The organism is Amycolatopsis sp. NPDC051061 (assembly GCF_040682935.1).
GTDB lineage: Bacteria > Actinomycetota > Actinomycetes > Mycobacteriales > Pseudonocardiaceae > Amycolatopsis.
This window is the reverse complement of sequence record NZ_JBFBBZ010000032.1, coordinates 1-57,545: the sequence shown is the minus strand read 5'-3', so window position 1 is coordinate 57,545 and position 57,545 is coordinate 1. Positions and strand designations below refer to the sequence as shown.

46 protein-coding genes and 2 pseudogenes (1 of these 48 running past the window's edge) are annotated in these 57,545 nt (G+C 70.7%); 30 read left to right on the top strand and 18 right to left on the bottom strand.

Annotated features, from left to right (window positions below; translation table 11 throughout):
• Both fdh and AB0N03_RS34945 read right to left on the bottom strand, forming a co-directional pair.
• Positions 1-1,610: the start of a formate dehydrogenase gene (fdh, locus tag AB0N03_RS34950; protein ID WP_364380916.1), read on the bottom strand. Its footprint begins 1,672 nt before the window's first position; only the first 1,610 of its 3,282 coding nucleotides appear in the window; its start codon is at positions 1,608-1,610; its stop codon lies beyond the left edge, outside the window.
• Between the two features lie 144 nt (positions 1,611-1,754).
• Complete coding sequence (locus tag AB0N03_RS34945) at positions 1,755-2,132, bottom strand: hypothetical protein (RefSeq protein ID WP_364380913.1); 378 nt, start codon at positions 2,130-2,132, stop codon at positions 1,755-1,757.
• A 455-nt stretch (positions 2,133-2,587) separates the two neighbouring features.
• Here AB0N03_RS34945 and AB0N03_RS34940 point away from each other — a divergent pair, with 455 nt between their 5' ends.
• Positions 2,588-3,541 (top strand): glycosyltransferase, encoded by a 954-nt coding sequence (locus AB0N03_RS34940; RefSeq protein WP_364380910.1) that lies wholly within the window; start codon positions 2,588-2,590, stop codon positions 3,539-3,541.
• Positions 3,542-3,544: 3 nt separating this feature from the next.
• Here AB0N03_RS34940 and AB0N03_RS34935 read toward each other — a convergent pair whose 3' ends face one another.
• The 4 genes from AB0N03_RS34935 to AB0N03_RS34920 all read right to left on the bottom strand — a co-directional run bounded on the left by AB0N03_RS34935 (position 3,545) and on the right by AB0N03_RS34920 (position 7,083).
• Entirely contained in the window at positions 3,545-4,027 is a 483-nt protein-coding gene (locus AB0N03_RS34935; protein ID WP_364380907.1) for a hypothetical protein, read from the bottom strand.
• A complete protein-coding gene (locus AB0N03_RS34930; protein WP_364380904.1) occupies positions 4,024-5,658 on the bottom strand; it encodes a cytochrome bc complex cytochrome b subunit in 1,635 nt (544 codons plus the stop codon). The genes AB0N03_RS34935 and AB0N03_RS34930 overlap by 4 nt, the downstream gene beginning before the upstream one ends.
• An 86-nt stretch (positions 5,659-5,744) precedes the next feature.
• On the bottom strand, positions 5,745-5,981 hold the full coding sequence (locus AB0N03_RS34925) for a hypothetical protein (protein ID WP_364380901.1): 237 nt from the start codon (positions 5,979-5,981) through the stop codon (positions 5,745-5,747).
• A 247-nt stretch (positions 5,982-6,228) separates the two neighbouring features.
• Positions 6,229-7,083 carry a formate/nitrite transporter family protein gene (locus AB0N03_RS34920; RefSeq protein ID WP_364380899.1) on the bottom strand — a complete coding sequence of 285 codons (855 nt, stop codon included), beginning with the start codon at positions 7,081-7,083 and terminating at the stop codon, positions 6,229-6,231.
• A gap of 310 nt (positions 7,084-7,393) precedes the next feature.
• Here AB0N03_RS34920 and AB0N03_RS34915 point away from each other — a divergent pair, with 310 nt between their 5' ends.
• The 3 genes from AB0N03_RS34915 to AB0N03_RS34905 all read left to right on the top strand — a co-directional run bounded on the left by AB0N03_RS34915 (position 7,394) and on the right by AB0N03_RS34905 (position 12,270).
• On the top strand, positions 7,394-8,317 hold the full coding sequence (locus AB0N03_RS34915) for an NADP-dependent oxidoreductase (RefSeq protein ID WP_364380896.1): 924 nt from the start codon (positions 7,394-7,396) through the stop codon (positions 8,315-8,317).
• Between the two features lie 211 nt (positions 8,318-8,528).
• On the top strand, positions 8,529-11,546 hold the full coding sequence (locus tag AB0N03_RS34910) for a DEAD/DEAH box helicase (protein WP_364380893.1): 3,018 nt from the start codon (positions 8,529-8,531) through the stop codon (positions 11,544-11,546).
• On the top strand, positions 11,539-12,270 hold the full coding sequence (locus tag AB0N03_RS34905) for a hypothetical protein (RefSeq protein ID WP_364380890.1): 732 nt from the start codon (positions 11,539-11,541) through the stop codon (positions 12,268-12,270). The genes AB0N03_RS34910 and AB0N03_RS34905 overlap by 8 nt, the downstream gene beginning before the upstream one ends.
• Here AB0N03_RS34905 and AB0N03_RS34900 read toward each other — a convergent pair.
• Positions 12,267-13,385 (bottom strand): NAD(P)/FAD-dependent oxidoreductase, encoded by a 1,119-nt coding sequence (locus AB0N03_RS34900; protein ID WP_364380887.1) that lies wholly within the window; start codon positions 13,383-13,385, stop codon positions 12,267-12,269. The two genes, AB0N03_RS34905 and AB0N03_RS34900, sit on opposite strands and share 4 nt — an antisense overlap.
• An 80-nt stretch (positions 13,386-13,465) precedes the next feature.
• Between AB0N03_RS34900 and AB0N03_RS34895 the strand changes: the two genes are divergently transcribed.
• Positions 13,466-14,131: a TetR/AcrR family transcriptional regulator gene (locus AB0N03_RS34895; protein WP_364380884.1), complete on the top strand. Its 666-nt coding sequence runs from the start codon at positions 13,466-13,468 to the stop codon at positions 14,129-14,131.
• A gap of 11 nt (positions 14,132-14,142) precedes the next feature.
• On the opposite strand, the gene AB0N03_RS34890 is transcribed toward AB0N03_RS34895, so the two are convergent.
• Positions 14,143-15,174: a LacI family DNA-binding transcriptional regulator gene (locus tag AB0N03_RS34890; protein WP_364380881.1), complete on the bottom strand. Its 1,032-nt coding sequence runs from the start codon at positions 15,172-15,174 to the stop codon at positions 14,143-14,145.
• 170 nt (positions 15,175-15,344) lie between these two features.
• Between AB0N03_RS34890 and AB0N03_RS34885 the strand changes: the two genes are divergently transcribed.
• Genes AB0N03_RS34885 through AB0N03_RS34870 form a run of 4 tightly spaced genes read left to right on the top strand, consistent with a single transcriptional unit; the run spans position 15,345 to position 20,984 of the window.
• Complete coding sequence (locus AB0N03_RS34885; RefSeq protein WP_364380878.1) at positions 15,345-16,289, top strand: sugar ABC transporter permease; 945 nt, start codon at positions 15,345-15,347, stop codon at positions 16,287-16,289.
• Positions 16,286-17,107, top strand: a complete 822-nt coding sequence (locus AB0N03_RS34880; RefSeq protein WP_364380875.1) for a carbohydrate ABC transporter permease — start codon at positions 16,286-16,288, stop codon at positions 17,105-17,107. The genes AB0N03_RS34885 and AB0N03_RS34880 overlap by 4 nt, the downstream gene beginning before the upstream one ends.
• Positions 17,104-19,737, top strand: a complete 2,634-nt coding sequence (locus tag AB0N03_RS34875) for a family 78 glycoside hydrolase catalytic domain (protein ID WP_364380872.1) — start codon at positions 17,104-17,106, stop codon at positions 19,735-19,737. Before AB0N03_RS34880 ends, AB0N03_RS34875 begins: the two co-directional genes overlap by 4 nt.
• Entirely contained in the window at positions 19,734-20,984 is a 1,251-nt protein-coding gene (locus tag AB0N03_RS34870) for an extracellular solute-binding protein (RefSeq protein WP_364380869.1), read from the top strand. Before AB0N03_RS34875 ends, AB0N03_RS34870 begins: the two co-directional genes overlap by 4 nt.
• On the opposite strand, the gene AB0N03_RS34865 is transcribed toward AB0N03_RS34870, so the two are convergent.
• A complete protein-coding gene (locus AB0N03_RS34865) occupies positions 20,985-21,803 on the bottom strand; it encodes an aldo/keto reductase (protein ID WP_364380866.1) in 819 nt (272 codons plus the stop codon). It lies immediately after the preceding gene.
• Between the two features lie 29 nt (positions 21,804-21,832).
• The gene (locus tag AB0N03_RS34860) at positions 21,833-22,849 is read right to left on the bottom strand and encodes a LacI family DNA-binding transcriptional regulator (protein WP_364381076.1); all 1,017 of its coding nucleotides are present in this window, start codon (positions 22,847-22,849) and stop codon (positions 21,833-21,835) included.
• 327 nt (positions 22,850-23,176) lie between these two features.
• On the opposite strand from AB0N03_RS34860, the gene AB0N03_RS34855 reads away from it, so the two are divergent.
• The 4 genes from AB0N03_RS34855 to AB0N03_RS34840 all read left to right on the top strand — a co-directional run bounded on the left by AB0N03_RS34855 (position 23,177) and on the right by AB0N03_RS34840 (position 30,484).
• Positions 23,177-23,374 (top strand): LuxR C-terminal-related transcriptional regulator, encoded by a 198-nt coding sequence (locus AB0N03_RS34855; RefSeq protein WP_364380864.1) that lies wholly within the window; start codon positions 23,177-23,179, stop codon positions 23,372-23,374.
• Positions 23,375-23,613: 239 nt separating this feature from the next.
• Positions 23,614-26,283: a family 78 glycoside hydrolase catalytic domain gene (locus AB0N03_RS34850; protein ID WP_364380861.1), complete on the top strand. Its 2,670-nt coding sequence runs from the start codon at positions 23,614-23,616 to the stop codon at positions 26,281-26,283.
• Positions 26,284-26,311: 28 nt separating this feature from the next.
• Entirely contained in the window at positions 26,312-27,907 is a 1,596-nt protein-coding gene (locus tag AB0N03_RS34845) for a carboxylesterase family protein (protein ID WP_364380858.1), read from the top strand.
• A 24-nt stretch (positions 27,908-27,931) separates the two neighbouring features.
• Complete coding sequence (locus tag AB0N03_RS34840) at positions 27,932-30,484, top strand: glycoside hydrolase family 3 C-terminal domain-containing protein (protein WP_364380855.1); 2,553 nt, start codon at positions 27,932-27,934, stop codon at positions 30,482-30,484.
• A 145-nt stretch (positions 30,485-30,629) separates the two neighbouring features.
• Here AB0N03_RS34840 and AB0N03_RS34835 read toward each other — a convergent pair whose 3' ends face one another.
• Positions 30,630-33,275 (bottom strand): LuxR C-terminal-related transcriptional regulator, encoded by a 2,646-nt coding sequence (locus AB0N03_RS34835; RefSeq protein ID WP_364380852.1) that lies wholly within the window; start codon positions 33,273-33,275, stop codon positions 30,630-30,632.
• Between the two features lie 105 nt (positions 33,276-33,380).
• On the opposite strand from AB0N03_RS34835, the gene AB0N03_RS34830 reads away from it, so the two are divergent.
• A complete protein-coding gene (locus tag AB0N03_RS34830; RefSeq protein ID WP_364380849.1) occupies positions 33,381-33,929 on the top strand; it encodes a dihydrofolate reductase family protein in 549 nt (182 codons plus the stop codon).
• Positions 33,929-34,429 (top strand): GNAT family N-acetyltransferase, encoded by a 501-nt coding sequence (locus AB0N03_RS34825; RefSeq protein ID WP_364380846.1) that lies wholly within the window; start codon positions 33,929-33,931, stop codon positions 34,427-34,429. The genes AB0N03_RS34830 and AB0N03_RS34825 overlap by 1 nt, the downstream gene beginning before the upstream one ends.
• 36 nt (positions 34,430-34,465) lie before the next feature.
• On the opposite strand, the gene AB0N03_RS34820 is transcribed toward AB0N03_RS34825, so the two are convergent.
• Complete coding sequence (locus AB0N03_RS34820) at positions 34,466-36,682, bottom strand: alpha-L-rhamnosidase C-terminal domain-containing protein (RefSeq protein ID WP_364380843.1); 2,217 nt, start codon at positions 36,680-36,682, stop codon at positions 34,466-34,468.
• 220 nt (positions 36,683-36,902) lie between these two features.
• Here AB0N03_RS34820 and AB0N03_RS34815 point away from each other — a divergent pair, with 220 nt between their 5' ends.
• The 4 genes from AB0N03_RS34815 (at position 36,903) to AB0N03_RS34800 (ending at position 44,136) form a co-directional block, all read left to right on the top strand.
• The gene (locus AB0N03_RS34815; RefSeq protein ID WP_364380840.1) at positions 36,903-37,973 is read left to right on the top strand and encodes a LacI family DNA-binding transcriptional regulator; all 1,071 of its coding nucleotides are present in this window, start codon (positions 36,903-36,905) and stop codon (positions 37,971-37,973) included.
• 165 nt (positions 37,974-38,138) lie between these two features.
• Complete coding sequence (locus AB0N03_RS34810; protein WP_364380837.1) at positions 38,139-39,428, top strand: MFS transporter; 1,290 nt, start codon at positions 38,139-38,141, stop codon at positions 39,426-39,428.
• 59 nt (positions 39,429-39,487) lie between these two features.
• On the top strand, positions 39,488-42,202 hold the full coding sequence (locus AB0N03_RS34805; RefSeq protein WP_364380834.1) for a family 78 glycoside hydrolase catalytic domain: 2,715 nt from the start codon (positions 39,488-39,490) through the stop codon (positions 42,200-42,202).
• Positions 42,199-44,136 (top strand): hypothetical protein, encoded by a 1,938-nt coding sequence (locus AB0N03_RS34800; protein ID WP_364380831.1) that lies wholly within the window; start codon positions 42,199-42,201, stop codon positions 44,134-44,136. Before AB0N03_RS34805 ends, AB0N03_RS34800 begins: the two co-directional genes overlap by 4 nt.
• Before the next feature lie 6 nt (positions 44,137-44,142).
• On the opposite strand, the gene AB0N03_RS34795 is transcribed toward AB0N03_RS34800, so the two are convergent.
• Entirely contained in the window at positions 44,143-44,364 is a 222-nt protein-coding gene (locus tag AB0N03_RS34795) for a hypothetical protein (protein WP_364380828.1), read from the bottom strand.
• A gap of 58 nt (positions 44,365-44,422) precedes the next feature.
• On the opposite strand from AB0N03_RS34795, the gene ligD (AB0N03_RS34790) reads away from it, so the two are divergent.
• From ligD (AB0N03_RS34790) to AB0N03_RS34765, 6 genes are all read left to right on the top strand, one after another.
• Complete coding sequence (gene ligD, locus AB0N03_RS34790; RefSeq protein ID WP_364380825.1) at positions 44,423-45,343, top strand: non-homologous end-joining DNA ligase; 921 nt, start codon at positions 44,423-44,425, stop codon at positions 45,341-45,343.
• 248 nt (positions 45,344-45,591) lie between these two features.
• Positions 45,592-45,996 (top strand): STAS domain-containing protein, encoded by a 405-nt coding sequence (locus AB0N03_RS34785; protein WP_364380822.1) that lies wholly within the window; start codon positions 45,592-45,594, stop codon positions 45,994-45,996.
• 105 nt (positions 45,997-46,101) lie between these two features.
• The gene (locus tag AB0N03_RS34780; protein ID WP_364381073.1) at positions 46,102-46,473 is read left to right on the top strand and encodes a DUF6292 family protein; all 372 of its coding nucleotides are present in this window, start codon (positions 46,102-46,104) and stop codon (positions 46,471-46,473) included.
• Between the two features lie 32 nt (positions 46,474-46,505).
• Positions 46,506-47,498 carry a non-homologous end-joining DNA ligase gene (gene ligD, locus AB0N03_RS34775; protein WP_364380819.1) on the top strand — a complete coding sequence of 331 codons (993 nt, stop codon included), beginning with the start codon at positions 46,506-46,508 and terminating at the stop codon, positions 47,496-47,498.
• The gene (locus AB0N03_RS34770; protein ID WP_364380816.1) at positions 47,495-47,959 is read left to right on the top strand and encodes a GNAT family N-acetyltransferase; all 465 of its coding nucleotides are present in this window, start codon (positions 47,495-47,497) and stop codon (positions 47,957-47,959) included. The genes ligD (AB0N03_RS34775) and AB0N03_RS34770 overlap by 4 nt, the downstream gene beginning before the upstream one ends.
• Before the next feature lie 94 nt (positions 47,960-48,053).
• The gene (locus AB0N03_RS34765; protein WP_364380813.1) at positions 48,054-48,395 is read left to right on the top strand and encodes a DoxX family protein; all 342 of its coding nucleotides are present in this window, start codon (positions 48,054-48,056) and stop codon (positions 48,393-48,395) included.
• Here AB0N03_RS34765 and AB0N03_RS34760 read toward each other — a convergent pair.
• The gene (locus AB0N03_RS34760) at positions 48,353-49,210 is read right to left on the bottom strand and encodes an alpha/beta hydrolase (RefSeq protein ID WP_364380810.1); all 858 of its coding nucleotides are present in this window, start codon (positions 49,208-49,210) and stop codon (positions 48,353-48,355) included. The genes AB0N03_RS34765 and AB0N03_RS34760 overlap by 43 nt on opposite strands.
• Positions 49,207-50,229: an alpha/beta hydrolase-fold protein gene (locus AB0N03_RS34755; RefSeq protein WP_364380807.1), complete on the bottom strand. Its 1,023-nt coding sequence runs from the start codon at positions 50,227-50,229 to the stop codon at positions 49,207-49,209. The genes AB0N03_RS34760 and AB0N03_RS34755 overlap by 4 nt, the downstream gene beginning before the upstream one ends.
• A gap of 133 nt (positions 50,230-50,362) precedes the next feature.
• On the opposite strand from AB0N03_RS34755, the gene AB0N03_RS34750 reads away from it, so the two are divergent.
• The 4 genes and pseudogenes from AB0N03_RS34750 to AB0N03_RS34735 all read left to right on the top strand — a co-directional run.
• Positions 50,363-51,037, top strand: a complete 675-nt coding sequence (locus AB0N03_RS34750; RefSeq protein ID WP_364380804.1) for a hypothetical protein — start codon at positions 50,363-50,365, stop codon at positions 51,035-51,037.
• Complete coding sequence (locus AB0N03_RS34745; RefSeq protein WP_364380801.1) at positions 51,037-51,582, top strand: DUF6529 family protein; 546 nt, start codon at positions 51,037-51,039, stop codon at positions 51,580-51,582. The genes AB0N03_RS34750 and AB0N03_RS34745 overlap by 1 nt, the downstream gene beginning before the upstream one ends.
• 9 nt (positions 51,583-51,591) lie before the next feature.
• Complete coding sequence (locus AB0N03_RS34740; RefSeq protein WP_364380798.1) at positions 51,592-52,017, top strand: Rieske (2Fe-2S) protein; 426 nt, start codon at positions 51,592-51,594, stop codon at positions 52,015-52,017.
• 131 nt (positions 52,018-52,148) lie between these two features.
• A pseudogene (locus tag AB0N03_RS34735) lies at positions 52,149-52,551 on the top strand (transposase); the annotation flags it as partial.
• 429 nt (positions 52,552-52,980) lie between these two features.
• On the opposite strand, the gene AB0N03_RS34730 reads toward AB0N03_RS34735, so the two are convergent.
• Together AB0N03_RS34730 and AB0N03_RS34725 are read right to left on the bottom strand one after the other, a co-directional pair.
• A complete protein-coding gene (locus AB0N03_RS34730) occupies positions 52,981-53,619 on the bottom strand; it encodes a transcriptional regulator (RefSeq protein ID WP_364380795.1) in 639 nt (212 codons plus the stop codon).
• A gap of 265 nt (positions 53,620-53,884) precedes the next feature.
• Positions 53,885-54,167, bottom strand: a pseudogene (locus tag AB0N03_RS34725) (epoxide hydrolase); the annotation flags it as partial.
• 495 nt (positions 54,168-54,662) lie between these two features.
• Here AB0N03_RS34725 and AB0N03_RS34720 point away from each other — a divergent pair.
• The gene (locus AB0N03_RS34720) at positions 54,663-56,084 is read left to right on the top strand and encodes a nuclear transport factor 2 family protein (RefSeq protein WP_364380792.1); all 1,422 of its coding nucleotides are present in this window, start codon (positions 54,663-54,665) and stop codon (positions 56,082-56,084) included.
• A 64-nt stretch (positions 56,085-56,148) separates the two neighbouring features.
• On the opposite strand, the gene AB0N03_RS34715 is transcribed toward AB0N03_RS34720, so the two are convergent.
• A complete protein-coding gene (locus tag AB0N03_RS34715; protein ID WP_364380789.1) occupies positions 56,149-57,354 on the bottom strand; it encodes a serine hydrolase domain-containing protein in 1,206 nt (401 codons plus the stop codon).
• Positions 57,355-57,545 lie beyond the last annotated feature (191 nt).

The window sequence follows — 57,545 nt, the reverse complement described above, 5'->3', positions numbered from 1 at the left end:
GGCGTGGCTTTCTCGCCCCAGTACTCCTTCAGCAGCGACACGGTGTAGGCGTCGGCGTTGCGCCAGAAGCCCTTCTGCTTATCGCCGCGGATACTGTCGACGTAGTCGGACAGGGTGGCGTGCTCGGGCGTGGGCATCGGCAGGTAGCCCGGCAGCAGGTTGAACAGCGTCGGGATGTCGGTCGAGCCCTGGATGCTGGCGTGCCCGCGCAGCGCGAAGACCCCGCCGCCGGGCCGGCCGATGTTGCCCAGCAGCAGCTGGATGATCGAGCCCGCCCGGATGTACTGGGCGCCGACGCTGTGCTGAGTCCAGCCCACGCTGTACACCAGCGCAGCCGTGCGCTCCCGGCCCGAGTTCGACGTCCACGCGTCGCACACGCGCTGGAACAGCGCCTTCGGCGTCCCGCAAGTCGCCTCCACCATCTCCGGCGTGTAGCGGGCGAAGTGGCGCTTGAGGATCTGGAACACGCACCGCGGGTGCTGCAGCGTCGGGTCGGCGGTGATCTCCTCGCTGCCGCCCTCGATGACCGGGCCGCCCGAGCCGTGCTGGTAGGACGACGACAGCTCCTTGCCGTGCCCGGTCTCCTTCGGCTCGACGCTCTCGTAGTGCCAGGTCGTCGGATCGTAAGCGGCCTTGGCCTCGTCGTAGCCGCTGAACAGGCCGTCGAGATCTTCGGTGTCCTGGTAGTCCTCGGCGACCAGGAAGGACGCGTTCGTGTAGGCGACCACGTACTCCCGGAAGTCCAGGTCGTTGCTCAGGATGTGGTTGATGACGCCGCCGAGGAACGCGATGTCGGTGCCGGCCCGCAATGGGACGTGGGCGTCGGCCAGCGCGCTCGTGCGCGTGAAGCGCGGGTCGATGTGGAGCACCTCGGCCCCGCGGGCCTTCGCCTCCATCACCCACTGGAACCCGACCGGGTGCGCCTCGGCCATGTTCGAGCCCATGATGATGACGCAGTCGGAGTTCTGCAAGTCTTGCTGGTAGTCCGTCGCGCCGCCGCGACCGAAGGAGGCCCCCAGACCGGGAACCGTGGCCGAGTGTCAAATACGAGCTTGGTTCTCGATCTGGATCGCGCCCAGGGCCGTGAAGAGCTTCTTGATCAAGTAGTTCTCTTCGTTGTCCAGCGTGGCGCCGCCGAGGCTGGCGATCCCCGTCGTGCGCCGCAGCGGCTTCCCGTGTTCGTCGGCGTCCTGCCACCCCTTGCGGCGGGCGTCGAGCACGCGGTCGGCGACCATGTCCATCGCCGTGTCGAGGTCGAGGTCGGTCCACTCGGTCGAGTACGGTGCGCGGTAGCGGACCTTCTGCTCCCGCTGTGGCCCGGTGACCAGTTGCTTGCTCGCCGAGCCCTTCGGGCAGAGCCGGCCGCGGGAGATGGGGCTGTGCGGGTCGCCCTCGATCTGGACGACCTTCTCGTCCTTGACGAAGATCTGCTGGCCGCAGCCGACGGCGCAGAACGGGCAAACCGACCTCGCGACCCGGTCGGCGCTCGCAGTGCGCGGCTTCCGGGCGGCCGATTGGGGCGATTCGGCCGCCTTGCCGCGGCCGAGCGGGTCGGTCCCGGTCAGCTGGCGGTAGACGGGCCACGACTCGAGCCACTTCCGTGGTCCCATGCCGCCTCCGTTCGCTTGCTTGCTTGCAGCGTCTACCCGGGCCGGTCGAGCCTAAACCGGCGCCGGGACGTCGTCGACCGACGGCGTCAGACCGGGCGGAGCTCGGCCGGCGAGTATCCCGGACGGGAAGAGCGCCCTCGGGGTTCACTCGGGCGGCGAGGGCTCACGGATCTCCTCCGCCGTCGAACCGCCGGAAATGTCCGCGGCGATGCCGAGCTCTTCTTCGTAACCCCTCGCCCCGCGGTCGTCGCCCACCGCGGGGGCCGCGGCATCGACGTCGGGCTGTTCCTCGGCAAGTCGCTCGCCGAGCGGGCGGTCGTGAGCCTGCTCCCACGGCGTCATGCCGTACTTGGTGACGCCGGTCCAGTGCTCCGGTGGGTCCATGGCCTCTTCGAGGGGATCCTGGCGAAGCCGGTCTTCGTCGAGGTCTTCGGCGCTGTTCAGCGCAGCCGGATCGGTCTCCACCGAGTCCGGGGCGCCGGTGTCCTGGGGCGGGTCGTAGGCCTGGTGCGGTTCGGTCACCGCGGCACCTCCTTCGCTGGGTTCGGGAGGTTGCCCCGGCGACGCCCGGCGAAACGTCCGGAAGCGAGCGCGCGTGTCTCACAGTTCCGGGCGGCCGGCGTTGCGCGGTGTTGGTCGCGCGGGCGATGTAGAGCGTCGCGAGGGACAGGTAGCTGACGGCGCCGTCGAGGTTGAAGTTGCAGCCCGGGGGTAGTCACGGTGCCCGGTGCGCACACGTTCCCCGCGATCGCCGGCGGCTTGACGTCCCGGTTGATCACGGAGTTCGGCGACTCCGGGTGACGCTCAGCCGCCACGCAGGCACCCGTTGTGCTTCGGGTCGGTACGGCGGACGATTGACTGCCCGCTCGCCGGCCGCGGCCGGCGCCGCGTCCGCTCTGTGCGGACTCCGCAGTGGACATCGTGCGGATCCGCTTTCCACCAACGGGTAACCGGGGTTCACCGGGGTATCCCGAACCATGAAAAGGGCAACCGAGCGGCCGGCCTACGTCTTGCCGCTGCGCTGTGAGGACGACACCGACCTCATCGGGTACCTGCGGTGGTTGAGTGCCCGGGCGGAGGTCGTGGTCGTCGACGGCTCGTCGCCGCCGTGGTTCGAACGGCATCGGTCTGCCTGGGGACACTTGGTGGCGCACGTCCGGCCGGACCAGGATCTGCGGTGCGCCAACGGAAAGGTCGCCGGAGTGATCACCGGCCTGCGCCGGGTGCGGGCCGGGCGAGTGGTCATCGCCGACGACGACGTCCGCTACGACGACGACTCCCTCGCCGCGGTGACCGCGGCCCTGGACGGCGCGGACCTTGTCGTGCCGCAGAACCACTTCCGGCCCACGCCGTGGCACTGCCGGTGGGACACCTCCCGCAGCCTGCTGAACCGGGCCCTCGGCCACGACTACCCCGGGACGCTGGCCGTGCGTCGTGAAGCGTTCCACCGGCTCGGTTGCTATGACGGCGACGTGCTGTTCGAGAACCTGGAGCTGATCCGCACGGTACGGGCGCGCGGCGGCCGTGTCCGGTATCTGCGGTTTCCGCTCGTGCGCCGCCTTCCGCCGGATGTCGGCACGTTCCTGTCCCAGCGGGTGCGGCAGGCCTACGACAGCCTCGCGCAGCCGGGGCGGCTCACCGCCGAGCTGGCGATCCTCCCGGCGGTGGCGCTGGCGGTGCGCCGCGGCCGACGGACAGTCGCCGGCGGCGTGGCCGTGGCGGTGCTGCTGGCCGAAGCCGGGCGGCGCCGGGCCGGCGGCGCGGCGGTGTTCCCGGCCGACAGCGCCTTGTGGGTGCCGCTGTGGCTGGCCGAGCGCGGAGTGTGCAGCTGGCTCGCGGTCGGGATCCGGGTTGTGCGCGGCGGCGTGGCTTACCGCGGCGGACGGCTGCGGCTGGCCGCCCATTCGGTCGCCCGGCTGCGCACGGCCTGACGGTCAGGGCGCCGCGAGTGGAATGGTGCCGGCCAGGCAGCCGCGTCGCTGCGCGGACATGCCCAGCAGACCGACGTCCTCGATGATCAGGGCATCGGCATCGGCGTCGGCGTGCGGTCGGGGTGGCAGCAGCACGAACAGCACCTGCTGCTGGCGGCAGGCGGCGCACAGCCAGGGCAGCGGTGGTTCGGCGAACTCGAAGCCGACGGTGAGGCTGTGCCCGCCGACGTGCACGGTGACCGTGGACGGGGCTTCGGACAGCTCCACGTGACAGCCCGCGGCCAGCGGCCAGAGACCGCGCTCCCACTCCCAGACGGTGGGAACCGCCAGCCCTGCGCGCAGCAGCATCCGGAAGAGCCAGTGGTGGTCGTCGTGGTGGCCGGGCTGCAGGAGCAGCACCGGGTAGGTGCTGGTCTCCTCGTAAACGAGGACGTCGATCTGCCAGCGGGAGGGTATCGCCGTGCCGCCGGGGTCCGGCGGGGTCATGGCCGGCTCTCCCCGTCTTCCGTGGTGGGCTCGCCGCCGAGGCCTTGGCGCAGCTCTCCCCGGCGGGCGGCCGCCTCCAGGGCCGCGGTCTCTTCGGGTGGGTCGGGGCGCAGCAGGCTGCCGGGCACCGCGTGCCCGGCGGCCCCGAGTTTGTTCGGCTTCTTCGGGACGGACGCTCCCTGGTAGGCCAGCGCCTTGCCGTCGAGGGGCTGGTGGATCTCGAGGTAGGTGCCGTCGGGGGCGCGGGTGATGATGCCGGTTTCGATGCCGTGCTCGAGGACTTCGCGGTCGGAGCGCTGCAGTGCGAGGCACACCCGGTAGGTGATCAAGTACGCCACGGGCGGGGCGACCAGCAACCCGATGCGCCCGGCCCACGTCGTGGCGTTGAGCGAGATGTCGAACTGCAGCGCGATGATGTCGTTGAACGACGACAGCGTCAGGACGCCGTACAGGGCGAGCGCCATCATGCCGATGCTGGTGCGGACCGGGACGTCGCGGGGCCGTTGGACCAGGTTGTGGTGGGCGATGTCGCCGGAGAGCCGCCGTTCGATCCACGGGTAGGCGATCAGGGCGCCGAAGAGCACGGTCATGCCGAGGACGCCGGCGAAGAACGGCTGCGGCACGGTGTGGTTGCCGAGGAAAAGCTCCCACGGCGGGTAGACGCGCAGGAGACCGTCGGCAAAACCCATGTACCAGTCGGGCTGGGAGCCGGCGGAGACCTTCGACGGGTCATAGGGGCCGAACATCCACACCGGGTTGATCTGGAACAGCCCGGACATCAGCGCGAGGAGGCCGGTGACCAGTGCGAAGAACGCGCCCCCCTTGAGCGCGAACACCGGCAGGATCCGGACGCCGACGACGTTGGTCTCCTTGCGGCGGACGCCGGGGAACTGGGTGTGCTTCTGGTACCAGACCAGGGCCAGGTGGGCGCCGACGAGCGCGAGCATGATGCCGGGCAGCAGCAGGATGTGGATCGTGTAGAGCCGGGGGATGATGACGTCGCCGGGGAACTCGCCGCCGAACAGCGCCCAGTGCAGCCACGTCCCGACCACGGGCAACGACAGCACGATGCCGGACAAGGTGGCGCGGATGCCGGTGCCGGAGAGCAGGTCGTCGGGCAGTGAATAGCCGAAGAACCCTTCGAACAAGCCCAGGATCAGCAGCAGCGAGCCGATCACCCAGTTGGCTTCGCGAGGGCGGCGGAACGCTCCGGTGAAGAAGATCCGGAGCATGTGCACCATCATCGCGGCGATGAAGATCAGCGCCGCCCAGTGGTGCAGCTGTCGCACGAAGAGCCCGCCCCGGACTTCGAACGACAGATCGAGGGTCGTGGCGAAAGCTCGGGACATCGGCACGCCGCGCAAATTCGAGTACACGCCCTGGTAGGTGACCTCCGGCATCGACGGGTCGAAGAACAGCGTCAGGTACACCCCGCTCAGCAGCAGGATGATGAAGCTGTAGAGCGCCACTTCGCCGAGCAGGAACGACCAATGCGTCGGGAAGACCTTGTTGAACTGCCGGCGGAGGCCGCCGGCCGCGTGCAGCCGCTGGTCGGTGGCGTCGGCGGTCGAGGCCGCCGCGCGGGTGGCGCGGCCGGGACCCCGGGTCGGGGAAAAGTGGCTCGGGCTCATGATTCCTCCGCACGGATCGGCAACCGTCCAGCGCGCGTACCCGTGCCCACCCCCGAGAACCTCGGTTGCAAAAGGTTTTTTCGAGATCAGCCGTGCCGCACGCCGGACCGCACATCGGCGCCCGTGGCGATCCGGCCGTCGACGGCGATCCCCTGTGAGCGCCCGGTCGGCGCCGCGCCGCGCACCGGTGCGCTCGAATCGAGCGACGGCGAGAACGAAGCGCTGGTGAGGGCGACGCAGGCAGCGACCACCACCACCGGCCGGCGCCACCACGGCCGAAGAGCGGGGCCGGCCTCGGCGGGAAACTCGGGCTCCGGTGTCATCGCGCTCTCCCTCTTCGACAGGACCGACAGGTACCCGCCGCCGCTCGGATCAACCCGGCCCGGAATCGTCGCGCGGCCATCGGGTTCGCCGGCTCCGGTTCGCCGAGCGCTGCCGTGCTCGCTCGGCAGGCGCCGAGTCAGCGCGTCGCGTGGAGCGGCCGTGGACGTTGCCGACGGTCGCGGATGGCGACCGCGACCACATGGTGGTGGACACCGTCGAACGGACTCGAGTCAGCGCACCGGCCGGTCAGGTGGCCTGACCACCGGCTTCTTCGCGGGCCTCCTGGTGCGCCTCTTCGACTCGGTGTGACACGCGGAGCAGCCGGATCGAGGTGACCAGGCCGATGCCGCCGAGGAGGTTGCCCAGCGACGACCAGGCCAGGGCGAGGGCCCAGTCGCCCCACGAATAGTGCGCCTCGCCACCCAGCAGGCCGGCGAACATGACGATCGAGTCGAGTATCGAGTGGAACAGTTGTGCTCCGACGAGGAGGAAGGACATGGCGACCGCGGCCACGATCTGGACTCCCATGTTGTCGCTCGCGTGCTGCATGCGGGTCATGAGCGTGATCACCGCGCCGGCCAGCACGGCCAGCAGCAACGAGCGCCAGGAGATGCCCAGCGTGGCGTAGTGAAGGCCATTCGCGGCCGCGGTGCCACGAAGGTCGGGCAGCGCGACGACGATCATGCCGGCCATGACAAAACCCCCGGCCAGGTTCGCGGCCAGCGTCACCAGCCACAGCCGGAGCAACCGTGGCCAGGTACCCATCCCGGACGCCAGCGCGGTGACCGGAACGAGGAAGTTCTCGGTGAACAACTCGCTGCGCGCGAGCAGCAGCGCGATGAACCCGATCGTGAACGCGGCCGAAGCCAGCAGCGGCTGTCCGGTCTGGTGCTCGACGACCAGGTACGCCAGCACTCCCACGGCAACGTCGACGCCGCCGAGCAGGCCGGTGGCCACCAGCGGCAGCAACGGACGTCCGAGCCGGTCGCGACCTTCGTCGACGATCCGGTCGAACGCTTCCTCGAGCTCTGACTCGTCCCGGCTCCCGGCCGAAGACCGCAGAGGCAAGCCTCGGTGCTCGTCGCTCGAGTCGCTTTGCATCACATCTCCGATCCGCTGCGGATTCCCCTTGTGCACACGACAGCCTGCACGCCGGATGAGCGCTTACCCGGATAGGTGAGGACTACTCGCGTTCCGGTGCCCCGGACTCGTCAGCGGCCCGTGACGCGCTCGACGTGGTGATCGAGGTCAACCGCCGGCACCGGGCGGAGCCGGCTGGGGAGCCGGTGGCCTTGGTCGGCCTGATGCTGTGACCCGCGCCTCAGCCGGTTGCCCCTGACACCGGTGTGAGCGGTGAGGATGGCCGTAGCGCCCGGAAGCACCGGGCCGGTCATCCGGAAGGCGGCGGAAAATGGGGCAGGCGTGGGGTTTCAGCAGGTTCGGCGGGCCCGAGGTGCAGGAGTTCTTCGAGCGTCCCGATCCGGTCCCCGGTCGCGGTGAGGTGCTGATCCGGGTTCACGTCGCCGGCGTGAACCCCCTTGATCACCTCTTGCGCGCGGGACTGGTCCCCGGGCTCGACGGCGGGCGCCCGTTCCCCCGCGTGCTGGGCATGGAAGCAGCGGGGACTGTGCTCGCCCTCGGCGAAGACGTCGACGGGCTCGAGGTGGGGGACGCGGTCTTCGGCTTCGCGCTCACCGGTGGCGGCACTTACGCCGAGACGACGGTGTTGTCCGCGGCGAACACCGCGCGCATCCCGGCGGGGCTGTCCGCGACCGTGGCGTCGACGCTGCCGGTGGCCGGGACGACCGCGGTGGACGCGCTGGACCAGCTCGGCCTTCCGGCCGGTGCCACGATCCTGGTCAACGGGGTGGGCGGCGGGGTCGGCCTCGCGGTCGCCCGGCTGGCCGCGGCGCGCGAGCTGCGGGTGATCGGTACCGGCAGCGCCGCCAAGCGCGAGCAGGCCGAAGCGATCGGGGTGCGGTTCGTCGACTACACCGCCGAGGACGTCGTCGCCGCGGCCCGCGAACTGGTTCCGGCGGGCTTCGACGGGATCGTCGACTTGGTCGGTGGCGCCTCGCTGCGGACGGTCGTCCCGCTGGCCCGCGATCCCCGCACCGTCATCGCGGTGGGCGATCAGTCCGTGTCCGAGCTGGGCGGCCGTTTTGTCGAGCGCCGCCTCGACCGCGAGAACCTGGCGCGCTCCGCCCGGTTGGCGCTCGACGGGATCCTCGCGCCCGTGATCACCGCGGTCCACCCGCTGTCCGACGCACCGGCCGCCTTGGCCACTGTCGAGAACGGCCACGCTTCGGGCAAGGTCATCATCAAGGTGACCTGAACAGAGTCCCTGCTCGCCGACGTACTCGCGTGCGTAGATCTGGGCCATGTAGGCGATCGCCACCGCGTCCCACGTGAGCAGGAGCCCGACCGCCCCGGTGCGGTTCTCGGGCCGAGCCCGGTCCGAACCGGCCGGGGTGCAGGTCGGGCCGGCCCGGTCTGCCGTGCGACGATCTGGAGGAAACCCGGATCGGACGAAGGAGCCTCGGACCTTGCCCTTGGTGCACGCGCTGTGGTCGCCGGGCCGGGGTCTGCTGCTCTGGGCGGAGCGCGACGGAGGTCCGGCCGGCACGTCGAGCCGTTCGGCGCGGATCGCGCTGCCGCATCCGTTCGCCGTCTCCAGCGCGCAGCTGACCGCTCTGCATCCCGGCAAGCCCACGTCGGCGACGGTGCTGCTGCCGTCGCGGGCGAACCGGCCGCTCGCCTCCTCCGAGCCGGCGGCAGGAGGTAAGCGGAGTGTGCCGTCGTTGCGGCCGTGGTCGGTGCCGGCGTTGATCGTGGACGCGACCGAGCTGGACGACCTCGACGACTCGGCCTCGTACGGCGCTTCGGTCACCTACCTGCGGGCGGTGGCCCGCCTGGCCGCGGATCTGGTGCGGCGCGGGCGGGTACTGCCGACCCTGGTCCGCCAGGGCGACGCGGCGGAAGCCCGGTGGCGCCCGGTGCTCCAGGGCGTGGATTTCGTCGCGTTCGACGCGCTGGTCGCGGCCATGCCGCCGGTCGGGCGGGCCGAGCAGATCGCGCCGCTCACCGGGGCCTCGCCGCGCGCGCTCGGCACCGATGCCCTCCACACCCTGGTCGACACGGCGGTCCGGGACCGGCTGGCGCGGGCGGATCCGCACGTCGACCTGCGCGGGGGCCCGGGCGCGGCCGGGGTGTGGCTGTCCGCTTTGCAGGGCGGCGGTGCCCGCGTCGAGCTGCCGCTGGACGAGCTGGGTGTCCTGGCCGACGCCGTCGCCAAGTGGGACGGGGTCGCCGATACCGACGTCGTCGACGGCCGGGCGTGTTTCCGGCTGGCCGAAGTCGGGACTCTACGTCCGCCGGACGCGGACGATCCCGACGACCAGACCGGTGACGGCACCAAGTGGCAGCTGCAGTTCCTCCTGCGCGCGACGGCCGATCCGAGCCTGCTGCTGTCGGCGGGGCAGATCTGGTCGGGCGAGGCGAACGGGCTGGTCCGGGATCCGAAGGGGCTGTTCGTCGCCGAACTGGGCCGGGCCGCGCTGGTGGAACCGATGCTGGCGCCGGCCTTGCGCCGGACTCAGCCGGCCGAGTACGACCTGACCGTCGAGGAAGCCGAACAGTTCCTCACCTCGGGCGCGAATCGGCTGATCGAGGCCGGGTTCGAAGTGCAGCTCCCGGCCACCTGGGACGGCCGGCGCCGGCTCGGGCTGCGGCTCTCCGTCCGCAGCACGCCGTCGGAGCAGGTCGTCGCCCGCAGCCGGGTGGGCCGCGACGAGCTGGCCGCGTTCCGCTGGTCGATCGCGGTGGGCGACGACGAAATCGGCCAAGAAACACTGGCGAAGCTCGTCGCGGCGAAGACGTCGCTGGTGCGGCTGCGGGGCAGGTGGATCAGCGTCGACGCCGACCGGCTCCGCGCCGGTCTCGAGTTCCTGCGCCGCGACCCGCACCGGCAAAGCCACCGCCCCACCGCGGCCGAGCTGCTGGAGCTCGTCCACCGCACGCGGGAGGCGCCGCTCCCGGTCACCGACGTCAGCGCCGACGGCTGGGTCGGGGACGTCCTGGCCGGGCGGGTCCACCGGACCCTGCGGCCGGTCGAGCTGCCGTCGTCGTTCCGCGCCACCTTGCGCCCCTACCAGCAGCGGGGTGTCGCCTGGCTGGCGTTCATGTCGGCGCTGGGGCTCGGTGCGTGCCTGGCCGATGACATGGGCCTCGGCAAAACCGTCCAGACGCTGGCGCTCGAGGCCATCGAGCGGGCAGCGGGCGATCGCCGGCCGACGTTGGTGCTGTGCCCGATGTCGCTGGTCGGCATGTGGCAGCGGGAGGCGGCGAACTTCGCCCCCGGCCTGCGTGTCCACGCCCACCACGGCAGTGCCCGCGCGCACGGGGACGAGCTCGCCGAGCAGGTCACCGCGGCCGATCTCGTCGTGACGACCTACGCCACCGCCGCCCGTGACGCCGGCGAACTCGAGACGTTCACCTGGCGGCGCCTGGTGCTCGACGAAGCGCACGCCATCAAGAACGCCGACACAGCGACGGCCAAGGCGGTGCGCCGGTTCCCGGCCGGGCACCGGCTCGCCTTGACCGGCACCCCGGTGGAAAACCGGCTGGCGGACCTGTGGTCGGTGCTGGACCTGCTCAACCCCGGGTTGCTCGGCAGCCGGTTCGAGTTCCGGCAACGGTTCGCGGCCCCGATCGAGCGCAGCGGCGACACCGCCACGGCCGCCGCGTTGCGCCGGCTCACGCAGCCGTACCTGCTGCGCCGGGTGAAGACGGACCCCGCGATCGTCCCCGAGCTCCCGGAAAAGATCGAAATCAGGCAGGAGTACCGGCTCACCCGCGAACAGGGCACGCTGTACCGCGCGATCGTCGACGAGATGATGAAGAAGATCGAGAACAGCCAGGGCATCAAGCGCCGTGGCAACATCCTCGCCGCGATCACCAAACTCAAGCAGGTCTGCAACCACCCCGCGCACCTGCTGCACGACGGTTCCCCGATCGGGCACCGCTCCGGCAAGGTCAGCCGCCTCGAAGAAATCCTGGCGGAAATCCTGGCGTCGGGCGATCGGGTGCTGTGCTTCACCCAGTACACCGAATTCGGCCACCTGCTCGTGCCCCACCTGTCGGACCGGCTCGGCGTCGAAGTCGCGTTTCTGCACGGCGGCCTGGCAGCCGGGGCGCGAGACGCGATCGTGGAACGCTTCCAGGCCGGCGACGGGCCGCGGATCCTGTTGCTCTCGCTCAAGGCCGGCGGATCCGGGCTCACGCTGACCGCCGCCAGCCAGGTCCTGCACCTGGATCGCTGGTGGAACCCGGCCGTGGAGAACCAGGCCACCGACCGCGCGTTCCGGATCGGGCAGGGCCGGAACGTCCAGGTCCGGAAGTTCGTCTGCCCGGGCACCATCGAAGACCGCATCGACACCCTGATCACCAGGAAACGCGCGCTCGCGGGAATGGTCGTCGGCGCGGGCGACAGCTGGCTCACCGAGCTGTCCACGGACGCGCTGCGCGGGGTGCTCACGCTGGGGGAGGACGCGATCGATGACTGAGCCACTTTCGTGGTGGGAGATGCGGTTCATCCGGGCGTTGACGGCGATCGGCGTCCTCCTGCCCGCGCCCGGCCGGGGACGCGTCACCTCCTTGGCGGTCGGCGCCGGGCGCGTCGACGCCGAGGTGCGGGACGGCCGGCCGCACCAGGTGCGAATCGGCCTGACGGCGTTCGGGAAAGCGGACTGGGCGACGATCACCCACGCCCTCGCCGCGAAAGCGTCGACCACGGTCCTGCTGCTCGCCGGCGAGCTGCCCCGGGACGTCGAACAGATCTTCAAAGCGGTCCGGCTGCCCCTGTTCCCGACGTCGGCGCGGGAGGTGTCGCTGGACTGCACGTGCCCCGACGTCGAGGTGCCGTGCGGCCACCTGAACGCCGTCTTCTCGGCGCTCGTGGCGCGGGTCGGCGATGATCCGTTCACGATCCTCGCGCTGCGCGGCCGGAACCGCGAGACGCTGCTCGAGGAGCTGAAGAACCGGCTCATTTCCGCTGAGCCGCTCGATCCTGACGACCGGTCGCCGGCCCTGACCGAAGTCATGGACACGTTCTTCGACTGCGGTCCGGCCCCAGGCCTGGGCGGCGCGGCGCCGTTGCACGGGCCGCGGACGTCGTCCGACGCGCTACTGGACCAGGCCCCGCCGTTCGCGATCAAGGTGGGCGGCGAAGACGTCGCCGAGCTGCTCCGGCCGGCTTACCGGGCACTCGCCGGAGAGCACGGCCCTTAGCTCCCGGCGAAGGCCTTGATCAGGTTGTGGGGGGTGCCCTCGCCCAGCATCACGTAAAGATCGGGCGCCTCGGCCTCGGCTGCCGCGCTGCGGGGGAACAACGCCTGCTCGTATTCGGTGAGCGCGGCCTCGACGTCGCCGGGGTGTGCGGCGATGGCCCGGCCGAGTTCGGCGCCGTCGTACATGGCCAGGTTGGCGCCTTCGCCGTTGGGGGCGGTCAGGTGGGCGGCGTCGCCGAGCAGCGTCACCCCCGGCGTGCGGTCCCACCGGTGCCCGGGGGGCAGGGTGTGGATGGCGCGCAGGACCGGCGAGGTCTCGCCGGCGGTGACCAGCGCGGTGAGGTGCGGGGCCCAGCCGTCGAATTCCCGCACGATCCGGGCGGTGGCCCCGGCGCGATCGGTGAAGTCGATGTCGGCGAACCAGTCCTGCGGTCTGGCGAGCATCACCCAGGTGTGGAGGTTCCCGCCGCGCTCCCGGTGGGCCAGGATCCCCCGGCCCGGCTCGAGCACCATCATCGCGCCGTCGCCGACGGTTTTCGCGCTCGCCGGGTGCCGGGTGTCGCCGTCGAACAGGTGGGTCTCGACGAACGAAATGCCGGTGTACTCGGGCGTCGCGCCGGAAAGCAGACGGCGAACCCGGGACCAGGCGCCGTCCGCGCCGACAAGCAGGCTGGTGGTGGCGGTGGCGCCGTCGGCGAAGGTCACTTCGTGGCGGCCCTCGCCCAGAGCGCGCACGCCGCTGACCTTGTGTCCCCATCGGACGGTGCCGGCCGGGAGCGAGTCGAGCAGCAGCTGCCGCAGTTCGCCGCGCTGCACCTCGGGATTGCCGCCCGTGCCGTCGTCGGGCACGTCCAGCAGGAGGTTGCCGTCGAGGTCCAGGAGACGCATCGCCTGACGTCCCTCGAGGATGAGCTCGCGGAACTCTTCGGTCAGGCCCGCCGTCTCCAGCGCCGGCTGTCCGTTGTAGTCGCGGATGTCGAGCAGCCCGCCCTGGGTACGCGCCGACGAAGACGTTTCCGCCTCGTGGACCGTGGCCGGGATGCCGTGCACGTGCAGCACGCGGGCGAGGGTCAGGCCGCCCAGCCCCGCTCCGATGATCGTGACCGGTGTCGTCATGGTGTCCTCCGTTGGATCGTCGCTCCAATCAAGCTAGCACAAAATTGGATCGTAGCTCCAATCATGCGATACTGGAGCGCATGGTGAAGAGGAGCCCCCGGCGCACGGACGGCCTGTCCAGGGAAGTGATCATCCAGGCCGCGACGGAGCTGCTGGACAGCGGCGGTGAGCGCGCGTTGACCCTGCGCGCGCTCACTGTTCGGCTGAGTACCGGTTACGGAGCGATCTACCACCACGTCGCGGACAAGAACGACCTGCTCGCGACGGCCACCGACGACGTCATCACCCGCGTGCTGTCCGGCGTGGCCGCCGACGCGGATCCCCGCGAAACCCTGCGCGGCCTGGCGCTGGGCCTGTTCGACGCGATCGACGCGCACCCCTGGGTCGGGGCGGAACTCTCCCGGCAGCCGTGGCGGCCCGCGCTGCTGGACTTCTACGAAAGCATCGGCAGGCTGCTGGACGCACTCGCCGTCCCCGAGCGGGCGCGCTTCGACGCGGCCGGCACGCTCGTGAACTACGTTCTCGGCGTCGCCGTGCAGAACGCCGCGAACGCCCGGTACCTGGTCGGCGGCGACACGGACCGATCGGCCTTTTTGGACGATGTCGCCGCACGATGGGCGCACGTGGATCCCGGCCGGTACCCGTTCGTCCACGCGACGGCGACGCAGTTGCGGGAGCACGACGACCGCAAGCAATTCCTTGCCGGCGTGGACATTTTCCTGGCCGGTATCGCGGCTCTGAGCTAGCGACGCCGATCTCAGGCCCGTGGGGGAGCGGTGGTGCGCCGCGGGACCAGTTTCGGGGACAGCTTGATCTGTGCCGCCGGGCGGGTGCGGTCGGCGATGCGTGCCAGGAGGAGCCGGGCGGCGTCGGTGCCGATGTGGTGCCCCGCCTGGTCGACGCTGGTGAGCGAGATCGGCCCCAGCGCCGCGACGTTGGTGTTGTCGTAGCCGGCGAGGGAGATGTCCTCGGGAACGGACAGGCCGGCTTCGGACAACGCGGTCAGCACACCCATGGCGACGATGTCGGCGCCGGCGAAGATGGCCGTCGGCCGCTCGGGGCGGCCGAGGATCTGCTGGGCGCCCAGGTAGCCACCCTCCTGGGTGTAGCTGGTGGAGACGATGTCGACGGTCAAACCCCTGGCCGCCATGGCTTTCCGGTAGCCGTCGGCGCGGACCGCGTTGGGCATTTCGGCGAGGCGGGCGGGGTCGGTCTCGTGGTGCTCGATGTGGGCGATGCGGCGGTGGCCGAGGTCGGCGAGGTGGTCGACGACGAGGGCGGCGCCGACGGTGTCGTCGTCGGTCACCGTGTCGTAGCGGGCCGACCGCGTGTGGCGGCCGACCACGACCGTCGGGACCGTGGTGGCGAGGCGTTCGAGGCGGGCGTTCGACATGACCGGGGCGATGAGGACGAGCCCGTCCATGCCGCGGTCGACCATCGCGTCGGTGAGCTTGCCCTCGTCCTTCTCGTTGTCGCAGCTGGGGCCGAGCAGCACGTGGTAATCGGTGTCGCGCAGCGTGTCGGTGAGGCCGTCGAGGATCTCGGGGAAGAACGGGTTGCGGATGTCGGGCAGCATGACGCCGATGGTGTAGGTCTGGCCGCGCAGTCCCCGGGCCGCGGCGTACGGGCGGTAGCCGAGCTCCTCGATCGCCTGGTGGACTTTCGCGCGCATGGCGGGGCTCGCACCGTAGGCGTTGCGGAGGACCTTCGACACCGCTGTCGTCGACACTCCTGCGTGGCGTGCGACGTCGACGATCGTCACTCGCCGTTGTGGCTCCGCTCGGTCCATGTGGGAAACGTTACCTGGCTTGCGCAAGCCCGACATCAGGCATCTTGACGTGTCTCCCGGTGACTCTTAAAGTCGTCCGCACCCTTCAGTGGGCAACGTTACCCAAAGATTCTTGACCAGGGCCGATGCGTCGGCCGCAACGTTGAAACGTTCAAACAAGGTGGGCGCCAATGACTGTCGCCATCAAGGACCGACGCGCGGACGCCGTCGCGAAGCCGCCGGACCGGCGCCGCGGCCGGGGGAGCCGGCGCACGACCCCGCCGTGGTGGTTCACCGTGCCGGCGTTGCTGCTGTTCGCGTTCGTGGTGCTGGTGCCCAGCGCGCGGGGTGTCTACTACGCCTTCACCGACTGGGACGGCCTTTCGCCGGACTTCTCCTGGATCGGCTTCGGCAACTTCGCGGACATGCTCGACGATCCCGCGGCCACGCAGGCGATCTGGCACACGCTGGTGATCGCGGTGGCGATCACGGTCGTCCAGAACGGGATCGGCCTCCTGCTGGCGCTGGGGGTCAACACGATCATCAAGTCCCGCAACCTGCTCCGGGTGTTCCTGTTCGCGCCGGCGCTGGTCACGCCGATCGTGTCCGCCTACCTGTGGCGCAACATCCTCGGCCCGGACGGGGCCATGAACAGCCTGCTCGACACGGTGGGCCTGGGCTCGTGGCGGCAGGACTGGCTCGGCGACCCGGACATCGCGCTGTGGTCGGTCGTGGGCGTGATCGTGTGGCAGTACGCCGGCTACTCGATGGTGATCTTCGTGGCCGGGCTGCAGTCGATTCCGCGGGAGATCCACGAGGCGGCCGCCATCGACGGCGCCGGCGCGGTGCGCCGGTTCTGGTCGGTGACGCGCCCCCTGCTCGCGCCGGCGGTCACGATCAACCTGATGCTCTCGATCATCGGCGGGCTCAAGCTGTTCGACCAGGTGTACGCACTGACCGGCGGCGGCCCGGGCCACGCGACCGACACGCTCTCGACGTTGATCTACAAGGACGCCTTCACCCTGGGCGAGTTCGGCTACAGCATCGCGCTGGCGGCGGTACTGGCCGTCATCGTCTCCGTGGCGTCGACCGGGCAGTACGTCGGTCTGTCGCGGGCCGAAAGGGCGGCGTCGTGAACCGCTACCGTGCCCGCACGCTGACGCTGGAACTGGTGATGATCGCCGTCGGGCTGGTCTTCGCGTTCCCGGTCTACGTGCTGGTGAACCTGGCGATCCGGCAGCCGTCGGACCCGTCGTCGCCGCTCGCGCCGACCACCTCGCCGACGTTCGACAACTTCACGCAAGCGTGGGAGCAAGGCGCGCTGGGCGGGGCGCTGGCCAACAGCGTGCTGGTCACCGTCGGCTCCGTGGTCGTGATCCTCGCCGTCTCCGCGCTGGCGGCCTATCCGCTGGCCCGGGTCGCCGCCCGCTGGTCGCGGTGGACGTTCCTGCTGATCATGCTGGGCCTGGTGCTGCCGTTCCAGCTGGCGGCTTTGCCGCTGTACCAGACGATGCGGGATCTCGGGCTGCTCGGGACGCCGTGGGCGCTGATCCTGTTCTACTCCGGACTGCAGGTGCCGTTCACGACGTTCCTGTACGTCGGATTCCTGCGCGCGATCCCGCGCGAATTCGAGGACGCCGCACTGATCGACGGCTGCACGACCCTGCAGGGCTTCCGGTACGTCGTGCTGCCGATGCTCAAGCCGGTCACCGTGACCGCACTGGTGCTCAACACGGTCGCGGTGTGGAACGACTTCTTCACCCCGCTGCTCTACCTCAGCGGCGGGGCCCAGCAGACGTTGCCGGTCGCCATCGCCGGGTTCGTCGGCCAGTACGTGTCGGACTGGAACCTGATCTTCGCCGCGCTGGTGATCAGCATCGTGCCGATCCTGGTCGTCTACTTCGCGCTGCAACGCAGCATCATCAACGGTTTCGCCGGAGGGCTCAAAGGATGACGGAAACGCTGACCCCGTACGGACTCCAGACCGAGCAGCGCCACGAGCCCCTCGGTCTCGGCGAGCCGCACCCGCGGCTCTCGTGGCGGCTCGCCAGTGATCGCCACGGTGCCGCGCAGAGCGCCTACCGGATCACCGCCGCCGAACGCGCGGCCGACCTCGACGACCCCGCGCGCCTGCTGTGGGACAGCGGACGCCGGGAATCGGCGGACAGCGTGCTCGTGCCGTGGGACGGTCCGGTCCTGCGCTCGGCCACCCGGTACCACTGGCGCGTCGAGCTGTGGGACGAGACGGGTACCGCGGCGGGAGCGGGGGAGAGCTGGTTCGAGACCGGCCTGCTGCACCGCGACGACTGGACCGCCGTGTGGATCGGCCGGGATTCCCACGCCCAGCCGGTGTTCGACCCGCCGACCGACCACGACCAGCCGCTCGGTGAGCCGCCGCTGAACCTGCGCCGCGAGTTCGAGCTGACCCGGGAACCGGTGCGGGCCCGCCTGTACGCCACCGCGCACGGTATCTACGAGGCGTCGCTGAACGGTGCGCGCGTGGGCGACGTCGAGCTGGCCCCGGGGTGGACGGAGTACCACCACCGTCTCCAGTACCAGACCTACGACGTCACTTCGTTGCTGCGAAAGGGGAGCAACGCGCTCGGCGGAGTCGTCGCCGACGGCTGGTGGTCCGGGTTCGTCGGGTTCGACGAGCGCCGGCCCGCGCGGCACTACGGCGAGCACCCGGGTTTCTTCGCCCAGCTCGTCATCGACTTCGCCGACGGCTCGCGCCAGGTCGTGGCCACGGACGCGGCCTGGAGCGAGCGGCCCGGCGCCGTCCGGTTCGCGGATCTGCTGATGGGTGAGCACGTCGACGCGTCCGTTGTGGACCGACCGTGGCAGCCGGTGGCCGTGCTCGGCACCGAGCCGGGTCCGCTGGTGGCCGAACCCGATCCGCCGATCCGCGTCACCCACGAAGTGCGGCCGATCTCGCTCACCGAAAGGGAACCCGGACGGTTCATCGTCGACTTCGGACAGAACCTCGTCGGCCGCGTGCGGCTGGCCGTCCGCGATGCGCCGTCCGGTCGCCGGATTGTGCTGCGGCACGCGGAGATCCTCGACGACGGCGAGCTGTACGTGACGAACCTGCGGCGGGCCACGGCCACCGACAGCTACGTCACCGGCGGCGAGCCGGTGGAGGTGTTCGAGCCGCGGTTCACCGTGCACGGCTTCCGGTACCTGGAAGTCAGCGGATACGCCGTCTCGGTAGACGACGTGGTGGCCCGGGTGGTGCACAACGACACGCCGTGGACCGGGCAGTTCGAGTGCTCCGACCCGATGGTCAACCAGCTGCAGGCCAACATCCGCTGGGGCCAGCGGGGCAACTTCGTCGCGGTGCCCACCGACTGCCCCCAGCGCGACGAGCGCCTCGGCTGGCTCGGCGACGCCCAGATCTTCGCCCCGACCGCCAGCCGCAACGCCGACGTCTCGACGTTCCTGGCCCGCTGGCTGGCCGACGTGGTCGACGGCCAGGACGCCGACGGCGCGTTCGGCGACGTCGCCCCGCGCATCGCGATGCCCCGCGAGGCCGCACCGGCGTGGGGAGACGCCGGCGTGATCGTGCCGTGGCACCTGTGGCGCACCTACGGCGACCGGCGAGTCCTGGAGCGCTGCTTCGACGCGATGATCGCGTGGGTCGCGCACATCCGCCGCCACAACCCGGACCTGCGCTGGCGGCACCGGACCGGCAACTCCTACGGCGACTGGCTGCAGATCGACGTCACCACACCGCGGGACGTGCTCTCGACGGCCTACTTCGCGCGCAGCGCACAGATCGTCGCCTCGGCCGCCGACGTACTGGGCCGGACCGACGTCGCGGACGAACACCGCGCCCTGCACGCGTCGATCCGCGCCGCGTTCATCGAGTCCTATGTGGACGACGATGGCACGGTCGAAGGCGGCACCCAGACCGCGTACCTGCTGGCCCTGGCGTTCGGGCTCGTGCCGGACGAGCTGGTGGCGGCCGCGGTGGACCACCTGGCGGCGGACGTCGAGAAGCGCGGCAACCGGCTCACGACCGGGTTCGTCGGGGTCGCGTTGCTCTGCCCGGTGCTGGCCGACCACGGGCGGGCCGATTTGGCGTACGCCCTGCTGCAGCAGGAAGAGTTCCCGTCCTGGGGGTACTCGATCCGCCACGGCGCCACCACGATCTGGGAACGCTGGGACGGCTGGACCGAACACGGCGGGTTCCAGTCCGCCGCGATGAATTCATTCAACCACTACAGCCTCGGCAGCGTCGGCGACTGGCTCTTCGGCCGGGTCGCCGGCCTCGACCAGGCGCCCGAATCCGTGGCCTACTCTCAGCTCCTGCTGCGTCCGTTGCCCGGTGGGACGCTGACCTGGGCCCGGGCCGAACAGGAGACGGCGCGGGGCCGCGTCGCCTGCGGCTGGTCCCTCGACGGCGACCGCATCACCGTCACCGCCGTCGTCCCGCCGGGAACCACCGCCGTGCTCGAAGTCCCCACCACCGACCCGGAGAGCATCACCGGCCGCGAAGGAGCGCTGGACCGGACCGGCACCGCCCTCCGGCTGACTTCCGGCCACCACGTCGTCACCGCAACCTTCTCGAAGGAGCAGCCATGAAGATCCGTCACATCCTGCTGGCCGTGACGACCGGCGCCACGCTGGTCGCCTGCAGCGGGGGCACGAACGCCGCCGCACCCGGCGACAACACCCTCTCGCTCGCCTCGGTCGACCAAGGTTCGGTCGAAGACGTCGTCAAGGCCTTCGAAGCGGCCAACCCCGGGGTGAAGGTGAACTTCACGACGAGCGGCGCGGATCAGTTCCAGCAGCAGATCCGCACCCGGCTGTCGTCCGGCACCGCGCCCGACGTCATGTCGGTGTGGCCGGGCAACGGGAACCCGGGCACCGTCACCGTCCTGGCCAAGGGCGGCTACCTGCGGGACCTGTCGGATCAGCCGTGGGCCTCGAAGTTCCCGAAGGTGGTCAGCGACGTCGCTCAGTACGGCGGCAAGACGTACAACGCGATCTACGGGATCAACGGGATCGGCGCGGTCTACAACCAGGAGGCCATGACCAAGGCCGGTCTGACCCCGCCGTCGACGTGGACGGAGCTGCTCGCGTTCTGCCGCGCGGCCAAGGAAAAGGGCACGCCCGCGTTCGCGCTGGGCATCCAGGACAACTGGGTCACCCAGGTCGCCCTCTACCCGTTGGCCGCGACCCTCGTGTATGGCCAGGACCGCGACTTCGAGAAGAAGATGGCGGCCGGTCAGACGTCCTTCGCGAAGTCTCCGTGGGCGGCGGCGTTCGCGAAGTACGGTGAGATGGACCAAACCGGCTGCTTCCAGGAGAACCCGCTCGGCACCAGCTACGAAGCCAGCCAGAAACTCGCTGCGACCGGCAAGACGCTGGGCATCATCCAGGGTAACTGGGTGATCTCGTTGCTGAAGAAGCAGAACCCGGGCGGCACGTTCACCCTCAAGCCGGTACCGGCGACCGACGACCCGAGCCAGACCATCGTCCCGGCGGCGGCCGGCGCGGGCTACGGCGTCAACGCCAAGGCGAAGAACCCCGAGCTGGCGATGAAGTTCATCAGCTTCGTGATGTCCCCGCAGGGCATGAACCTGTTCGCCGGCAAGCAAGGCGGCCTCCCGGCTTTGTCGGACACCGGGTTCAAGCTCGACCCGTCGCTGACGGAGCTGTCGACGTACATCGGCCAGAACAAGACGGTGCCGTTCATGGACCAGCTGTGGCCCAACCCCAAGGTGCAGCAGACGATGCTCACCGGCATCCAGGAGGTGTTCAGCAAGCAGTCGACCCCGGACAAGGTCCTGGCGGCGATGGACGCGGACTACCAGTCCGGCGCCTGATCAGCCGGCCGACAAGGAATCCAGCTCGTGCGGAGTCAGCTCGACGGACGCGGCCTCGGCCAGCTGCGCGACGTGCGCGGGACGGCCGGTTCCGACGATCGGGACCAAGACGGCCGGGGACGAGGTCATCCACGCGACCACGACCTGCTGGACGGTGAGGCCCCGGTCCTCGGCGACTCGCCGGAACGCGGGCAGCTCGGCGGTCAGCCCGCGGGCGACCGCCTTGCCGCCGAGCGGCGAGTACGCGAGGTACGGGATGCCTTCGCGACCGCAGTACGTCAGGGTTTCGTCGTCTCGTGCCCGAGGTGAGTAGTGGTTCTGGACCGCGTCGATCGTGGTGATCGCCCGAGCCTTCTCCAGCTGTGCGACGGTCACGTTGCAGAGTCCGACGTACCGGACCTTGCCCTCCTCGCGCAGCGCGGCCAGTTCCGCGACGCTGTCTTCGACCACTGTGGACGGATCGTCCGCGCGGTGCAGCTGGAACAGGTCGAGGGTGTCCCGGCCCAGCATCCGGAGGCTCTGCTCGCAATCCCCGCGCAACGCCGCGGGGGAGCCGTCGACGGGGAACTCCGCCGGGCCGGCGCGGAAATGGCCTCCCTTGGTCGCGACGAAAACCGAGCCGCCGTCCGGGTGCGCGGCCAGCGCCTGGCCGATCAGCCACTCGTTGTGGGAGGGGTGGTCGACCGTCGTGTACGCCCGGGCCGTGTCCACCAGCGTCACGCCGTGCTCGATCGCCGCGTGGACAGTGGCGATCGCGCCGGCCACGTCGGGTTCGTCGGCCAGGGACCAGCTCGCGCCACCGAGTGCCACTCTGCTCACCGGCGTTCCGCCGATCGAGACGTGCCGCATCATTGCTCCCTGGGTGAACTGCCGCGGTAGGTCGAAGCCCGCACGACCAGCTCCGGCGTGAAGGTCACTTGCCGGTGTTCGTGCGCCGGGTCGGTGGTCTCCTGCAGGAGCAGCTCGGCGGCGGTGCGCCCGAGCTGCCGGCGCGGCTGGCGGACCGACGTGAGGGGGACGGTCGCGGCCGCGGCGAACTCGATGTCGTCGTAGCCGACGATGGCGAGGTCGTCCGGGACGCGCAGGCCCAAGCTCGCGCACGCCTGGAGCAGGCCGAGCGCCAGCAGGTCGTTGGCGCAGAACGCCGCGCTCGGCCGGGTCGCGGCGGGCAGGCCCGCCAGGCGCCGGCCCGCGTTGCCGCCGTCCGCCACGGCCATCTGCGACGTCGTGAGGTCGACCAGGCGGTCCGGGCCGAGGCCGGCGGCTCGCAAGGCCCTCAGTGCGCCTTCACGACGTTCGCGCACCTGGCCGATGTCCAGCTCCCCGCCGACGAAGGCGATGCGCCGGTGGCCCTGGTCCAGGAGGTGGCGGACCGCGATCTCCCCGCCCACGACGTCGTCGACGGCCACGGAACAATGGCGGTCGGTCTTCGGCGTCCGGTCGACGATCACCAGTGGCGTGCCTCGGCGCGCGATCTCGTCGAGCAGCGGGGAACCGGGATCGACCGGGGTGATCAGGATGCCCTGCACCTGCTGTTGTTCCAGCCGGCGGAGGTAGGCCGCCTCGCGCGCGGCGAGAGTGGCGCTGTTGCACAGGAAGAGCGGAAGATCGGCTTGGTCCGCCGTGTCTTCCATGCCGGCGGCGACGTCGGTGAAGAACGGGTTGCGGCCGTCGAGCATCACGTACGCCCACACCCGGCTGTGCCCCACCCGGAGGTGACGCGCCGTCTCGTTGCGGACGAACCGCAGCTCGGCCATCGTGGCCTCGACCTTCGCCCGGGTCGCGTGGCTGACGAGATCGGGCCGGTTGAGCACGTTGGACACCGTGCCGACCGAGACCCCGGCCGCCGCGGCGACGTCCTTCATGCCGACCGCGCGGCTTCCCTCCGGCCTGGTCCCGTGCACACCTTTCGCCGTCATCGCGATCCCCTCGTCGAGTCGCCGGGTGCGGTCTATGAAATCGTTTCACCACTGCGTCGAGGCCGGCCGTTGACTTCCTGTTCTGGGCCATAGTAGCGTCACCGATCGAGTGTTGAAACCTTTTAATCCGGAGGACGCGATGATGCGGCAGGATCCGGCGGCACCATGCCGGGGCGGCTGACCGGACTGCCCGCGGTGTCCGGGTTTCGGCGTGCCTGCCGTCCGCCGCGACGAGTCGCTGTTTTCCGACGCCGGCAAGAGGACGGTGGACCTGTGAACGCTGTGCTCGAGCGCGAGGAGGTTGCCTTGCTGGCTCTCTTCGCGGAAGGGTTGCCGCTCGACATCGTCGCGCGGCGGCTGGAGCTTTCCGACCGGACCGTGCGCCGGCGGATGCGCTCGATCTGCGATCGGCTGGGTCTGGCCACCCCCATTCAAGCGGTGGTGTGGGCGGTGCGGCGGGGGTTGGTCTGACCGGTGGAGCAGGGGCGTCCGAATTCGGCCAAGCTCTTGTCTCCCAGGACAAACCCTCGTAACCTCGATGCGAGGTAAAACGATTCATCCTCGAATCGGGGCCGGTTCCCCGCAGGCCTCACCGGAAGCTGCTGTGCGCCAGGATTTTCGCTCCCGCTGCTCGCTGTTTTCTCTCGTTCCGCGAGGCTGCTCGGCCAAGGAATGAATCGTTTCAGAGAACCCGCCCGAAAGGACACCGGATGAACCGCCGGAGCCTCGTTCTCACCTTTCTCGTCGCGCTGGTGCTGGCGTCCCTGTCGTCGGCGGCGACCGCCGCGCCAGGAGGCGCTCCGACCTTTCTGCGGACGGAGAACCTCGTCGATCCGCTCGGCATCGACGTGATCAAGCCGGTGCTCAGCTGGCTCCCGGGACGGGACCAGGCCGCCTACGAGATCCGCGCGACCCTCGATGCGGGACGTGCGTTGTGGGACAGCGGCAAGGTGCGCTCAGGCAGCACGTCGAACGTCGCCTACGGTGGCTCCGCCCTGCACGCTCGTGACCACGTCCGCTGGCAGGTCCGCACCTGGGACACCGCCGGACGCGTCTCGCCGTGGAGCGCGCGGGCGAGCTGGGAAATGGGACTGCTGTCCGCCGCCGACTGGTCCGCCCGCTGGATCGAGAACCCGTCCTACGACTACACCCGGCCCGACGGGAAGGAAACGCCGCTGCCGGTGTTCGGCAAGGCCTTCTCCGTGCACGGCCCGGTCAAGCAGGCGCGCCTCTACACGACCGGTCTCGGCATGTACGCCGCGACGCTCAACGGCCGTCCGGTCGGGGACGCCGTGCTCGAACCGGGCCAGACCACCTACACCGCCGAGGTCGACTACCGCACCTACGACCTGACGCGCGTCCTCAAGCCGGGGACGAACACGATCGGCCTGCAGACCGGCAGCGGCACGTACCAGCGGGTGAAGACCCCCGGCCGGTATTTCTTCGGCAACACTCTCGAGCAGTACACGGTGTACGGCGAACCGAAGGTCATCGCCCAGCTCGAAGTCACCTACCAGGACGGGCATCGCGAGGTCGTCTCGAGCGACGGCACCTGGCGCACCGCGCTCGGCCCGACGACGTTTTCGTCGTGGTGGAGCGGCGAGGAGTACGACGCCCGCCGCGGAGACGGTGCGGGGTGGCAGCAGGCGAGCGTCGTGCAGCTGACGCAGACCACGACGCCGCGGGACACGACGCCGTTGCGTGCCAACCCGCGTCCGCCGGTCACCGTCGCGGAAACCGCGCGGCCCACCGGCATCCGCAAGCTCGCCGACGGCTCCTACCTCCTCGACTTCGGCGCGAACCGGTCCGGTTGGCCGAGTCTGTCGGTCGCCGGCCGGGCGGGCGACACCGTCACCATGATCCCGGCCGAGAAGCTCGCCGCGGACGGCACGCCGGACATCGCCAGCACGGGCGCGAAACCCGGCAATCAGATCGCCTACCGCTACACCCTGTCCGGGCACGGCGTCGAGAAGTGGCACCCGCAGTTCACCTACAGCGGCTACCGGTATCTGCAGGTGAGTGGTCTGCGTACCGCGCCTGCCAAGGACACCGTGACCATGGACGTCATCCACGCGGCGAACCCGGGCGCGAGCGAGTTCACCTCGTCCAGCGACCTGCTCAACCAGATCCACACCATCACCGAGCGGTCGATCCAGAGCAACATGATGTCGGTCCTGACGGACTGCCCGGACCGGGAGAAGGGGCCCTACACCGGCGACAACCTGCACAACATCGACGCGTTGCTCACCGACTACGACATGTCGGCCTTCCAGCCGCAGCTGGTGCGCAACATGGCGACCGCGCAGCGGCAGCCCGGTGACGAATCACCGGGCTTGATCGCGAACATCGCGCCGGAGTTCCACCGCGTCGCCCCGGTCAAGCTGCAGTATCCGCAGGGCACCATCGAGTTCCTCGACGAGGTCAACTGGGGTGGCGCGATCGTCCGCATCCCGTGGCAGCTTTACCAGACCTACGGCGACACCCGGACCATGACGGCCTACTACGGCAACATGGTGGCGTGGCTGGACTACGAGGCCGCGAACAAGGCCGCCAACAACGGTGACATCCCCGGGCTGGGGGACTGGTCCGCGACGGACAACACCACGCCGATGCAGCTGGCGATCATCGCCGCCTACTTCACCGCCGCCCAGGACATGGCGAGCATCGCGCAGGTCCTCGGTAAGGCCGCCGACCACACCAAGTACACGGCGCTGGCCGGGCAGCTCGCCGCCGAGTTCACGACCCGCTTCCGGCACGTCGACGCGACCGGCGTCTTCTACGGCAGCGACAGTGAAGCGTCCAACGCCATGGCTCTGGACGCGGGCCTGGTCGCGCCCGCCGACCGGGTCGCGGTGCTCGCCCGGCTGGTCGCGTCGGTGCGCAAGGCCGGTGACCACATCACCACCGGTTCGGTCGGGCTTGGCCCGCTGTTCCGGGCCCTGCAAGCGGGAAACCGCGACGACGTTCTGTACGACATGGTCGTCAACCCGACGTCGCCGGGCTACGGCTACCTGGTGGCCAGCGGTCACACGACGTTGTCGGAAAGTCTCGACGGTGGCGGTTCGCAGAACCACCACTTTCTCGGCGAGGTCGACGCGTGGTTCGTCCGCGGGGTCGCCGGCATCCGGCAGGCTCCGGGCTCGGTGGGTTACCGCGATCTGGAGATCGCTCCGGCGCTCGTCGGCGACCTGACCCAGGCGTCAGGCAGCTACCGGACGCCGCTCGGGACGGTCAGCAGCAGCTGGACGAAGTCCGCGCACGGGTTCCGGCTGGAGGTCACCGTGCCACCGGGCGCCACCGCCACCGTGCACCTCCCGGGGCGCGACAAGTCCGTGCACACCGTCGGCTCCGGCCAGTTTTCGTTCACCGTCGCGATGTGACCGAGGAGGTCCGATGTCAGCCTCGAGGATGACCCGCAGGACGATGATCGGCGGCTCGCTGTCCGTCATCGCCGGGATGAGCATGCCGTCTCCGGCACTCGCACGGGGCACGGCGAGAACAGCCGAGGCGGCGACCCGGTACGGCAAGGTGCGCGGAAGGCGCGAGGACGGCGTCGTGAAGTTCCTCGGCGTTCCCTACGCCACGCCGCCACTGCGCGAGCTGCGGTTCAAGGCCCCCCAGCCACCGAGAAGCTGGCACGGCGTGCGCGACGCGGTGGACTTTCCGAATCCGGCGTTTCAGGTGGCGGGTGGCGAGATGGGCCCGACCGGCAACGGCCGGATGCCGGCACCATCGGAAGACTGCCTTTACCTCAACATCTGGACCCCCGCCGCGGACGGCCGGCGGCGGCCGGTGATGTTCTACAACCACGGCGGCGGCTACATGATCGGCTCCGGCTCCGCCACGGGGCAGGACGGAACCCATCTCGCGCAGCTCTACGACGTGGTGGTGGTCGAGTCCAACCATCGACTGGGCCTGCTGGGCTACTTGTTCCTCGATGACCTGGCCGGCGGCGACTACGCGGCCAACCAGGGGATGCTGGACATCCTCGCGGCGCTGCGCTGGATCAGGGAGAACATCGAGAACTTCGGGGGCGACCCGGACAACGTCATGGTCTGGGGCGAGAGCGGTGGCGGCGCCAAGACCGCGGCCGTGTACACCATGCCGGCCGCCGCGCCACTGTTCCACAAGGCCTCGATCGAGAGCGCCGCGCCGCTGCGTTTCCCCACCCGCGACGGCGCCACCGCACGGGCCAGGCGAACCCTGGAGCTCCTGGGACTGAGCACCGCGGACATCCCCAAACTGCAGGACATTCCGGCTGCGAGGCTGCTGGAGATCCAGCAGTCCGAAGCCGCGAACGGCGTGGCGCCCTGGGGCGATCCCGACCCGCTGCCCGGTTTCGGTGCTTTCGTCGACGGCACGGTCATTCCGCGGCACCCCTTCGCCGATGGCGCAGCGCCTTTCTCGGCCGGCAAGCCGTTGATGTGCGGCACGTGCCGCGACGAAATGGTGTTCTTCAGCCTCTTCGGGCCACCTGACATCTTCCGCATCGACGAGGCCGGTCTGCGCCGGGAGCTGAGCAAGACGTATCAGGGCGCGGAACTGGACGAAATCATCACGACCTTTCACAGGTCGAGGCCCGGCGCGACGCCGGCGCAGCTGTACTTCGCGATCACCACTTCGCCGATCTGGCGTGACGCGATCAAGATCGCGGAGGCCAAGGCGGCGCAGCACGCGGCGCCCGTGTTCATGTATCAGCTCGCCTATGAGAATCCGACCTTGGTGCCCGGTACCGATTTCCCGATCGGCTCGCCGCACGCGTCGGACATCCCCCTGAAATTCGCCAACACCGGCGCCGGTCCGCCCGGGCAGCTTGCGACCGCGCGGCACATGAGCGGACTATGGGCGGGCTTCGCTCACCACGGCCGTCCCACCGCGGCGGACGTGCCGGCCTGGCCCGCCTACACGCCGAAGAACCGTTCCACGATGTGGCTCGACGCCGAATGCACGATCGTCGACGATCCGGACAAGACCGAAAGGCTGTTCTGGGAGAACCACGCCTGATCACCCCACTCGAGGAGGATTTAGATGGACGTCACCCGCCGGTCGATGTTGAAGTTCACGGGAGCGGGCGTGGCCGCCACGGGCGTCGTGGCCGTGCTCCCCGCCGGACTGGCGGAGGCCGCGCCGCCTGGTGGTGCGCTCCGCGCGGCGCCGGTGGCGTCCGCGGAAGCGCAGGCGGCCGGAAAGCGGGCTCGTCAGCTGGTGGCCCGGATGACCCTGGACGAGAAGATCGCCTACTGCCACGGCATTCCCGCCACGAGAGGCTTCACGGGCCACATCCCCGCCAACACCCGCCTCGGCATCCCGGCGCTCCGGCTGGCCGACGGGCCCAGCGGCGTCGGCAACGGATCCGTCGGCGTCACCCAGTGGCCGGACTCCAAGGCCCTGGCCGCCACCTGGAACCCGAACACGGCGACGGATTACGGGAAGGCCTACGGCGCCGAGCAAGCCGCCAAGGGACACAACGTCGCACTCGCGCCGTGCATCAACATCCTCCGGCTGCCGCACTGGGGCCGCTCGTTCGAGACCTACACCGAAGACCCCTTCCTCAACGGACAGCTCGCCGCCGCCACCATCCGTGGCATCCAGGCCAACCACGTCATCTCGACGGTGAAGCACTTCGTGGCCAACAACCAGGAGATCCTGCGCAACTCGATCGACGTCGTGGTGTCCGAACGCGCTCTGCAGGAGATCTACTTCCCGGGGTTCCGCGCCGCGGTGCAGCAGGGGCAGACCGGGGCCGTCATGACCTCCTACAACAAGGTCAACGGGACGTGGGCCCACGAGAACCGGCTGATCGTGCAGGACACGCTGCGCGACGCGTGGGGCTACGACGGCTGGGTCATGTCGGACTGGGGCGGCACCCACAGCACCGTCCAGACCGCGAAGGCCGGCTCGGACACCGAGATGCCCGGCGGCACCTACCTCGGCGACGCGCTCAAGGCGGCCGTACTTTCCGGCGCCGTCAGCCAAGCCCAGCTCGACACGATGGTGACCCAGGTCCTCACGCCCATGCTCCGCGTCGGGCTGTTCGACCACCCGCTGCCCGATCCGGAAACCGTCGTGGACACCGTGGTCTCCACGCCGGCGCACCTCGACCTGGCGCGCCGCATCGGTGTCGAGGGCAGCGTGTTGCTGAAGAACGACGGCCTCCTGCCGCTGGCGCGTCCCCGCAGCATCGCGGTCATCGGCGACGCGGCCGACGCGGGCGCGCAGACCCACGGCGGCGGCTCCGGCAGCGTCACCTCGAACGGTCCGGTCGTGACTCCGCTGGCCGGGATCCGCGCCCGGGCCGGCTCGATCCCGGTGACCTACGCACGGGGCACGCTCGGGATCGCGGCGTTGCCCGTCATCCCGGCCTCGGCGTTCGGCGCCGGGCTCACGGTCACCTACTACGCCTCCACCGACCTGACCGGCGACGCGCTGGGTACCGAAACCGTCCCGAACCTCAACGTCACCGCGACACCGGCGGCGGTCGCGAGCCAGACCGACGGCTGGTCGGCGCGCTACACCGGCACGTTCCACGCCGCCGCCGCGGACGGCTACCGGTTCAGCCTCACCGCCGGCGGCCTGACCACGCTGAGCATCGACGGCAAGGTCGTGCTGACCTACCTGCCGGGCCGGGAGTCCGTCCAGAACGCGTTCGTCACGCTGAGCGCGGGCGACCACGCCGTCGAGGTCACCTACGTCTCGGCCGCGCCGGCCGGCGGGCGCGCGCCACGCACGTCCTTGGTGCTCGGTTTCCAGGCCGGGTACGACCGGCTGCACCAGGAAGCAGCCGCGGCCGCGCGGGCCGCGGACGTGGCCGTCGTGGTCCTCGCCGACGTCACCAGCGAGGGCATGGACCGTTCGACGCTCGCGTTGCCGGCCGACCAGGACGCGCTGGTCGCCGCCGTCGCGGCGGCCAACCCCCGGACGGTGGTCGTGCTGAACACCTCGGGCGCGGTCCTGATGCCGTGGCTCGGCAGTGTCAGGTCCGTCATCGCGAACTGGTACGCGGGTCAGGAACAGGGCAACGCGGTGGCGGCGATGGTGTTCGGCGACGCGGAGCCGGGCGGCCGGCTGCCGGAGACGTTCCCCGCGACCGACCAGCAGGGCCCGGCCAAAACGAGCGTCGAGTTCCCCGGCGACGGCGTCCACGTGTTCTACGACGAGGGGCTGGCGATCGGGTATCGCTGGTATCAGCACTCGGGGGAGAAGCCGCTGTTCCCGTTCGGGTACGGCCTGTCGTACACGAGCTTCCGGCTCGGCGACCTCCGCGTGTCCCGCACGCCGGGTGGGCTGCGCGTCCAGGCGTCGGTGACGAACACCGGGCGTCGGGTGGGCTCGGAAGTCGTTCAGCTGTACGTCGCTGCTCCGGACGCGGCTCAGGAACCGGCTCAGCAGCTCAAGGCGTTCTCGAAGGTGACGCTCGAGCCGGGCCGGCGCACGACGGTGACGCTCGACGTGCCGCGGGACGAACTCGCGGTCTGGCTCACCTCGAGTACGGGGTGGACCGTGGTGCCGGGGGAGTACGTCGTCGGCGTGGGCACCTCGTCCGCTGATCTGCCGCTTCGAGGACGCATCGCACTGTCCTGACGCCGGTGTGCTCAGGGCCCCGGCAAAGTCGCGTTTGCCGGCCGGGACGTCATGAAAGGGTCGTTCATGTCGCTGGACGACAGGAAAGAGTCGTTCATGACGTCGCCGAAGCGGCGCCGAAGAACTTTTCGGCGCCGCTCGTGCTTCAGCCCCTCACTTCTTCCGTGCACTCCAGCTCGAACCGTGCGCCGATGCGCTCCCAGATCTCCAGGGACCGGCGGAACGCGGCGGCGTCGCCGGTAAGCCTGCCCCGCGCGCGGGCGACGCACGCGGCCGCCCAGTCGTTCTCCTCGGCCGTGTGTTCAGCCTGTGCCAGTCGCTTCTCCGCTTCGGGCAGGTGGGCGAGCACGGCCAGCTCCGCGCCCGCCGCGTTCGCGTACGCCCGGTACCACGGCTGCGTGAAATCGTGGAACGCGTTGCGCACCAGGCGATCCGCGCCGGCCAGGTGTCCGGTGTGGACGGCCAGCCCGGCTTCCACGAAGGCCGTCGTGGCCGCGAGGCGTTCCGAGCGCGGATCGGGGTGGCCGGCGAATTCCAGCGTGCGCGCCCGCCAGAGCCCGTGGTCGCCCCGCAGACCGGTCGCCAGCTCCAGCACCTGCACCGACGGCGCGAGCCACGCCAGGAGCGGCGCCCCCGCGGCACGCCACTCGGCGAACGCCCGCTCGCCGAGCTCGACCGCCTCGTCGAACCGCCCGGACAGCGTGAGCGGCGCCAGGTACTTGAGGAGCGACACGAACGGGTAGTCGCCGTTGACCGGGTCCTGCTCGGTGGCGCGGGCGGCGATGGCCAGCGCTCCCGGCAGGTCACCCACCGCCAGCGCGCCCACCGAGACCGAGTGGAACAGGTCGAACATCTCGATGCCGTCGGCCGGCCGGTGCCGGACGAGCAGGGGCAGCAGGTCCAGCCGCTTGCGGGCGATGCGGTAGGCCTCGCGCAGCCGGCCCTGGCGCGCGGCGGCCGAGTTGGCGCTGTCCAGCGCGCCTTGCAGCAGCGTCGGATCGCCCGCGTCGTGCGCGGCCTCGATGGCGGCGGCCGGGTCGGCCCCGGCTTGCCAGGCCCGGGCGGTGGCGAGCACCGCCGCGTGCTCACGGTCCTCGACCGGGGCCCGCATCGCCCGGGCCAGCAGCTCCGCGCGGCGGGCCGCGGGCACCGCGTGGCGGAAGTCCCCGGCGAAGCGGGTCGCGAGGGTGACGGCCAACGCCAGCAGCACGGCCCGGTCCCGCTCGGCACCCGCGCGGTCGGCGCCGGTGAGCAGCAGGTCGAACGCGTCGTCGCCGTCGGCCAGCGACTGCGCGGCCTCCGAGGCGCTGCGCAGGTCCCGGACGGCGTCGGCGGGTGTGGTGGCCCGGTCGGCCGCGGCGCGGTAGTGCGCGCGTGCCTCGACGAACGAGCCACGGGCGAACGTCAGGTGGGCGAGGGCTCGGCCCAGCCGGTGCGCGACGGGATCCGGCTCCTCGCCGGTCCGGGCGAACGCGGACCGCAGGTCGTCGGCTACTTCGTCGTAGCGCGCCGCGCGGTCGTCCTCGTCGAGCCCGGTCTCCAGTTCCACCGCGACCCGGCTCGCCCACTCCAGGTGCGCGCGCAGCACGTCGTCGCGTTCCGCGTCGCAGGCGAAGTGCTCGAGTGCGAACGCCCGGACCGTCTCCAGCAGCCGGTACCGCGTGCGGTCGGTGCCGCGCCGCACCACCAGGCTCTTCTCCACCAACCGGCCGAGCAGGTGCGCGACCGTGCTCGGGCGCTCGCGGGGCGAGACGGCCGCCGCGGCGTCGAGGTCGAAGCCCGCGGTGAACACGGCGAGCCGCCGGAACAACGCGCGTTCCGCGGGGTCCAGCAGGTCGTAGCTCCACCCGAGCACGTCGCTCAGCGAATGGTGCCGTGCCTCACCGCCGCGGCCGCCTGCCACCGCCCGCAGCCGGTCGTCGAGCGCGGTGAGCAGGCCGTCGACGCCGATGGCGGCGGCCCGCGCGGCCGCCAGCTCGATCGCCAGCGGCAGCCCGTCCAGCCGGGCACACGCCTCGGTGACCAGTGCGGGAGCGGCGGCGAACGCGCGGTCGACGCCGCGGGCGCGGTCGAGGAACAGGGTTTCGGCGGCCGAGCCGAGCGGCAGCGGCGGCACCGGGTGCGCTTCCTCGCCCGTGACGCCGAGCCGTTCCCGGCTCGTCGCGAGGACCCGCAGCCGGCCGCCCGCGCGCAGCAGGGTCTCGACGAGCCCGCCGACCTCGTCGAGCACGTGCTCGCAGTTGTCCAGCACGAGCAGCATCGCCCGGCCGCGGACCCGGTCGGCGACGCTGTCGAGCAGCGGCCGCGGTGGGCGTTCGGTGACGCCGAGCGCGGTGGCCGTGGCGGCCACCACCTGCCCGGGCGCGACCGGCACGAGGTCGAGGTACACCACGCCGGCCGGGAACCGCGAGGTCACGGCGGCGGCCGCGGTGACGGCGAGCCGGGTCTTGCCCACCCCGCCGGGCCCGGTGAGGGTCACCAACCGGCCGGTGTCGATCGCCGTCCGCACGGCCTCGAGCTCCTCGGCTCGGCCGACGAAGCTGGTCCGGGCCTCCGGCAGCACGGCGTCGTCGGACCGCGCGCCGAGTTCGGCCGCTTCGGCGGCGAGCGCGGCCAGCTGACGGCGGTCGCTCGCGCCGCACTTGCGCAGCAGGGCCGACACGTGGCTCTCCACCGTGCGGGCCGAGATGTGCAGCCGGCCGGCGATCTGCGCGTTCGTCAGGTGCTCGCCGACGGCCGCGAGCACCTCGGCCTCCCGGGCCGAGATGTCTCCCCATGGCTGCGCACCCACCCCGGACATGATTCCGTACCCGATCCGTGGTGAGCACGGATGCCTGCCGGTGTCGCGTGGCGCAGGCTCTTTCCATCGGACCGGGCGACCACCAGGAGCACCACCATGCGACGCATCATCAACTCGACGTACATCTCGCTCGACGGCGTGATCGAGACCCCGCACCACTGGCCCTCGAGCGGCCCCGACGGCGGCAAGGGCGAGGCCGTGCAGACCGAGCTGCTGCTCTCGTGCGACGCGCTCATCATGGGTAGACGCACCTACGACGGCTTCGCACCCGTGTGGCCGACCCGCTCGGGTGACCCGGCGAGCGACCACATCAACGCCATGGCCAAGTACGTGGTCTCGGCCACCCTCACCGATCCCGAGTGGACCAACACGACGGTCATCGACGGTGATCCGGTGGCCGCGATCGAAAAGCTGAAGGGCGAGCCGGGGGAGAACATCGTCCAGTACGGTTTCGGGCAGCTCACGCACGCGCTGCTGGAGCACGGTCTGCTCGACGAGATCCGCCTGTGGTTCCACCCGCTGCTCGTCCGCCAGGGCGGCCCGCAGGACCTGCTGTTCCGCGAAGGCTCGCTCACCCGGCTCGAACTGGACACGGTGACCAAGCTCGACTCGGGCATCGTGATCCTCGGCTACCAGGTCCGCTGATGGACTACCGCCGGTTTGTCAAGAGACTGACCCTGCCGGCCGGGTTCACGGCCCCGGCGGAGCTGACCCACGGCGACGTGGCCGCCCGGGCGATCACCCGCGCCGACCTGGCCGACGACGTCGCGGGCATCAACGCGAGCCTGGCCCTCATCCGCCGGACCCGGGGCGGCAGCTGGCCGACCGAGGCGGTCACCGAGGAGTACAACTACGTGGACCTGGTGTGGCACGAGTGCGAGTTCCGCGACGGCGGCTCGTACACGTACGTCCTGCGCGACCCGGCGGGCGGGTACCTGGGGTGCGCCTACCTGTACCCGATGGGCGGCCGCACGAAGCTCACGGAAGACCTGCTGGACCACGACGTGGACGTCAGCTGGTGGGTGACCCCGAGCGCGTACGACCGCGGGTACTACGCGAAGGTCCACTCGGCGCTGAGACACTGGCTGGCCGACGACTTCCCGTTTCCCAAGCCGTACTTCTCCAACCGGCAGATCCCGGAGTGATCGAGGGGCGCCGGATCGGCGCCCCTCGATCAATGGCTAACTTCCGCCGCGCCGGCCAACGGTGATCTGGTACGTGCCGCCCGACACGTTCAGCGTCACGGCGTCGCCGGCCGACTTCACCCGGGGACCGGAGTCACGTCCGTTGACGGTGACCACCGAACCGCGGCCGACGGGGACCGTGATGGTGCCCGAGGTGTTCGCGGGCGCCTGCACGGTGAGCGTGAACCGCCCGGAGTGCGGGTCGTTGGTCCACTGGGTCTTGATGGTTCCGTAGGCGGTCGGGACGGTGCCGGCGGCCGAGCGGACCGTGCCGGGGTTCGGGGCGATGCTCCAGGTCTGGTAGCCGGCACCGACCGGCTTGACGCCGAGGAGCTGTTCGGTCAGCTGCACCGACGGGGACGCGGCCCAGCCGTGCGCGAGGCTGGCGGTCGCGCGGTTGACGGTGCCGGTGCTGTTCTTGAACTCCCAGAACGCTCCTGTGTAGAGCGGGTTCCGCTGGTCCACCATGGGGCCCCAGGTGCGTCGCATGAGGTCGAGCGCGCCGGTGGTGTCGCCGGTCGTGAACCGGCCGGCGGTCTCCATGCCGTTGCCGAACGGTTCGATGGTGTGCCCGGTCGGGTCCTGCAGGCCGGGGCCCATGATGGCGCCGTACGGGGTCCAGAGCGTCTTCAGCGCGGCGAGGATCCTCGCTTCCTGTCCGGCCGGGACGAAGCCGTACTGGAGGGCGAGGGCGTTGGCGTCCTCGACGACGACGTCGGGCTTGGTGCTGCTTTGCCCGTAGGCGCCCAGGGTGGGGTTCCAGAGCTTGCTCATGACCGCGGTCTTGATGGCGTCGGCTTTGGCGTCGTAGCCGTCGGCCAGGGCCGGGGTACCGGCGGTGCGCTCGAGCCACGCCATCTCGCGGAGGACGATGTAGTAGTCGATGCTGTACTTGGTGACTTCGCCGGTCTGGGTCGCCTGCCAGTAGTCGCGGTCGTTGGAGACGACGAGGTTTCCGGCGTCGAGGAAGCTGTCGTTGTAGGCGAGTTCCTTGCGCAGCGCGGGAAGCGCGGCGGTGATGTAGGCCTTGTCGCCGGTGTAGCGGAAGTAGTCGACGAAGGCGCGCGCTCCGTAGCCGGAGTAGTTGTTGGAGTAGAAGAGCGGTGAGCCCGCGGGGTTGGTGCGCTTGGAGAAGTCCGGCGATCCGGGGAACGCGCCGTCGGCTCGCTGGGTCGCCAGCAGCGTGTCGAGCGAGGACTTCACGTACGGGGCTCCGGCGTTGCCGAGGCTGGTGAGCAGGGTGGGGATTTGGACGAGGAGGTCGCCGGTCCAGATGCTGCGGTCGCGTTTGGCGCCGTCGTAGATCCGGGCGTCCGGGAGTCCGTTGAGGCCGGGTGCCTTGAGGTTCATCTGCAGTGTGTAGGCGCCGGAGTACCACATCCGGTTGAGCTGGTCGTCGCTGGAGAGGAACCAGCCCTGGTAGTCGGCCGGCGTCGCGCGGAAGGCCTGGAAGTTCACGCCGAGGGAGGAGAGGCTGACGCTGCCGGGGGAGGAGAGCGTGAGCAGCGCGAACCGGAAGCCGCCGTGGAATCCGCCGGTCAGCCGGCCGGGCGCGGTGGGTTGGAAGGTGTCGGGGCCGCCGACGCCGGCGAGGCCGCGTGACTCGTCCGAGCTGGGGGCGCCGGGCGATGACGTGACGGTGGCGCCGGCGGGGAGGTCGGCGTTCAGCGCGGGCTTGACGGTCACGGTGCGGGCCGTGGTGTCGAAGGCGGTGATGGTGCGGGTGACCGGCGTGGTTCCCGGTGCCGTGAAGGTGATCGTGTTGCCGGTCTCGAGGTTGGCCGCGGAGGTCAGCGGGATCTGCGTCGCTCCGCTGGGAACCGCGGCCGAGACGGTGGTCGAGGCCGGGGTGCGGATGTACTGGCGGGCTTCGGCGGTGACCAGGGTGAGTGTGGGGGAGCCGGTGACTCGGGTGAGGTCAAGGTAGGGCGTTCCGCCGACCTCCTTGCCGAAGTCGAGCAGGACCGAAGCCGGGGTGCCGCCGGCGACGGTGGTGAGCGTCGTCGCCGGCCCGTGGGAGTTCAGCGGGGACTGGGGATGGTCGACGTCACCCCGGCCCTCGGCCCGGACGGCGTGCACGTCCGGGGTCGACGGTCCGAGCACATAGGACTTCCAGGCCGAGGTGTCCAGCCCGCGTGCGTCGGGCTGGAACGCCTGCCCGGGTGTGGCGGCGAGGACCGGGGTGACGGCGGTGAGCAGTCCGACCGTCGCCAAGCGGCGGAGTCTCGCGGTGGTGAATCGTTTCAATTCAAGTGCCTCTCTCCTCTTCGAGCGGAGGACTGCGGGGGTGGTACGGCGGCCGAGGGGACGCGGGCCAGGAGCAAATCTTCGGTACCCGCCGCGACGATGGGCAAGCGTTTGTCCGATACCGGACGCGCACCCGGGCATCCGCCCTGGTCAGCGCGGCGGCGGGCGTTCACGCGTCTGCACTAACATGAACCGGAGAGGTCCACGGCGTCGCGAGAGGAACAGTCGGCTGAACAGGGTCACGATTCGCGACGTCGCCGAGCTGGCGCGGGTGTCGCCGGCATCGGTGTCGAACTACTTCCACAAGCCGCGAAAGCTCTCCGATGGAACGAGGCTGCGGATCCAGCAGGCCGTCGACGCGCTCGGGTTCGTGCCGAACGACGCCGCCCGGACCCTCCGCACCGGCGTGAGCCCGGTCATCGGCTACATCGCCTTCGAGCTCGCCGGGGCCACCACCCCGGAGATCGCCGCGGCGATCGAGAAACGGGTGTCGGCCGAGGGCATGTACATGCTGATGGCCAACGACACCGGATCCGAGCAGCGTGAGCGCAGTTACCTGCAGCTGTTCGCCAAGCAGCTGGTGAGCGGGGTCATCATCGCCCCGGTCGGCAACGTCGAGGCGGAGCTGGCCCGGATGCGGTCCTTCGGCATCGCGAGTGTCCTCAGTGCACGCCACGCCGAATCGCCCGAGCAGGCGTCCGTGTCGATCGACCACGTCGCCGGCGGCAAGCTGGCCGCGACCCACCTGATCGAGCAGGGCCGCAAGCGCATCGGGTTCGTCTCGTCGTCCCTGGAACTGAAGCAGGTGGCCGACCGGCTCAACGGCGCCCTGTCGGCGGTGCATTCGGCTCCCGGGGTCACGCTGGAAGTCCTCCCGGTGCCCGAGCGGTCGGTCGAGGCCGGTATCGCCTGTGCGGACTCGATCGCGAGGAGGCCGCCCGCGGCGCGGCCGGACGCGTTGTTCTGCGCCAACGACCTGCTGGCCATCGGGGTGGTGCAGGCCTTCGTGTCGTCGAAGGTGGTCAGCGTGCCGGCCGACATCGCCGTGGTCGGCTACGACGACATCGAGTTCGCCCGGTCGACGATCGTGCCGCTCACCTCCGTCCGGACGCCTCACGCGGAGCTGGGCACCGCGGCGGCCGACCTGCTCTTCGCCGAGATCGACGCGCTCGCCGGCCACGACGGTGCCGCCCTGCCCCGGCCGCAGATCGAGTTCTCGCCCGAGCTGGTCGTGCGGGCCTCGACCGTCCGGCAGTGATCGCCTCGCCAGTGCGGCGGCGCGCATCGCGTTATTAAATCGTTTTACCGCACCCTGCGAGCGGTCTTGACGGTGATAGGAGGTCGTGTGATGTGATGCCCTCCGCCATCGAGGTAAAACGTGTAACCAACGGTGGTGTGCTGCTTCGACGAAGAAGGAGACCTCATGGCCGAGAAGACCGCCGCCACGCTGGACCGCAGACACTGGATGCTCGCCATCGCCGCGGGCATGGCATCGCTGCTCGATTCGGGTGCGATCATCTCCGTCGGCCTCGGCCTGGCGCTGTGGAAGAAGGCGTTCGACCTCGACGTCTGGACCGTCGGGGTGCTGGGCTCGGCTTTGACCCTGTTCATCGCGGTCGGCGCGCTGGCCGGCGGGCGGCTGGCCGACCTGGTGGGCCGCGGCCGGATGTTCTCGATGACGATCCTGCTGTATGCGGCCGCGGCCGCGGCCATCGCGCTGGCCCCGAACGCGTCCGTGCTGGTGGCCGGCGTGATCGTGCTCGGCGTGGCCGCCGGCGCCGACCTGCCGACGTCGCTGGCGGTGCTCACCGAGCGCGCGCCGGAGGGCACCCAGGGCCGGCTCGTCGCCTTCACCCACGTCATGTGGACGGTCGGCGTCGTGGTGGCGACCCTTCTGGGCTTCGCCGTCTCCGGTCTGGGCGTTCCCGGCATCAGCATGATCTTCGGCCTGCTCGCGGTGCTCGCCGTCGCGACGTTCGCGTTCCGCGCGTTCTACCCGCCGTTCCGGCGGCTCGAGGAAGAAGCGCTGGAACGGCACACGACGGCGGGCGTCGACCCCGCCGAGGCCGTGCCGCTGGCCGGCCTGCTCCGCGACCGGACCTCGCTGGTCCTGATCGCCCTCACGGCGCTCTTCTACCTGTTCTTCACCCTCGTGGCGAACACTTTCGGCTCCTTCAAGACCTACTTCCTCGTCACGGTCGGTGGCACGACCCAAACGACGGCCACCGGCCTGTCGTTCGGGACCACCCTGATCGGGCTGGTCGGCACGATCGTGTTCACCCGCATCGCGGACACGAAGTGGCGCAGCCGGTTCTTCGCCCTCGGCGTGGTCGTCTTCGTCGCCTGTCAGCTGCTCATCGCCGTCACGGGCGGTGTCGTGCTGCCGGCGATGATCGCCGCCTTGGTGCTCTACAACGTCGCCTTCCCGTTCATCGGCGAGGCGCTGTACAAGATCTGGACGCAGGAGTCGTTCCCGGTCAACGCCCGCGCGACCGTGCAGGGCTTCACGATCGCGATCGCCCGGTTCATCGCCGCCGGCTTCGCGCTCGTCACACCCGCGCTGATCGCGTGGAGCCCGAAGGGTCTTTACCTCCTGCTGGCCGCGTTCGCCTTGGCGTCGGGAGGCGTCGGCACGGTCATCCTTCGCCGCCGGCGCACCGCCGCGACGCGGTCTCCCGCCCGGACCACCGCCCTCACCAAGGAGGCTCTTTGATGACGAGTGACGCGATCGTCACCGTCCAAGCTCCCCGCATCGGTTCCGGGGAACCCTTCGTGAGCACTGCGACTCCTAGGCTGTCGTGGAAGACGTTGTCACCGGCCGGAAACTGGCTCCAGGCGAGCGCCGAGGTCGAGCTCGTCACCGCGGACGCGCGGGTCACGGCGTCGATCGACGGGGGCGAGTCGGTCTTCGTCGAGTGGCCGTTCATTCCCTTGCGGGTGCGGGAAACGGCTACCGTCCGCGTGCGGGTCCGAGGGGTCGACGGCTCGGCTTCGCCGTGGAGCGCACCGGCCGATGTGACGGCGGGCTTCCTCGGTCCGGAGGAGTGGTGCGCGCGGTTCGTCGGGCCCGGTTCGGACGAACCCCACCTGCTGCGGACCACCTTCGAGGTCCACGGTGGCGTGCGCCGGGCAACCCTCTACGCGACGGCTTTCGGCGCCTACGACGTCCGCCTCAACGGCGAGGCGGTCGACGACGCGGTGCTGAAACCCGGCTGGACGAGCTACCAGTGGCGGCTGCTGTACGACGTCGACGACGTGACCGGGCATCTGCGCCAGGGCACCAACACTCTCGGCATCGAGCTGGCCGGCGGTTGGTACACCGAGGACTTCGGGTTCCGCGACGCCGCACGCCGGTTCTACGAAGGCAATCCCGCCGCGGCGGCGCAGCTGGTGATCGAGTACGAGGACGGCACCCGCACCACGGTGACCACCGACGAGCGCTGGCGGTGGTCACCCGGCCCGGTCGTCGCGGCGAGCATCTACCAGGGCGAGACGTACGACGCGCGGCGCACCGGCGACTCCTGGAGCCCGGTCGTGCTGGTCGACGTCCCGGACGTGCGGCCGGAACCCCGCTCGAGCCCGCCGGTGCGCGTGATCGAGCGCCGCGAAGTCGCGGAGGTGCTCACCACGCCGTCGGGCAAGACGGTGCTCGACTTCGGCCAGAACCTCGTCGGGTGGGTCAGGCTCACCGTCACGGGACCACGCGGGCACACCATCACCTTGCGCCACGCCGAAGTTCTGGAGCACGGCGAACTCGGTACCAGGCCGCTGCGCAACGCCGCGGCGACGGATCGGTACACCCTCAGCGGCGAGGGCGAAGAGACGTGGGAACCCCGTTGGACGTTCCACGGCTTCCGGTACGTCGAAATCGGGAACTGGCCCGGCGAGTTCTCACCCGCGTCGGTCTCGGCCGCGGTCGTCCACACGGACCTGCCGCGCACCGGCGGGTTCACCACCTCGCACCCGCTGCTGCGGCAGTTCCACGACAACGTGGTCTGGGGGATGCGCGGGAACTTCCTGTCGATCCCGACCGACTGCCCCCAGCGCGACGAGCGCCTCGGGTGGACCGGCGACATCCAGGTCTTCGCCCCGACGGCGTCGTTCCTCTACGACTGCGACGCGTTCTTGCGCTCCTGGCTGGAAGACGTGATGGCCGAACAACGCGCGGCGAACGGTGTCGTCCCGATGGTCGTGCCTGCCGTCATTCCCCAGGTACCCGGGCAGTCCGAGCCGGTCGCCGCCTGGGGCGACGCGATCACCGTCGTGCCCACCGTCCTGCGGGAACGCTTCGGCGACCGAGACGCGCTGGTGGCGTGCTTCGACGCCATGGCGGCGTGGGTGGACACGGTGACGGATCGGACGGACCTGCTGTGGGAGGGCGGGGTCCAGTTCGGTGATTGGCTCGACCCCGACGCCCCGCCGGACCAGCCCGGCCAGGCCAAGACCGACGCCGGGTTGGTCGCCACGGCCTACTACTACCGCTCGGCCGAGCTCACCGCGCAGGCCGCCAGGCTGCTGGGTCGCGAGGAAGACGCACGCCGGTACGGCGACCTCGCGGCGAAGATCGCCGGCGCGTTCCGCGGCACGTACCTCACGCCGCGGGGCCGGATGATGTCGGACGCGCCGACGGCCTACGCCCTCGCGATCGTGTTCGGTCTCGTGGAGGGCGAACAGAAAGCCGCGACGGGGGAGCGGCTGCGGCACCTCGTCCGGGCGTACGGCTACCACATCGCCACGGGTTTCGTCGGCACGCCGATCATCTGCGACGCACTCACGGCGACCGGCCACGCGGACGCGGCTTCGCGGCTCTTGGTCCAGACCGAGTGCCCGTCGTGGCTGTACCCGGTGACGATGGGCGCGACCACGATCTGGGAGCGCTGGGACTCGATGCTGGAGGACGGCTCGATCAACCCCGGGCAGATGACGTCGTTCAACCACTACGCCCTCGGCGCGGTCGCGGACTGGCTGCACCGGTGCGTGGCCGGTCTCGCACCCGCCGAGCCCGGCTACCGGCGCATCCGGATCGCCCCGGTCCTGCTCGACGCGCTCGACGACGCCTCGGCGTGGCACGAGACGCCGTACGGACGGGCGTCGGCGGGCTGGTCCCGCTCGGGCGACCTGGTGCGCTTCGAAATCGTGGTGCCGCCCAACACCCGGGCGCTCGTGTGCCTCCCGTCCGGCGCGGACCACGAGGTGGGCAGCGGGACCCACACGTGGACGGAGAGCCACCCACGCCCGCGCCGCACACGGACCGGGTTGGGGCTGGACAGCGACCTCGCCACGATCGTCGACGACGTCGAGGCGTACCAGGCGGTTCTGGCGGCGATCAGCTCGATCGACCCCGGACGGGCTGCGGCATTCCGCCGCACGACCCGGTGGACGCCCGGACGCCGGCTGCGCGATCCGCTGAGCCACACGCCGCTCGAAATCGTGGAAGCCATCGAAAAGGCCCTGGCCGCGCTGCCGACCGCTACGGTCGTCGGGTGACTTTGCTGGGGGTCTACGAAGAAGACGAGTACCTGCCCGACTACGGGACGGTCGTGGTCCGCGACCGCTACGCCGCCGACGGGCTGGCACCACTGGAAAACGTGGTGCTGGCCGAGTTCGGGACCGACGCGTTGTCCGGCACGGTCGCCACCGCCGGCGACGGCTGGGTGCACGGCCACGCCGGGGACCCGTTCCAGGCCGTGCGGCTCGAGGCGCACGACGCGCCGCCGGCTTTCGTGGCCGACGAGTGGGAGGACGTCGTCGAGACGCCGTTTCGCAGCCGCGGCGGCCGGATCGCCTTGGAGCTGCTCACCGGCGGCGGGCACGACGACGGCCTGGACCTCGGCCGGCGGGGGCTGTTCCGGGCCCGGGTGGCCCGCCGCGCGGCCGTCGACGGCGAAGAGGGCGACGTCTGGCTCATGCAGTTCTGGCCGGCCGCCGAGCCGGGCTCGCCCCGGTGGGTGCGGCGGACCCGCCCGGCCGTCTCCGCGCCGGATTCGGGCTGGCGGGAGGTGCTCGGTCACGCCGTCATGGACGTCGCGTGGCGCGCCGCCGGGTACGGGCCGCCCCAGCCGGACACCTGGCTCGACGAACCCCTGCGCGGCGACCCGCCCGACGAGTCGATCTGCGCGCAGCTCGGCGTCGCGCCACCCGGGTCGCCGCGGGACGCGGTCGCGCTGCTGGTCGCGGCCGGGGTGCTGGCCCTCGAGGGCGACGGCCACCGGCTGGCCGAGCACCCACCGCCCGCGGCCGAGCGCCTCGAGCTGCCCGACCGGCTCGCGGCGCTGGTCGGGCAGGCCGCCGATCGTGCGCGGTACGCGTGGGTCGTCGCGGACCTCACCAGCGTCGCCGCGTGGGGTGATCCCGCTCCGCTCGGCGATCTCGCCGAGCGGCTGCTCGTCGCGCCGGGCGAGCTCCCCGGCCTGCTCGCCCACGCCACCGCCACCGGGCTGGTCCAGCGGGTCGTGGGCGGGATCGTCGCGCTGCCCCGACGCGAACCGGAACAGGTCGTGGTGCCCGTGCCCGCGTCCCGGCCGCCTCGCGCGGCGAACCCGGTGACGTTCGAGGGGGCGCCGCCGCGGGCGGGGGTTGTGGCCGGCAACGGCGACGTCGTGGTGTGGCGCCTGGACGGCCCGGTCGTGCTCGGCCACGTCCCGCACCAGTACCGCTACCACGCCTGCGAGACGCTCACCGGGATCGCCGTGGCGACCTCGGGTGGCCCGGGCACGCTGGTGCGGTGGGACGGCTCCGCCGAGCCGCTGCCGGCCGACCTCGGCACGCGCCCGGTCCGCAGCGCCGACGGCCGGTACCTCGGCGGCGTCGAGCTGCACGTCGGGCGCCGGTCGTGGGACCGGCCGCACCTGCTGGACGTCACCACCGGCGAAGTGGCGAGCCTGCCCGAGTCGCCCGAGCTGACCCGGCGCGCGATCGGGGTGTTCGACGGCGCGCTGTACTACACCGACGGCCGGCAGACGTTCCGCTGGCGCCCCGGCTCCCCGCCCGAGCCGCTCGCCCCCGACCTCTGGCAGATCGACCCGCTTTCGGGCGCGGCGCTGGAGCGCGGCGCCGGGGATGCGTTCCTGCACACCCCGGACGGCACCCGGATCGCGGTCCCCGCGGACCGGCCGTACGAGCTGGTGCCGGGTGGGGTGCGGCTCATCGCGTTCGACTACCCGGGGCACTCGGCCTGGCTGCTCGACGCCGGTGCGGAGGCGCCGGAGGAGCACCCGGTGCCCGACGGCTGCGAGCTGAGCACGGCGGTCCCATCGGCGCCGTTCTGGGAGACCCCGTCGACGGTGGCGTTCCAGCACGAGAAGGGTGCCCGGACGCGCCTGGTGCGCTGGCACGTGCCAGCCGGCCGGTTCGACCATCACGACCTGCCGGAGCTCGTCGGCTACCGGCCCTTTTCGGTCCAGCCTGTCCTTCGCGCATGACCATGGCTACTTCCGCCGTCCGAGGGCCTTGGCGCGATCGTGTGCCCACCCGGCGAGCACGATCCCGGCCGCCGTGGCCACCAGGTAGCCGGCCAAGGTCAGAGTGAACCCCGCCCCCAGCCACGCCGGCAGGCCGACGTTCGCGTGGTCGATCAGCAGCCGGATCGCGCCCTGGGCGCCCACCACCGTCAGGACCGCCCCCAGGATCTGCAGCACGTCGAACTTCATGGTTCCCCTCCCAGTGTTGATACGGTCGTATCATAACCATGGGTGATAGCGTGACGGCGTGGCGGGGAGCCGGATCACGGTGCGCGTGGGCGAGCGGCAGCTGACGCTCTCGAATCTCGAGAAGGTGCTCTACCCGCGCCACGGCTTCACCAAGGGCGAGGTCCTCGACTACTACACGCGCATCGCGCCGCTGCTCCTGCCGCACATCCGCGACCGCGCCATGACCTTCGTGCGATTCCCCGACGGCGTCGCCGGCGGCTCGTTCTTCGAGAAGGACGTCTCCCGGCACGCGCCCGACTGGGTCCGCACCGCCCGCCTCGCCGTCGGCGGCCGCGGCAAGGACCACGAAATCGTGGCCTACCCGCTGATCAACGACCTGCCGGAGCTCGTCTGGGCGGCGAACCTCGCCGCGCTCGAACTGCACGTCCACCAGTGGACCGTCGACGCCGAGGACGAGCGGAGCACGCCGGACCGGCTCGTCTTCGACCTCGACCCCGGACCCGGCGCGACGGTCGTCGACTGCTGCCGCGTCGCCGAGCGCCTGCACGACGTGCTCGCCGCCGACGGGCTCACCCCGGTGGCGAAGACCAGCGGCTCCAAGGGCATGCAGCTCTACGCGGGCGTCGTGACGACGGACGCCGGCGAGACGTCGCAGTACGCGAAGGCGCTCGCCGAGCGGCTCGCGGCCGAGACGCCGGACCTCGTCGTCGCGCGGATGACGAAGACGCTGCGGCCGGGCAAGGTCTTCATCGACTGGAGCCAGAACAACCCGTTCAAGACGACGGTGGCGCCGTACTCGCTGCGCGGGCGCGACGAGCCGACGGTGTCGACCCCGGTCACGTGGGACGAGGTGCGCGCCTGCCGGCACGTCTCGCACCTGAGGTTCACCGCCGACGAGGTCCTCGACCGCGTCGACGACCTCGGTGACCTCTTCGCCGAACTGGACCGGACGCGCGTTCCGATTCCTGCGTTCGGCTGAATTTCGGAATTCGCAATTCCGCGGGGAAACCACACCGCGTCCGGAGGTGGCAGCCGATGCGGCCGCCGAAATTGCGGAACGGCGGGCCCGACCAGGCGATTCGATCATCCCCTGTGGACCGCTGCACGTGCAGACGGCCGTGTCGGTGCACAGCCCCGCCGGTCGACGTTGATTCCCTTGTGCACCAAGCTGGACGAACTGGGTACGGTCTACGCGTAAACCATCATCTTGAGCCGCCGGAGCCGGTCATGAGGATCCAGAAACCGCCGCGGCTTTCGCGAGCCTTCGGCCGGTCTTCGTCGGGTGCGTTGTGCGAACCGTTCTCGGTCGCGACCACGTTCCCCGGCGATCGAAGCACGCTCGTCGCGGTGGTGGGCGACATTGATCTCGCGACCGTCGCCATTCTTGTCGAATGTGCGGAAACCGCGCTGAGGACCGGCGGCCCGCTCGTCGTCGACCTCGGCGGGGTGACCTTCTGCTCCGGCGCCGGCCTCCGGGCGCTGCGGCGGGTGCAGCGGCGCGCCGACGAAGCGGCCGTCCCGGTCGCGTGGGTGGTGTGCACACCGGCGGTGTGGCGGGTGCTGCGGGGGACCGGGGTCACCGGCTTCTCCTGCTACCGGGATCGGGCCGACGCGCTGGCGGCGGTCGGCTGATCCGCTTCGACCGGCCGGGCAGGGTGCGCGGCCGGGCTCCGGGAAGAAGGGAAACGGGTGTCCGTCCTGATCGACACCGATCTCGAGTTCTAGTTCCAGCGCGGCCTGCGCGCGTACCTCGGCGAGGTGGCCGGGGCGCTCGGCTTCGGCCTCGAGTCCTGCACCGTGGACGTGGACGTCCCGGTGTCGGCCTACGTCGCGGTGGACTGGCGGCTGCGCCGGTTCCCCCACCGTGACGTGGCGCTGCTGTGGGACGAGGTGCACGGCTGGGCCGTCGCGGTCGAGGCGGCGTGCGGGGAGGAGATGATCGTGCTGGCCTACCTCGGCGGGTCCGACATCCTGCCGCCGTCGCGCGCGATCGTGCGGTTCCTGGCCGCGTTGCGCGCGGGGGACCTGGAGCCGGACGGGCCCGGTACACCCGTGCTGCGCCGCGCCGGGAGGCACCAGGAGCTCCTGCCGTTGCTGCCGGCGGGGTGACGCGCCCGCGGTCGATCCTCCGCACTGGAGCGATGGGGTCGATGCCGGACGCGGTGGCGCCGATGCTGGCCGTCGACGGGTCCCTCCCGGACGACGACCACCACGGCTACGAGTGGAAGTGGGACGGCTTCCGGGGCTGCGCGCGCGTCGCCGACTCCGGCGAGGCCCGGATCACCAGCCGCAGCGGCAGCGATCACACTCACCGCTACCCGGAGCTGCAGGACGTCTTCGCGCCCGCGCTCGGCGGTCACCCGGCGGTGCTCGACGGCGAAGTCGTCGCGCTGAACGCGGCCGGCCGCCCCGAGTTCGAGCTGATGCAGCGCCGCGCCATGCACGAGCCGACGGCGAAGCTGCGGGCCGAGGTCCCGGTCGTCTACTTCGCCTTCGACCTGCTGCGGATCGGCGCGGAGTCGCTGCTGGACCGGCCCTACGCGCAGCGCCGCGAGCTGCTCGCGGAGCTGGTCCGGCCCGCCGACGGCCGGCTCGTCGTGCCGCCCTGGTACACCCGCGCCGACATCGCGCCGGACCAGCTGCTGGCGACCGCGGCCCAGCACGGCATCGAGGGGGTCGTCGCGAAGCGGCTGGACGCGCCGTACCTGCCGGGCGCCCGTTCGCCGTTGTGGACGAAACGCGCGCTGACCCAGACGCGCGAGGTGGTCGTCGGCGGCTGGCGGACCGGTGCCGGCCGTCGCGCGGGCACGCTCGGCGCGCTGCTGCTCGGCGGGTACGACGACGACGGCGCGCTCGTCTACATCGGTGACGTCGGCACCGGGTTCTCCGACGACGCGCTCGATCACCTCCGCGACGTCCTCACGCCGCTGGCGCGCACGGCGTGCCCGTTCGCGACGGAAGTGCCGCGCGACCGCGCCCGGGGCGCGCACTGGGTCGAGCCGGACCTGGTCGGTGAGGTCGTCCACCGCCGTGTCACGCCGGATCTGCGGCTGCGCCACACGTCGTGGCGCGGTCTGCGGCCGGATCGGACGCCCGATGAGGTCCGCGTACCGAAACCGACAGGAGCGTTGTGACCACATCCGTGCGTCTGGTCGAGATCACCGGTGACAACCGGGACGCGGTGTGCGCCCTGCGCGTCCACCCGGGTCAGGAGCGGTTCGTGGCGTCGGTGGCGAAGTCGCTGGAGGACGCCGCGACGACGCCCGAGGGCGAGCCCTGGTACCGGGCCGTCTACGTCGGCGACGAGCCGGTCGGCTTCGTGATGCTCAGCTGGGACGTCCCGCCCGGGCGCCCCGGCGTCCTCGGGCCGTACTACCTGTGGCGGCTGCTCGTCGACGGGCGGTACCAGGGCCGCGGGATCGGCCGCGCGGTGCTGGTGGAGGTCGTCTCGCTGGTGCGGGCCGTCGGCGGGACCGAGCTGCTCACGAGCCATCAGCCGGACGACGACGGCCCGGGCGCCTTCTACCGGAAGTTCGGGTTCGTCCCGACCGGGGAAATCGACGACGGGGAGCCCGTGCTGCGGCTCGATTTGTGACGGCCGTCACGGCCGGTCACATCGGCCCGGTGGACGGAGTCGTGGGGGTGACGGACCCGGAACCCGGCGTCCGCGAGCCTCCGGAGGAGTTCCGATGTCCACCGCGTACCTGATCGTCACCCTCTTCGCCGCCGCCTTCGTCGCGTTCTCGGCCGTCTCGGTCTTCACCCGGGCGAAGTGGGTCGTCGAACCGATCACCTCCTACGGCGTGCCGGAGGCGTGGTGGCCGTGGCTGGGCGCGGCGAAGGCGGCCGGCGCGGCAGGCCTGGTCGTCGGCCTGTTCGTGCCGCCGATCGGCGTCGCCGCGGCGATCGGGCTGGTGCTGTACTTCCTCGGCGCCGTCGTGACCGTGGCCCGAGCCCGCTCGTACGGGCACCTCGCGTTTCCGGTGATCTACCTGGCGCCGGTGGTCGCTTCGCTGGCGCTGCTGTCCTGACCGGCGAGCCAGGTGAGGGCGTCGGTCGCGTGGTCCAGCACGGAGATGTGGCCGTCGCCGGGGGTGAGCCGGAGTTCGGCGCCGGGGATCCGCGAGGCGAGCCACTCGCTGTGCGTGGCGGGGATCATCCGGTCGTCCTCGCCGTGCACCAGCAGGACCGGCGCGGTGATGGCGGCGAGGTCGCAGCCCCAGGGCTTGACGGCGGAGAGGTCGTCGTCGATCAGGCCGACGGCCCCGAGCGCGGGCCGGACGACGTCGTTGAGCCAGGACCACGACCCGTTGAGGGCGGCGAAGTCGGCGTCGGTGAAGACCTCGGGATCGAACTCGGCGGCGGCTTCGTACTTTTCCTTGGCGGCCCGTCCTTCGGCGGCGGCGCGCAGGGCGGCGGCGCTGGCGGCGGCCATGCCGTCGAACCAGCCATCGGCCTCGAAGGGCGCGATGGCAGCGAGGATCGCGACCGCTCGGACGCGTTCGGGGAGCAAGGCGGCGGTGGCGAGGGCGGGCGAGCATCCCCCGGAGTGACCCATGACGGCGAAGCGGTCGACCCCGAGCGCATCGGCGACGGCGGCCGCGCACCCGGCGGCGTCCCCGACGGTCCGGTCGGGCCGGGGAGTGGAGGAGCCGTAGCCGGGCCGGTCGTAGGAGATCCACCGGACGCCGAGCGTTTCGGAGAGCGGCAGGAGTGGTCCGGGCGGGGCGCCGAGGTTGGGCGTGCCGTGGTGCCAGAGGACGGTGAGGCGCGCGGGGGCGCCGGTGTCGTAGACGTGCAGGGTGCGCCCGTCGGGCCGGGCGAGGTCGGTTTCGGTGACGTTCACCGGGCCAGCTTTCCGGCCAGCCAGGCCAAGGACAACGGGTACCGGTAGTCGATCGCGGCGTGACCGGCCTCGAACAGCTCGAAGTGGATGCGATCTTCCGGCAGCCCCGCCTTGACCACCTCCGCCCGGAACGCCTCCGCGCCGACGTCGAGGAAGTACTCGTCGCTCGTGCCCGCGTCGATCCACACCGCCCGCCACGACCGGACCGCCGAAGCGCGGCCGGGCACCATGCGGACCGGGTCCCAGTCGAGCCAGCGCTGCCACACTTCCGGCCGCAGCACGCCCGTCGCCGGGTCGAACGGCAGCTCCGGCGTCCCGTCCGGGCGCGCCGAGAAGCACGCCGACACCCCGAGCAGCTGCAGCAGCGTGGCGTCCACGGGGTCGGTGAACGCCGGCCGCGCGCGGAAGTCCGCCCACCACGCCTGGATGTCCTGGTCGTAGCCACGCAGGGCGCGGACCGCCTTGCCGAAATCCGGGACGTAGCACAGCTCGTACAGCGAGTCGCCCGCGTGCGTCGCCAGGGCGCCGAACAGGTCGGGGCGCAGCATCGGCGTGATCATCGCACCGAACCCGCCGGACGACTTGCCCGCGATCGCGCGGGACTCGCGGTCCGCGATCGTCCGGTAGTGCGCGTCGACCCACGGCACGATCTCGTCGCACAGGTACGAGTGGTAGCGGCCCGTCCCGGGCGAGTCGACGAACTGCGAGCCGCCGTACGCGGTCCACGCGTCGACGTACACCACGACGCAGCCCGGCGCGCCGGCGGCGAACACCGCGTCCGCCGTCTCCACGAACGGCTGCCGGAACGGCGTGCGGTTGGCCCACATCGACAGGTGCCCGGTGTAGCCCTGGATGACGTACACCACGGGGTACCGCTCGGAGCCGTCGTCGTAGCCCGGCGGGACGTAGACCCACAGCGGCCGTTCGTGCGGGTCGCCGAGCGGGTTGTCCCGCAGCAGCGCGGATTCGACGGTGTGCCGGTCGAGCCGGCCGGCGAGGTCGCCGTCCCAGGGCAGCATGCCGCCAGTCAACCACGCCCAACCGGTTGCAGGGGCTAAGCGATACCTCTTTTCCGCGGGTAGCGTTGAGCCGTTTCGCCCCGACTTCCGTGTTATGGGCACGGTGGTGGGATAGGGGAATGCGGGGAAGACCATGAAACATCCGGGGCCGTTGTTCACGCTGCTCGCCGGTGTCGTGCTCGCCGGCGGGATCGGGATCGTCAACCTGGCGACGGGGACCGGCGTCGCGCCGGTCGCCGGGGCCGCCAACGCCGCCAACGCGGCGAGTTCGTCGCCACCGACGACCTCCGCGGCGCCGAAAGCCGAAGCGCCGAAGGCGGACGCGCCCGCACGGGCGGACTACGCGGGGCGCGTCACCGGCGGCGGCGCGTCCGTCGCGGTGTCGGTGCGTGACGGCCACGCCATCGCGTACCTCTGCGACGGCAAGAAGGTCGAAGCCTGGCTGCAGGGCGTGACGGTCGGCGGGAAGCTGGACCTCAAAGGGGCGAAGAACGCGAGCCTGACGGGCAGTTTCGACGCCGCGTCGGTCACCGGCACCGTGACGGCGGCCGGCAAGACCTGGCAGTTCAGCGCACCTCCGGCGAAGAAGCCCGCGGGGCTTTACCGCGCGGCGCCGAAGGTGAAGGGCAAGACGTCCAAGGTCGGCTGGATCGTGCAGCCCGACGGCAGCCAGGTCGGCATCCTCACGACGGACGAGGACTCGGCGGCCGCTCCCACGCTCGACCCGGCGGCCGCGACGGCGACCGTCGACGGCGCGCCCGTGACCGCCGAGCCGGTCAGCGGCCTGGCCGGGAACGGTGACTTCTGATGACCACGGCGGGTAATCGCGCTGGGGTCGCGCTCCTCGTGCCACTCGTCGCCGGCGCCGTCGTCTCGGTGGTGCTCGGCGTCTACGGCAGCCTGCACACGCCGACCGGCGTCGCGGTGAACATCGCCGGGTTCTCCAGCGCGCAGTCGGTGAAGGCGTGGCTCGCGACGGTCGTCGTCGTGCTGGCGATCGTCCAGCTGCTCTCGGCGCTGGTGATGTACGGCAAGCTCGGCCGGAACGCACCCGCGTGGATCGCGCCGGTGCACCGCTGGTCGGGGCGGCTGGCGTTCCTCGTGTCGATCCCGGTGGCGCTGCACTGCCTCTACGCGCTCGGGTTCCAGTCGTTCGACACGCGGGTCCTCCTGCACTCGCTGCTGGGCTGCTTCTTCTACGGCGCGTTCGTCGCGAAGATGCTGCTGCTGCGCAGGGACGGCGCGCCCGGCTGGTCGCTCCCGGTCCTCGGCGGCCTCGTGTTCACCGGGCTCGTCGGGCTCTGGCTGAGCGCGTCGCTGTGGTTCTTCACCCAATCGGGCTTGACCTTCTAGGGGGCGATCGTGCGCGACGAAGACACGGAACCGGCGATCACCCGCCGAATCGCGCTCGCCGCGGCGGGCGCCGGGCTGGTGGCGGGCTGCAGCACCTACGGCGGCTCGAATTCCGGGACGTCCGCCGCGGCGCCGCCGCCGGCGGCCGGGACCGAGCTGGGCGCGACCGGCGATGTCCCGGTCGGGGGCGGCAAGGTGTACGCGGACAAGCAGGTGGTGGTGACGCAACCGGCGGCGGGGACGTTCGCGGCCTTCTCGGCGATCTGCACCCACCAGGGCTGCACGGTCGACGCCGTCGCGGACGGCACCATCAACTGCCCGTGCCACGGCAGCAAGTTCAAGATCGCCGACGGTTCGGTCGCGAACGGCCCGGCGTCGCAGGCGCTGGAGAAGAAGACGGTCACCGTCGCGAACGGCAAGATCACCCTGGCCTAGGCTGGTTGTGCGAGGGTTTGCGGGTGAGCATTCCTTCTGCTGGGCGGGCTGACGTCGCGGGCGGTGCGACTCGGGAAGATCTGGCCGCGTGGGATCAGGAGTTTCAGGGTGTATGTGCGCGTCTTGACGGGTTGTTCTACCGGACGGATTCGCGTGCACATGCTCGGCATTATGTGCGCGGGTTGATCGCTCCACTGGAGCGGAAGAACGGCTGGACGATCGCGGATTATTCCGGGGATCCGGAGCCGAGGCGCTTCAGCGGTTGTTAAATTTGTCGCCGCGGGATGCTGACGAAGCGCGGGATCTGGTTCGCGTGTACGCGATGGGGCATTTCGCTGATCCGCGCGGCGTGCTGATCGCGACCCGACCGGGTTTGCCAAGAAGGGAAACAAATCGGCGGGTGTTCAACGTCGGTATTCGGGGACCCTGGGACGGATCGACAACTGTCAGATCGGCGTGTTCCTGGCCTATGCCAATACGGTCGGCGATTGGGTGCTCATTGACCGGGAGCCGTACCTGCCCGATGAGTCGTGGGTGCTGATCCCGGGCGCCGAGCTGAGGCGCGTGTGCCGGCGATGATCTGCTCACCGGAGACGTCGAGGCGCCCGCTCGGTCCGTACCAGCCGCGCACATCCTCAGGAGTGAACTCGCCGGCGCGCGGCACGGCAGCGCGCGGTTTCGGCGAAGGGCACGTCGAGGTAGGGGAAGCTGGTGCGGCCGCGGTGGTCGGCGGCGAGCCGGCGCGACATCGGCCCGTACCGGGCTGTGCCGAGGATGCCACGTCGTGCTCGCGTGGGACGACCCGGCGCAGAACGTCCTGCTGGACCTTTCCGACTGGCCCCGACGGGCGCGTGTCCGTCGCGAACAGGTCCGACGTAGGGCAAGAGCGTCTGGAAGCCTGGCAGTGTCCGTCCGGGCACCAGGATCACCGTTGTGGGATACAAGAAGGCCCGGGAACAGCGGCTACTGTCCGTGGGTTCGACCGGCGACCGAGTTCTGGATCGATTGCTGGTGTTCTGCACTGGGAGTAGTGAGCTGAGCCAGGAGGGTGAGTGCCGCGCGCGAGGGGGAGTCCGGTTCGGTGGTGACGATGACGAGCCGCTGCCCACGACCGTTCGGGAGCGGCATCGCCTGCTGGATGACGTCCACCGGGCCGACCAGGGGGTGGCGCATCCGGTGCGTCGCGATGTCCCAGTCTCGGACCCGGTGCTCTGACCAGAGCGCGGTGAACTCCTTGCTGTGCATGACCAGCTCGCCGATCAGGGAAGCCAGGATCGGGTCGTTCGGGTACTGGCCGACGGCGAAACGCAGCTTCCCCACCACGTCGCGGGCTTTCTTCGGCCAGTCGTCGTAGAGGTCGCGGACGTGGGCGTCGAGGAATACCAGGCGTGCGGTGTTCGGACGCCGACCTGGCTGAGCGGGGCTGCGCGGGTCGAGGTGGCCCGCGAACAACGCGTGTCCGGTGGGGTTCCAGGCGAGCACGTCGCTGTAGCGGCCGAGAACAACGGCCGGCGCGGTCGAGCTGCCCTTCGTCTTCGACCAGGTCGAGTTGCCTTCCTTGCGGGGATGGCACGGTCTGCTCGGGCCGGGGGAACCGGACACCGCATTGGCGGACGAGACTCATGGGGCCTGGGTTCGGTTCGTCAAGACCGGCAATCCTGGTTGGGCACCGAACGTCCGGCACCTCTTTGGGGACAAGACAATCGCGGCCGGCGACAATATCCGATAACTGGCTTCACCGGGCCGAGGCCGCCCCGATGACGGCCTGCTTGCGAGTCGAAGATTTCTGACAGAAGGTTCGATTTTCGCTGCGAGATCTGTCTGCTTCTCGCCCGCAATGCAGCTGTCGCCGTGCTTTGTTCGCCCAGCGGAAGAGGCGGAAGAACCCCCGCACCTGCTCGATCGGTGACTCCGGCTGCTCCAGGGTGGCGAAGTGGCCGCCTCGGGGCATTTCCTCGAACCAGCGCAGGGTCGGTGAAGCGCCGCTCGGCTTCCCGTCGCGACGGGCGGGTGATGTCGCGCGGGTAGATCGACAGCCCGGACGGTGCGGTGACCTTGTCCCGGAAGTGGGCGAAGCTTTCCCAGTACAGGCGGGCCGAGGCGGTGAACCGGTAGAGCGAGATCTCGTCGAGGATCTTCTGCCGGGACACCGTGGTGGAGTTCGCGCGCCACCGCTGGGGAGCTCGTCCGGCGCGGCGGGTGGCACGCCGGACTCGGTGTCCGCCGAGGCCGAGCCGTCCTTGTGGCCACCGATAGGCTCCATTCCGACGGCCGGCGCCGCAATCAACGCCGGCCGCCGTTCAAGACTCCGGGATGGCATTCAGCGTTGACGGCGCCATACTCAGTGTGGTGGTGTTCGGTGTTATCGGGCTCATCCTCGCCGGACTCCGGCTTATCGATCGGGCGGACTTCGCACGGCGCCTGGCCGTACGACGGGGTGGTCGCGCTTTCTATTGAACCGCGAATCAACGCGCTTCCCAGTGGGAATAGCGTCCTTTCTCATCGCGGCGAGCGAGTGCGGCGCGGTTACCCGGGACTCAGTAGCCTGCCTTGACAGTAACTATCGGGTCGCACGTAACGTGAATTCGTGAAGCAAGGCATCCGAGCTCAACCGCTCCCCTTGCACCCCGATGGAGAAGAAACTCATGACAAGACTTCGAGCCCGTCTCTTTCTGGCGCCGGTGCTGGCCCTATCCGCGACGGCTGCGCTCTCGGCTGGTTCGGTGGCGTCTTCGTACGAGGTCGCCCCTTCGGGTGGGCCTTTGGCGCAGGGAAACTACCGCATCGCTGAAACGCGAATCCAGACCCGGCTCGACCTCAATGCCGGGCAGACGCCGGAAAACCTGACCGTGGAACCGGACGGCAGCACCGACGTCAGCTTCGCCAAGAGCCGCCAGGTCGCGCGCATCGCGCAGGACGGTTCGGTCCGGGTGCTGGCCACCCTGCCCCGCCCCGCCGGCGGTGACCACGCCCCGGGGACGGGGTTCCCGGCCACCACCGGAATCACCCGCGCTGCGGACGGCACGCTGTACTTCAACTACAGCGCGGGTGACGCTGGGCTCACCGGCCTGTGGCGGTTGCGTCCGGGCAAGACCGCGGAGCGCATCGTCGCCCTGACGGCCGACAGCCTGCCCAACGGACTCGTCATCGACGAACGAAGCGGACAGGCCTACATCAGCGACTCCAAGCTCAAGACCGTGTGGCGTGCGCCGCTGGCCGGAGGAACGGCCCAGAAGTGGGCGACGGACCAGCTTCTCGCGCCGGTGTCGAGCTTCGGCGCCAACGGCCTGAAGCTGCACAACGGCGCGCTGTGGGTGTCGAACTTCGACCAGGGGCTCCTCGTGCGCATCCCGATCACGTCGTACGGTGCCGCGGGTGCTTTGGCGGTCCGGGCACGCGACCTGCCCGGCATCGACGACTTCGCGTTCACCGGGATCGGCGACGAGCTGCTGGCCACGCTCAACCCGGCCAACCAGGTGGATCTGGTCCGCGAGGACGGGTTCCACACCGCGGTGCTCACGTCCGTCGACGGGCTGCAGAACCCCGCGGCCATCGCCTTGCAGGGTCGGAACATTTATGTGGCCAATGCGGCGTTCTCCACGAACAAGAACCCGAACGTCCTGCTCGGCCGGCTGGTCTCGGGGACCGGTGGAACCTATTCCATCGGAACGGGCCTCTCGCCTCGCGAGCGGGCCAACGCCGAGGCCACGATCGCTGTGTTCGATGGCCTGCTGAACCAGCACACGGTCCGCGCGACCGTCGAACGCTACCTCGATGCGCGGTCGTTCAGCCAGCACAACCCCGATGGTCCTGACGGTCGTGACGCCGTGATCACCACGCTCGAGCCGGTGGTCAAGCAGTTCCCGGACGCCTCCCTCGACATCACCAGGATTGTCACGCAGGGAAACCTGGTGGTTACGCAGGGGCTGTTCAAGCTCAACCCGGAAGATCGGGGAACGGTCGAAGAAGACACCCTTCGGTTCGACGACGCCGGCAAGGTCGTCGAACACTGGGACGTCAAGCAGGCGGTGGCCGAAACCAGCGCCAACGGACACCCTCAGGTGTAGCGGGATCTGCGTGGCCGGACGGGATGCATGATCCCGTCCGGCCACGCAGTGTTTCACCGAAGCCTTACTTCACGCCGCAAAGCGCGTGATCGATGAGCTTGGCCGACGGGTCCACCGGCGAGGACGGGATGGTCGAGGAGTCCTTCGGGATGACCGAGTCGGTGTTGAGGGAGACCATTACGCTGCGCTTGCCGTCGGGGCTGACGCCGTTGCGAGTCTGGAATCCCTGGATATCGCCCGCGTGGGCCCAGGCCCCTCCGCAAGAGTTGGGCGTCCAAAGCAGACCGAGCCCGTAGCGGGCGCCTGGCCACGCACCGGCGAGTTCGGGCGCCGGTACGGTGTTCTGCATCTCTTTGAGCTGAGCGGACGCCAGCAGTCTGCCGCCGATGAGAGCCCGGAGGAAACGGTTGCCGTCGTCGGTGGTGCTGATGATTTCCCCGGCCGCGTCCGCAAACGACGGGTTGAGCTCGGTGACGTCGACGAAAGCACCGAAAAACGGGTTCGCCGACTCCGGGTCGTCGGGGAACCGCTGGTATCCGATGGCATGCGGGTTCGGCAGCCGGGTCCTCGCACCCGGGATGAAAGTGTGGTCCAAGTGCAGCCGGTCGATGATCCGGTCGTGCACTTCAGCCCGCCAGTCGCGGCCGGTCACCTTGGTGATGATCATGCCGGCCAGGACGTAGTTGGTGTTGGAGTACCGCCAGTCCGTTCCCGGTGCGAACGTGGGTGGGTACCGCATCGCGAGCGCAACGAGTTCGTCAGAGTTGTGGGCGTCGAACCGGTGTTGCCGGAAGCCCGGCTCGGTGAAGATGGGCAGCAGGCCCAGCATGTAGTCCGGGAGACCGCTGGTGTGCTGGAGGAGCTGGCGGACGGTGATCTTGGAGCCGTCGTTGCCGTTGCCGGAAACCCGGCCGGGCAGCCATTTGTCCACCGAGTCGTCCAGACTCAGCCGGCCTTCTCCGACGAGCTGGAGCAGGGTGGTGGCCACGAACGTCTTGCTGAAGCTGGCGATGCGGAACTGTGCGCTCCACGGCACCGGGCTGCGTTGTGCCACGTCACCGTAGCCACTGCGGATCTTGATCGATCCGTCACCGGTGCTCAACTGGGCGAGGATGCCGGGTGAGCCGGCTTCGACCACCGAGTCGGCGTCTTGCTGAAGAACATGACGCAACGCGTTTTCCGGCCGGTGCTGGCCGGAGGCTGCGCTCGAGGGGCCGGCCAACGCGGCCAGCACAATGGCGGTGAGTGGCAGAAGGGGCATTCGTCTCATGTCTGCACCGTATGAGTGCCGTCCGGTGCCGGCGTCGCCTTGTCGTGGTGTCTTTCGCTGGTCCTGTGGGACTAGTTCCCGACGCCTGAGCCCTAGTACTGCAACGGCATTCAGGTGAGTGGGTAGCCGCGTCGTTTGTAATGGCTGAGGCGGGCTTGGTGTTGTCGTCGGCGGCGGAAGCAGGACCAGGC

What these genes read in the sequence shown, in the direction of transcription:
- AB0N03_RS34940 (WP_364380910.1), top strand. Translation starts at nt 2,588, where the DNA reads ATGAAAAGGGCAACCGAGCGGCCGGCCTACGTCTTGCCGCTGCGCTGT.
- AB0N03_RS34935 (WP_364380907.1), bottom strand. Translation starts at nt 4,027, where the DNA reads ATGACCCCGCCGGACCCCGGCGGCACGGCGATACCCTCCCGCTGGCAG.
- AB0N03_RS34930 (WP_364380904.1), bottom strand. Translation starts at nt 5,658, where the DNA reads ATGAGCCCGAGCCACTTTTCCCCGACCCGGGGTCCCGGCCGCGCCACC.
- AB0N03_RS34925 (WP_364380901.1), bottom strand. Translation starts at nt 5,981, where the DNA reads ATGACACCGGAGCCCGAGTTTCCCGCCGAGGCCGGCCCCGCTCTTCGG.
- AB0N03_RS34920 (WP_364380899.1), bottom strand. Translation starts at nt 7,083, where the DNA reads ATGCAAAGCGACTCGAGCGACGAGCACCGAGGCTTGCCTCTGCGGTCT.
- AB0N03_RS34915 (WP_364380896.1), top strand. Translation starts at nt 7,394, where the DNA reads ATGGGGCAGGCGTGGGGTTTCAGCAGGTTCGGCGGGCCCGAGGTGCAG.
- AB0N03_RS34905 (WP_364380890.1), top strand. Translation starts at nt 11,539, where the DNA reads ATGACTGAGCCACTTTCGTGGTGGGAGATGCGGTTCATCCGGGCGTTG.
- AB0N03_RS34900 (WP_364380887.1), bottom strand. Translation starts at nt 13,385, where the DNA reads ATGACGACACCGGTCACGATCATCGGAGCGGGGCTGGGCGGCCTGACC.
- AB0N03_RS34895 (WP_364380884.1), top strand. Translation starts at nt 13,466, where the DNA reads ATGGTGAAGAGGAGCCCCCGGCGCACGGACGGCCTGTCCAGGGAAGTG.
- AB0N03_RS34890 (WP_364380881.1), bottom strand. Translation starts at nt 15,174, where the DNA reads ATGGACCGAGCGGAGCCACAACGGCGAGTGACGATCGTCGACGTCGCA.
- AB0N03_RS34885 (WP_364380878.1), top strand. Translation starts at nt 15,345, where the DNA reads ATGACTGTCGCCATCAAGGACCGACGCGCGGACGCCGTCGCGAAGCCG.
- AB0N03_RS34875 (WP_364380872.1), top strand. Translation starts at nt 17,104, where the DNA reads ATGACGGAAACGCTGACCCCGTACGGACTCCAGACCGAGCAGCGCCAC.
- AB0N03_RS34870 (WP_364380869.1), top strand. Translation starts at nt 19,734, where the DNA reads ATGAAGATCCGTCACATCCTGCTGGCCGTGACGACCGGCGCCACGCTG.
- AB0N03_RS34860 (WP_364381076.1), bottom strand. Translation starts at nt 22,849, where the DNA reads ATGAAGGACGTCGCCGCGGCGGCCGGGGTCTCGGTCGGCACGGTGTCC.
- AB0N03_RS34850 (WP_364380861.1), top strand. Translation starts at nt 23,614, where the DNA reads ATGAACCGCCGGAGCCTCGTTCTCACCTTTCTCGTCGCGCTGGTGCTG.
- AB0N03_RS34845 (WP_364380858.1), top strand. Translation starts at nt 26,312, where the DNA reads ATGACCCGCAGGACGATGATCGGCGGCTCGCTGTCCGTCATCGCCGGG.
- AB0N03_RS34840 (WP_364380855.1), top strand. Translation starts at nt 27,932, where the DNA reads ATGGACGTCACCCGCCGGTCGATGTTGAAGTTCACGGGAGCGGGCGTG.
- AB0N03_RS34830 (WP_364380849.1), top strand. Translation starts at nt 33,381, where the DNA reads ATGCGACGCATCATCAACTCGACGTACATCTCGCTCGACGGCGTGATC.
- AB0N03_RS34825 (WP_364380846.1), top strand. Translation starts at nt 33,929, where the DNA reads ATGGACTACCGCCGGTTTGTCAAGAGACTGACCCTGCCGGCCGGGTTC.
- AB0N03_RS34815 (WP_364380840.1), top strand. Translation starts at nt 36,903, where the DNA reads ATGAACCGGAGAGGTCCACGGCGTCGCGAGAGGAACAGTCGGCTGAAC.
- AB0N03_RS34810 (WP_364380837.1), top strand. Translation starts at nt 38,139, where the DNA reads ATGGCCGAGAAGACCGCCGCCACGCTGGACCGCAGACACTGGATGCTC.
- AB0N03_RS34795 (WP_364380828.1), bottom strand. Translation starts at nt 44,364, where the DNA reads ATGAAGTTCGACGTGCTGCAGATCCTGGGGGCGGTCCTGACGGTGGTG.
- AB0N03_RS34785 (WP_364380822.1), top strand. Translation starts at nt 45,592, where the DNA reads ATGAGGATCCAGAAACCGCCGCGGCTTTCGCGAGCCTTCGGCCGGTCT.
- ligD (WP_364380819.1), top strand. Translation starts at nt 46,506, where the DNA reads ATGGGGTCGATGCCGGACGCGGTGGCGCCGATGCTGGCCGTCGACGGG.
- AB0N03_RS34765 (WP_364380813.1), top strand. Translation starts at nt 48,054, where the DNA reads ATGTCCACCGCGTACCTGATCGTCACCCTCTTCGCCGCCGCCTTCGTC.
- AB0N03_RS34755 (WP_364380807.1), bottom strand. Translation starts at nt 50,229, where the DNA reads ATGCTGCCCTGGGACGGCGACCTCGCCGGCCGGCTCGACCGGCACACC.
- AB0N03_RS34750 (WP_364380804.1), top strand. Translation starts at nt 50,363, where the DNA reads ATGAAACATCCGGGGCCGTTGTTCACGCTGCTCGCCGGTGTCGTGCTC.
- AB0N03_RS34745 (WP_364380801.1), top strand. Translation starts at nt 51,037, where the DNA reads ATGACCACGGCGGGTAATCGCGCTGGGGTCGCGCTCCTCGTGCCACTC.
- AB0N03_RS34720 (WP_364380792.1), top strand. Translation starts at nt 54,663, where the DNA reads ATGACAAGACTTCGAGCCCGTCTCTTTCTGGCGCCGGTGCTGGCCCTA.
- AB0N03_RS34715 (WP_364380789.1), bottom strand. Translation starts at nt 57,354, where the DNA reads ATGAGACGAATGCCCCTTCTGCCACTCACCGCCATTGTGCTGGCCGCG.